This is a genomic window from Rhodococcus sp. 7Tela_A2 (assembly GCF_049311045.1).
Lineage (GTDB): Bacteria > Actinomycetota > Actinomycetes > Mycobacteriales > Mycobacteriaceae > Rhodococcus.
Genome location: NZ_JAXION010000028.1, coordinates 1 through 42445 on the forward strand (window position 1 = coordinate 1; position 42445 = coordinate 42445).

At 68.1% G+C, this 42445-nt stretch carries 41 protein-coding genes and 1 pseudogene; 17 read left to right on the forward strand and 25 right to left on the reverse strand.

All coding sequences use genetic code 11. The annotated features are described in order from the left end of the window. Positions 1–663, reverse strand: a pseudogene (locus TVH25_RS07630) (phospho-sugar mutase); the annotation flags it as partial. Further along, positions 660–1472 carry a purine-nucleoside phosphorylase gene (locus tag TVH25_RS07635; protein WP_422423736.1) on the reverse strand — a complete coding sequence of 271 codons (813 nt, stop codon included), beginning with the start codon at positions 1470–1472 and terminating at the stop codon, positions 660–662. The gene TVH25_RS07635 and the pseudogene TVH25_RS07630, both read right to left, overlap by 4 nt. A 65-nt stretch (positions 1473–1537) precedes the next feature. Here TVH25_RS07635 and TVH25_RS07640 point away from each other — a divergent pair, with 65 nt between their 5' ends. The 3 genes from TVH25_RS07640 to TVH25_RS07650 are packed head-to-tail and all read left to right on the forward strand — an operon-like array spanning position 1538 to position 4600. After that, the gene (locus TVH25_RS07640; RefSeq protein WP_169619864.1) at positions 1538–2236 is read left to right on the forward strand and encodes an enoyl-CoA hydratase/isomerase family protein; all 699 of its coding nucleotides are present in this window, start codon (positions 1538–1540) and stop codon (positions 2234–2236) included. Positions 2237–2285: 49 nt separating this feature from the next. After that, positions 2286–3446 (forward strand): M20 family metallopeptidase, encoded by a 1161-nt coding sequence (locus tag TVH25_RS07645; protein ID WP_378527661.1) that lies wholly within the window; start codon positions 2286–2288, stop codon positions 3444–3446. Continuing rightward, positions 3443–4600, forward strand: a complete 1158-nt coding sequence (locus TVH25_RS07650) for a M20 family metallopeptidase (protein WP_169651661.1) — start codon at positions 3443–3445, stop codon at positions 4598–4600. Before TVH25_RS07645 ends, TVH25_RS07650 begins: the two co-directional genes overlap by 4 nt. Before the next feature lie 18 nt (positions 4601–4618). On the opposite strand, the gene TVH25_RS07655 is transcribed toward TVH25_RS07650, so the two are convergent. Then, positions 4619–5089, reverse strand: a complete 471-nt coding sequence (locus tag TVH25_RS07655; protein WP_169619861.1) for a gamma-glutamylcyclotransferase — start codon at positions 5087–5089, stop codon at positions 4619–4621. Positions 5090–5267: 178 nt separating this feature from the next. Between TVH25_RS07655 and TVH25_RS07660 the strand changes: the two genes are divergently transcribed. From TVH25_RS07660 to TVH25_RS07675, 4 genes are all read left to right on the forward strand, one after another. After that, positions 5268–6665, forward strand: a complete 1398-nt coding sequence (locus TVH25_RS07660) for an NAD(P)H-quinone dehydrogenase (RefSeq protein ID WP_169619860.1) — start codon at positions 5268–5270, stop codon at positions 6663–6665. A 76-nt stretch (positions 6666–6741) separates the two neighbouring features. Next, positions 6742–7170 (forward strand): VOC family protein, encoded by a 429-nt coding sequence (locus TVH25_RS07665; RefSeq protein WP_422423737.1) that lies wholly within the window; start codon positions 6742–6744, stop codon positions 7168–7170. 14 nt (positions 7171–7184) lie between these two features. Next, entirely contained in the window at positions 7185–8000 is an 816-nt protein-coding gene (locus tag TVH25_RS07670) for a MerR family transcriptional regulator (RefSeq protein WP_422423738.1), read from the forward strand. Positions 8001–8092: 92 nt separating this feature from the next. Then, positions 8093–9130 carry an alpha/beta fold hydrolase gene (locus tag TVH25_RS07675; protein WP_422423739.1) on the forward strand — a complete coding sequence of 346 codons (1038 nt, stop codon included), beginning with the start codon at positions 8093–8095 and terminating at the stop codon, positions 9128–9130. A 23-nt stretch (positions 9131–9153) separates the two neighbouring features. Here the strand turns inward: TVH25_RS07675 and glpK are convergent, their stop codons facing one another. After that, positions 9154–10668, reverse strand: coding sequence for a glycerol kinase GlpK (gene glpK, locus TVH25_RS07680; RefSeq protein ID WP_296548997.1), 1515 nt, complete (start codon positions 10666–10668; stop codon positions 9154–9156). 129 nt (positions 10669–10797) lie between these two features. Here glpK and glpD point away from each other — a divergent pair, with 129 nt between their 5' ends. After that, positions 10798–12513, forward strand: coding sequence for a glycerol-3-phosphate dehydrogenase (glpD, locus tag TVH25_RS07685; RefSeq protein WP_422423756.1), 1716 nt, complete (start codon positions 10798–10800; stop codon positions 12511–12513). A 37-nt stretch (positions 12514–12550) separates the two neighbouring features. Here the strand turns inward: glpD and TVH25_RS07690 are convergent, their stop codons facing one another. Continuing rightward, positions 12551–13090: a hypothetical protein gene (locus TVH25_RS07690; RefSeq protein WP_296548998.1), complete on the reverse strand. Its 540-nt coding sequence runs from the start codon at positions 13088–13090 to the stop codon at positions 12551–12553. A 4-nt stretch (positions 13091–13094) separates the two neighbouring features. After that, a complete protein-coding gene (locus TVH25_RS07695) occupies positions 13095–14117 on the reverse strand; it encodes an oxygenase MpaB family protein (protein ID WP_422423740.1) in 1023 nt (340 codons plus the stop codon). A 50-nt stretch (positions 14118–14167) separates the two neighbouring features. Between TVH25_RS07695 and TVH25_RS07700 the strand changes: the two genes are divergently transcribed. Next, on the forward strand, positions 14168–14785 hold the full coding sequence (locus TVH25_RS07700) for a TetR/AcrR family transcriptional regulator (protein WP_422423741.1): 618 nt from the start codon (positions 14168–14170) through the stop codon (positions 14783–14785). On the opposite strand, the gene TVH25_RS07705 is transcribed toward TVH25_RS07700, so the two are convergent. From TVH25_RS07705 to TVH25_RS07735, 7 genes are all read right to left on the reverse strand, one after another. Beyond that, positions 14761–15555 (reverse strand): DNA-formamidopyrimidine glycosylase family protein, encoded by a 795-nt coding sequence (locus tag TVH25_RS07705; RefSeq protein WP_422423742.1) that lies wholly within the window; start codon positions 15553–15555, stop codon positions 14761–14763. The two genes, TVH25_RS07700 and TVH25_RS07705, sit on opposite strands and share 25 nt — an antisense overlap. Before the next feature lie 2 nt (positions 15556–15557). Further along, positions 15558–20117, reverse strand: coding sequence for an ATP-dependent helicase (locus tag TVH25_RS07710; RefSeq protein WP_422423743.1), 4560 nt, complete (start codon positions 20115–20117; stop codon positions 15558–15560). Positions 20118–20148: 31 nt separating this feature from the next. Beyond that, entirely contained in the window at positions 20149–20706 is a 558-nt protein-coding gene (locus TVH25_RS07715; RefSeq protein ID WP_206036604.1) for a hypothetical protein, read from the reverse strand. Between the two features lie 89 nt (positions 20707–20795). Continuing rightward, entirely contained in the window at positions 20796–22187 is a 1392-nt protein-coding gene (locus TVH25_RS07720) for an FAD-binding oxidoreductase (RefSeq protein ID WP_422423744.1), read from the reverse strand. Positions 22188–22191: 4 nt separating this feature from the next. Further along, positions 22192–23736, reverse strand: coding sequence for an AMP-binding protein (locus tag TVH25_RS07725; RefSeq protein WP_169619849.1), 1545 nt, complete (start codon positions 23734–23736; stop codon positions 22192–22194). A gap of 107 nt (positions 23737–23843) precedes the next feature. Further along, a complete protein-coding gene (locus tag TVH25_RS07730; protein WP_422423745.1) occupies positions 23844–24512 on the reverse strand; it encodes an aspartate/glutamate racemase family protein in 669 nt (222 codons plus the stop codon). A 1-nt stretch (position 24513) separates the two neighbouring features. Then, positions 24514–25932 carry an MFS transporter gene (locus tag TVH25_RS07735; protein ID WP_169619847.1) on the reverse strand — a complete coding sequence of 473 codons (1419 nt, stop codon included), beginning with the start codon at positions 25930–25932 and terminating at the stop codon, positions 24514–24516. 236 nt (positions 25933–26168) lie between these two features. Here TVH25_RS07735 and TVH25_RS07740 point away from each other — a divergent pair, with 236 nt between their 5' ends. The 3 genes from TVH25_RS07740 to TVH25_RS07750 all read left to right on the forward strand — a co-directional run bounded on the left by TVH25_RS07740 (position 26169) and on the right by TVH25_RS07750 (position 28220). Continuing rightward, positions 26169–26843, forward strand: coding sequence for a GntR family transcriptional regulator (locus TVH25_RS07740; RefSeq protein WP_422423746.1), 675 nt, complete (start codon positions 26169–26171; stop codon positions 26841–26843). A gap of 133 nt (positions 26844–26976) precedes the next feature. Continuing rightward, the gene (locus TVH25_RS07745) at positions 26977–27234 is read left to right on the forward strand and encodes a DUF7218 family protein (protein WP_169619845.1); all 258 of its coding nucleotides are present in this window, start codon (positions 26977–26979) and stop codon (positions 27232–27234) included. A 53-nt stretch (positions 27235–27287) separates the two neighbouring features. Continuing rightward, positions 27288–28220, forward strand: a complete 933-nt coding sequence (locus TVH25_RS07750; RefSeq protein WP_422423747.1) for a hypothetical protein — start codon at positions 27288–27290, stop codon at positions 28218–28220. A 16-nt stretch (positions 28221–28236) separates the two neighbouring features. On the opposite strand, the gene TVH25_RS07755 is transcribed toward TVH25_RS07750, so the two are convergent. After that, positions 28237–29739 (reverse strand): aldehyde dehydrogenase family protein, encoded by a 1503-nt coding sequence (locus TVH25_RS07755; protein WP_169619843.1) that lies wholly within the window; start codon positions 29737–29739, stop codon positions 28237–28239. A gap of 36 nt (positions 29740–29775) precedes the next feature. Between TVH25_RS07755 and TVH25_RS07760 the strand changes: the two genes are divergently transcribed. The 3 genes from TVH25_RS07760 to TVH25_RS07770 all read left to right on the forward strand — a co-directional run bounded on the left by TVH25_RS07760 (position 29776) and on the right by TVH25_RS07770 (position 32504). Beyond that, a complete protein-coding gene (locus TVH25_RS07760) occupies positions 29776–30225 on the forward strand; it encodes an Lrp/AsnC family transcriptional regulator (RefSeq protein ID WP_169619842.1) in 450 nt (149 codons plus the stop codon). A gap of 68 nt (positions 30226–30293) precedes the next feature. Further along, the gene (lat, locus tag TVH25_RS07765; protein WP_422423748.1) at positions 30294–31631 is read left to right on the forward strand and encodes an L-lysine 6-transaminase; all 1338 of its coding nucleotides are present in this window, start codon (positions 30294–30296) and stop codon (positions 31629–31631) included. 48 nt (positions 31632–31679) lie between these two features. Next, on the forward strand, positions 31680–32504 hold the full coding sequence (locus tag TVH25_RS07770) for a tyrosine-protein phosphatase (RefSeq protein WP_422423749.1): 825 nt from the start codon (positions 31680–31682) through the stop codon (positions 32502–32504). 52 nt (positions 32505–32556) lie between these two features. Here the strand turns inward: TVH25_RS07770 and TVH25_RS07775 are convergent, their stop codons facing one another. From TVH25_RS07775 to TVH25_RS07805, 7 genes are all read right to left on the reverse strand, one after another. Then, positions 32557–32916, reverse strand: a complete 360-nt coding sequence (locus tag TVH25_RS07775) for a VanZ family protein (protein ID WP_169619839.1) — start codon at positions 32914–32916, stop codon at positions 32557–32559. A gap of 10 nt (positions 32917–32926) precedes the next feature. Then, positions 32927–33328, reverse strand: coding sequence for a DUF1707 SHOCT-like domain-containing protein (locus TVH25_RS07780; protein ID WP_169619838.1), 402 nt, complete (start codon positions 33326–33328; stop codon positions 32927–32929). Positions 33329–33337: 9 nt separating this feature from the next. After that, entirely contained in the window at positions 33338–34147 is an 810-nt protein-coding gene (locus tag TVH25_RS07785) for an MHYT domain-containing protein (protein WP_169619837.1), read from the reverse strand. A 233-nt stretch (positions 34148–34380) separates the two neighbouring features. Beyond that, on the reverse strand, positions 34381–36171 hold the full coding sequence (locus TVH25_RS07790; RefSeq protein WP_169619836.1) for an acetyl/propionyl/methylcrotonyl-CoA carboxylase subunit alpha: 1791 nt from the start codon (positions 36169–36171) through the stop codon (positions 34381–34383). A 120-nt stretch (positions 36172–36291) separates the two neighbouring features. After that, positions 36292–37743, reverse strand: coding sequence for a condensation domain-containing protein (locus TVH25_RS07795; RefSeq protein WP_422423750.1), 1452 nt, complete (start codon positions 37741–37743; stop codon positions 36292–36294). Positions 37744–37764: 21 nt separating this feature from the next. Beyond that, positions 37765–38178 (reverse strand): SufE family protein, encoded by a 414-nt coding sequence (locus tag TVH25_RS07800; protein WP_422423751.1) that lies wholly within the window; start codon positions 38176–38178, stop codon positions 37765–37767. Then, positions 38175–39068: a sulfurtransferase gene (locus tag TVH25_RS07805; protein WP_422423752.1), complete on the reverse strand. Its 894-nt coding sequence runs from the start codon at positions 39066–39068 to the stop codon at positions 38175–38177. Before TVH25_RS07805 ends, TVH25_RS07800 begins: the two co-directional genes overlap by 4 nt. 63 nt (positions 39069–39131) lie before the next feature. Between TVH25_RS07805 and TVH25_RS07810 the strand changes: the two genes are divergently transcribed. Together TVH25_RS07810 and TVH25_RS07815 are read left to right on the forward strand one after the other, a co-directional pair. Then, positions 39132–39530 (forward strand): group III truncated hemoglobin, encoded by a 399-nt coding sequence (locus tag TVH25_RS07810; protein WP_422423753.1) that lies wholly within the window; start codon positions 39132–39134, stop codon positions 39528–39530. Between the two features lie 114 nt (positions 39531–39644). Continuing rightward, complete coding sequence (locus TVH25_RS07815) at positions 39645–40013, forward strand: PLD nuclease N-terminal domain-containing protein (protein WP_296549024.1); 369 nt, start codon at positions 39645–39647, stop codon at positions 40011–40013. A gap of 7 nt (positions 40014–40020) precedes the next feature. On the opposite strand, the gene TVH25_RS07820 is transcribed toward TVH25_RS07815, so the two are convergent. Genes TVH25_RS07820 through TVH25_RS07835 form a run of 4 tightly spaced genes read right to left on the reverse strand, consistent with a single transcriptional unit; the run spans position 40021 to position 42300 of the window. Beyond that, complete coding sequence (locus TVH25_RS07820) at positions 40021–40662, reverse strand: DUF6308 family protein (RefSeq protein ID WP_422423754.1); 642 nt, start codon at positions 40660–40662, stop codon at positions 40021–40023. A gap of 1 nt (position 40663) precedes the next feature. Continuing rightward, positions 40664–41248: a hypothetical protein gene (locus TVH25_RS07825; protein ID WP_422423755.1), complete on the reverse strand. Its 585-nt coding sequence runs from the start codon at positions 41246–41248 to the stop codon at positions 40664–40666. A gap of 43 nt (positions 41249–41291) precedes the next feature. After that, positions 41292–41954 (reverse strand): Maf family protein, encoded by a 663-nt coding sequence (locus TVH25_RS07830; protein ID WP_169619828.1) that lies wholly within the window; start codon positions 41952–41954, stop codon positions 41292–41294. A gap of 1 nt (position 41955) precedes the next feature. Beyond that, on the reverse strand, positions 41956–42300 hold the full coding sequence (locus tag TVH25_RS07835; RefSeq protein WP_296549030.1) for an acyl-CoA carboxylase epsilon subunit: 345 nt from the start codon (positions 42298–42300) through the stop codon (positions 41956–41958). Positions 42301–42445: the final 145 nt, after the last annotated feature.

A 42445-nucleotide genomic window follows, 5' to 3' on the forward strand; every position in this document is an offset into this window, starting at 1 on the left:
GAAGGCGACCGTGGGAAAGGCGGGGTCGGGGGCGAACTGCGACGCGACGACATGCACGTCGTCGAACCCCGCGGCGCGCAGCGCAGCGACGGCGGTCTCCCCGCCGACACCGTGCAGCGGGGTCAGGGCGATCCGCACATCGCGCCGGGGTGAGCGCGGCAACGTCGCCACCCGTGCGAGATACCGCTCGAGAAGTTCTTCACCCGAGGTGACGACGGTGGTGCGCGGAATCTGTGCCGCGTCCGGTGCCGCATCGATCGCGGCTTCGATCTCACGGTCGGCGGGTGCGACCAACTGTGCACCGCCCGCGAGATACACCTTGTAGCCGTTGTCGCCGGCGGGATTGTGCGACGCCGTGATCTGAACTCCCGCAACGGCTCCGAGGTCACGTACCGCGAACGCGGTGACGGGAGTGGGAAGCGGGCGGGGCAGTGCCACCACGTCGAACCCGGCCGCCGCGAGGACTTCCGCCGCGGCAGCGAAGAAGTCCGCCGAGCCGGTCCGGGCGTCGCGCCCGACGACGACGGTGCCACCGCCGTGACCACGGGCGGTCAGCCACTGTGCGAGCCCCGCCGTGGCACGGACGACCACGGGCACGTTCATCCGGTCGGGCCCGTCGCCCACCGGGCCGCGCAGCCCGGCGGTGCCGAAACGCAGCGTCACAGCCGCGCTGCCAGGTCGCGGAGCAGATCGCCCATCCGGGTGGCTGCGTCGCGACCCGCCGCGAGGACTTCCGCGTGGTCGAGGTGCGCGCCGGTGATGCCGGCGGCGGCGTTGGTGACGAGGGAGACGCCGAGCACCCGCGCACCGGCGGCGCGCGCGGCGATCGTCTCGTGCACGGTGGACATGCCCACGAGATCCGCGCCGAGGGTGCGCAGCATCCGGATCTCCGCGGGCGTCTCGTAGTGGGGGCCGGGCAGTCCCGCGTAGACGCCCTCGGCGAGGCTGGGGTCGATCTCGCGGGCGAGTGCACGTAGATCTGCGGAATACGCGTCGACGAGGTCCACGAACTGGGCACCTCGCAACGGCGACCGGCCGGTGAGATTGAGGTGGTCGGAGATCAGAACCGGCTGACCTACCGCGAAACCGGGATCGATACCGCCGGCGGCGTTGGTGAGGATCACGGTGTGCGCGCCCGCAGCGACGGCCGTGCGGACGGGATGGACCACACGGGTGAGGTCGTGACCTTCGTAGGCGTGGCTGCGGCCCGCCAGAACGAGAACCGCGTTGTCGCCTGCCCGCACCGAGTGCACGGTGCCGGGATGCCCGGCGGCGGTGGGCGGCGCAAAGCCGGGGAGTTCGCTCATCGGCACGGTGGCGACGGGCGTGCCGAACCTCTCGACGGCCGCGCGCCACCCCGAGCCCAGGACGACGGCGACGCCGTGCGCAGGCACCGACGAACGTTCGGCGATGACGGCGGCGGCAGCGATCGCTTCGGCTGCGGGATCGAGAATGACGTCCGGGTGTCCCATGACACGGACCCTAACGTCCCGGCCGTGGTTACTTGCGAGTAACCACGGGCGTTATCCTGGCTCGCATGCCCTATCTCGAACGCGACGGCGACGTCTTCGTACTGCACCTCGGCGACCGCGACGCGGAAGCGACGGACAACCGTTTCCACCCGGATCGGCTCGCGGCGATCGGCGCGCTGCTCGACGAGGTCGAAGCGCACGACGGCCCCGCGGCCCTCGTCACCGCAGCGACGGGCAAGTTCTGGAGCAACGGACTCGACACCGACTGGGTGTTCGCGAACCTGACGGAACTGCCCGGGTACCTCGATACCGTGCACGACCTCTACGTGCGGATACTGACCTTCCCCGCCGCCACGGTCGCTGCCGTGCAGGGCCACGCGTTCGGTGCCGGAGCCATGCTTGCGCTGGCCCATGATTTCCGTGTCATGCGAGCGGACCGGGGATTCTGGTGCCTGCCCGAGGTGCAGCTGAACATGCCGTTCACGGTGGGGATGTCGGCGCTGGTCCGGTCCCGGCTGCCGATCCAGACCGCGGTGGAGGCCATCACGACCGGTCGCCGTTACGGGGGCACCGACGCCGTGGCGTCCGGCATCGTCGAGCAGACCGTCGACGGTGACGCGGTACTCGCCGCGGCCGTCGAACGCGCCGCCGCGCTCACCGGCACCCGGGGCAAGAACCTCACGACCATCAAGCGTGGTCTGCATGCTCCTCTGATCGCTGCTCTCGAGATACGGACGGACGCGTCGAACTTCGTGCTCGGCTGACGCTGCTGCCCGATCCGTCGGGTCGGTCCGGCATGACAGACTGGACAGCGTGACGACACTTGCCGACAGCGCGATCGAGGCTGCTTCAGACACCTTGGTCGCGCTGTCGCATTCGATTCACGCCGAACCGGAACTCGCCTTCGAGGAGTACCGCAGCGCCGCGAAGATCATCGACGTGCTGCGCGGCTGCGGTTTCGAGGTGCGCACCGGTATCGCCGACCTGCCGACCGCCTTCGATGCCCGGTTCGGCAGTGGCGACCTGGTGCTCGCGTTCTGCGCCGAGTACGACGCGCTGCCCGGCATCGGACACGCGTGCGGGCACAACATCATTGCTGCGGCCGCGGTCGGCGCGGGCATCGGTCTGGCCGCGCTCGCGGACGAACTCGGCGTCACCGTCCGCGTGATCGGTACGCCCGCCGAGGAAACCGGTGGCGGCAAGGTCCTCATGCTCGAACGCGGAGTATTCGACGACGTCGGCGCGGCGATGATGGTGCATCCCGGACCGATCGACATCACCGGTGCGACCTCGCTCGCACTCTCCGACATCGCCGTCGATTACCTGGGCCGCGAGGCCCACGCCTCCGCGGCCCCGGAACACGGGCGCAACGCCGCGGACGCCGCCACCGTCGCGCAGGTCGCCGTCGGCCTGCTCCGGCAGCACCTGCACCCGGGCCAGCAGATCCACGGCATCGTCGGCTACGGCGGCGCCGCCCCCAACATCGTGCCCGGCCACACCGAGCTTCTCTACTACCTGCGCGCGACCTCGGCCGAACTGCTCGACGACCTCGGCCGGCGTGCGGAGGGCTGTTTCGCAGCCGGCGCACTCGCGACGGGCTGCACACACCGGATCAGGACGGTGTCGCCGCCCTACACGGAGCTCACACCCGACCCGTGGCTGGTGCAGGCATATCGTGAGGAGATCATCGGGCTCGGCCGCGCGCCGTTGCCCGCCGAAGAGGAAGGATCGCGCCCGCTGGGCAGCACCGACATGGGAAACGTGACGAACGTGGTGCCAGGAATTCATCCGGTCATCGGATTGGACTCCGGTGGTGCCGTGACGCATCAGGAAGCGTTCGCCGCGGCATGCGTCACCGACTCGGCCGACCGCGCAGTTCTCGACGGCGCGCGTGCTCTCGCAGCGACCGCTGCGCGCGCTGCCGCCGATCCCGTCCAGCGCGCCCGGTTGCTCGAGGGAGTCGAGCGCCGATGAATCCGTACGTGGAGAAGTGGCTCGGCGCGCACACCGAAGATCTCAGTGCCTGGCGCCGGCATCTGCATGCCAATCCGGAACTCGCACGTCAGGAGTACGCCACGACGGAGTTCGTCGCGCGGCACCTGACCGCCGCGGGACTCGCTCCGAAGGTGCTGCCTCGCGGAACAGGCCTCATCTGCGACCTGGGCCCCACCGGCGGTCCGCGTATCGCGCTACGTGCCGACATGGACGCGCTGCCGCTCCAGGAGATGACCGGTCTGCCGTTTTCGTCGACTGTGCCGGGTGTCTCTCACGCCTGCGGCCACGACGCACACACCACGGTGCTGCTCGGTACGGGTCTCGCGCTCGCGTCGATGCCCGAGTTGCCGGTCGGTGTGCGGCTGGTGTTCCAGCCCGCCGAGGAAGTGATGCCGGGCGGCGCTCTCGACGTGGTCGCCGCCGGTGGCCTGGACGGGGTGTCGCGGATCTTCGCGCTGCACTGCGACCCGCGGCTCGAGGCGGGCAAGGTCGGGATGCGGACCGGCGCGATCACGTCCGCGGCAGATACCGTCGAACTGGTCCTGGACTCTCCGGGCGGTCACACGTCGCGCCCGCACCTCACCGGCGACCTCGTGTACGGGCTGGGTGCGGTGATCACCGGCTTGCCGGGACTGCTGAGCCGGCGCATCGATCCCCGCACCGGAACCGTCATGGTGTGGGGCGCTGTCAGTGCGGGCAAGGCGCCCAACGCTATTCCCCGCACCGGCATGCTCGCCGGCACCGTACGCACCGGTGACCACGCGACCTGGCAACTGCTCGAGCCGATGGTGCGGGAAATCGTGCACGGACTCCTGGCACCGACGGGTGTGCGGTATCAACTGAACTATCTGCGTGGCGTGCCACCTGTCGTCAACGACACGGAGTCGGCCCGCATGTTCGAGGACGCGATCCGTCCGGTCGGACCGGACGCGTTGTCCGACACTCCGCAATCCGGTGGCGGAGAAGACTTCTCGTGGTATCTCGAGCATGTGCCGGGCGCGATGGGCCGCCTCGGCGTGTGGTCGGGCAGCGGGCCGCAGCTCGACATCCACCAGCCGGGCTTCGATCTCGACGAGAGAGCCCTTGCCGTCGGTGTCCGGGTGATGACGAATCTGGCGCTGGGCGTCGGGTAGTTCGCCCGGGGGCCGGGTCTAGAAGCTGTCGGGACGCCCCGGGCCCACGTTGCGGCTGTTACGAGTGCGCAGATCCCGCACGTACTCGGCGGGCGCTCCGGCGATCTCGGCGGCGTCGGCCATCACACCCAGGTAGCGCGCGGACGGGAGACCGCCCTCGTAGCCGTCGACCACATACAGCCACGCCAGCACGGGTCCGTCGGCGGTGTCGACGCGCACGCGGATCTTGCGATGGAACCCGAGTTCGGCACCTTCCCAGCTGTCGAGGCTGCGCTCGTCGTCTTCGGTGACGTCGTAGAGGACGATGAAGACCTTCGCCGCCGGATCCTCGACCACTGTGGCGAGAGCGCCTTCCCAGCCGATATCGGCGCCCGCGAATGTCAGCCGCCACCCGTGCAGCCAGCCCGTCCCCGCCATCGGGGAGTGCGGGCAGCGCTTCAGCATCTGCTCGGGATGCATGTTGGACCCGTAGGCGGCGTAGATCGGCACGGCATAAGGCTAACGGGTCGCCGCCCGCCGCAAGATCAGGGGCGCTCGTCGCCTGTGTTGCCAGGTCCGTATGCGAGTGGGCATGCCCGTGGCATAGCGTTGTCGGGGACGCCCGCACACCCCCGCGTGCGTTGCGCTCGTCCCCCGGCACCCTTCGGAATCGATACAGAGGAGAACCATGACCCGGATTGTCATCATCGGCGGCGGCCCCGCGGGATACGAGGCCGCGCTGGTCGCATCACAATACGGCGCATCGGTGTCACTGATCGATTCGGACGGAATCGGCGGTGCGTGTGTCCTGTTCGACTGCGTCCCGTCCAAGACGTTCATCGCGTCCACCGGGGTACGTACGGACATGCGGCGTGCCGGGGACCTGGGCATCGAACTCGAGGGCGCGACCGTCGCCCTGCCGCAGGTGCACTCCCGCGTCAAGAGTCTCGCCCGCGCGCAGTCGTCCGACATCCGCACCAAGCTCGAGGCGGCCGGGGTGAAGCTGTACTCCGGGCGCGGCGAACTCATCGACAGCCAGCCGGGTATGGCCGCGCACAAGGTCCGCGCCAACCTCCACACCGGCGAGGAGAAGGTGTTCGACGCCGACGTGGTCCTGATCGCCACCGGCGCGAGTCCCCGGATCCTGCCGGGAGCAGAGCCGGACGGCGAACGCATCCTCACGTGGCGCCAGCTGTACGACCTCGACACCCTGCCCGAGGAGCTGGTCGTCGTGGGTTCCGGTGTCACCGGCGCCGAGTTCGTATCCGCGTACACCGAGGTCGGGGTGCACGTCACCCTCGTCTCGAGCCGCGACCGCGTGTTGCCGCACGAGGACGAGGACGCAGCGCTCGTACTCGAAGACGTCCTGGCCGAGCGGGGCGTGACCCTCGTCAAGCACGCCCGTGCCGACGCCGTCGAGCGCACCGAGAACGGTGTCCGGGTGCTGCTCGCCGACGGCAGGATCGTCGAGGGCAGCCACGCGCTCATGACCGTCGGTTCCGTCCCGAACACGCAGGGACTCGGGCTCGACAAGGTCGGGCTCGAACTCGACCGTGGTGGATTCCTGCCCGTCGACCGGGTCTCGCGCACCGCGGTTCCCGGGATCTACGCCGCAGGTGACTGCTCGGGACTGCTGCCGCTGGCATCGGTCGCCGCCATGCAGGGCCGCATCGCGATGTACCACGCGCTCGGCGAGGGCGTGAGCCCGATCAAGCTCAAGACCGTTGCGGCGGCGGTGTTCACCCGTCCCGAGATCGCGGCGGTCGGCGTGAGCCAGGCCACCATCGACGCCGGTGAGGTTCCCGCCCGGACGGTCATGCTGCCGCTCAACACCAACCCCCGCGCCAAGATGTCGGGAGTGCGTCGCGGTTTCGTGAAGATCTTCTGCCGGCCCGCGACGGGCGTCGTGATCGGCGGCGTGGTCGTCGCACCCACCGCATCCGAGTTGATCCTGCCGATCGCACTCGCGGTGCAGAACAATCTCAGCGTGGCGGACCTGGCGCAGACGTTCGCGGTCTACCCGTCGCTCAGCGGCTCGGTGACCGAGGCAGCCCGCCAGCTGATGCGTCACGACGACCTGGACTGACCCCGCACGGCGCGGCGAAACCGCGTGGCGCGCCGGGGCTTGACTCTCCCCTCGGGGGAGGAACGAGGGTGGGTGCATGACAATCAACAGCATCTTTCCCGTGGTCCCGGCCGCCGACGTGGCCCGCAGCCGCAACTTCTACACCGGACTGCTCGACCTCGCCGTCGTCTTCGACAGTGGGTGGTACGTGCAATTGCAGGCCCCGGGTGGCGAGTCCGTGCAACTGGGACTCGTCGAACGAGGACACCACACCGTCCCCGAGGGATTCCGGGCGGCGGCGCCGGCGGGGGTGCTCGTCTCGGTCGAGGTCGAGGACGTCGACCGGGTGCACGCCGCGGCGATCGCAGCGGAACTGCCGATCGCGTTGTCGCTCCGGGACGAGGATTTCGGGCAGCGGCACTTCATGACGACCGACCCCGACGGACTGCTCGTGGACGTGATCACGGTGATCCCGTACGCCGGCGACCTCGCCGAGAGCGCCGCGGTCTCCGGCGGGCCGCAATGACAGAGGCGCGCTGGATGAGCATCGGCGAGTTCGCGCGCGCCGCACGGCTGACGGTGAAGGCACTGCGGTATTACGACCGCGAGGGACTGCTCACCCCGGACCGCGTGGACCCCGGCACCGGCTACCGCTTCTACGCGCCGTCACAACTGGCGACGGCGCTGCGGATCGGATTGCTTCGCCGTGCGGATGTGTCGGTCGCGGCGATCCGGGCGTTCCTCAGCGATCCGGCGCAGGGGAGCGAGGTGCTCGCGGCCGAGCGCGCCCGCATCGAACGGGACGCGGCGCGCGCGGCCCGGTCCTTCGCTCTCGTCGATTCCCTGGGGAACGCGGTGGACGCGGATCTTCCCGTCGCCGTGCACCACATCGACGCGGCAACGGTGTTGTGGAGAGAATCCTGTGCCGCGGCGGAGACGCTCGACGAGGCCGCCTCGGAGGCGATCGGCACCCTGCTCGCGCAGGCCCGGCGGTATGGTCTGGACGGGTCGGCGTCTGTCGTCGGCCGATACCCCGCCGCGCTCGACGGCGAGGTCTCGTTCGGGGTGGGTCTGGAAATCGGCGCCGGCGCCCGGCTGGATGAGGCCGTCGAGGCGCAGACCGTGACCCTGCCCGGCGGGGTCTTTGCGGGCGTGGACTTCAGGGGCGCGCCGGCGCTGCTACCGGTCGCCTATCACGTGCTGTTCGCGCGTCTCGCCGACGACGGTGTGCCCGTGGAAGGCCCTGTGCGTGAGTACTACCTCGCCGACCCAGCGGTGGTCGGTGAAGACGAGATGCGCACGCGCGTGGTGCATCCCGTGCCCGAGGACTACCGACCGGGGTGGGCTCGGCCGTAGGTGCGTTGGGCCGCCTCGGTCCGGAGAGTACCGATCACCGGATCAAATGTTCTTATACTGTAAAACTCGAACCGTCGGCCTCGGGGTGCCTCATGAGCGAACGCGCGAACAGCGGGGACGTCCGGCCGGATGCTTCACGACTCGGCCGCAGCCCTCACCGGTGGCTGCGCCGCACCGGCACGTCGCTGACGGTCGTGCTGGCCGCAGCGGGTGTGGCGGGGATCCGACAGTTCTTCTTCGGAGCCCCGGGCATCGGCCACTTCCGGGACGCCGAGGGGCGCAGGATCTATGTCGAGGCCTACGACCGCGCGATGTCTGCTCTTCCGCCACCGACCACGACCCGCGACATCGTGACCCGATTCGGGTCGGTACGCGTGTACGAATGGTTCTCGGGTGGGGCGGACGGTGCAGTTCCGGTCGTCCTGATCCCGGGCATGTCTTCGGGTGTGCCCATGTGGGCGGACAATCTCGGGACGTTCCTCCCTCGCCGTCGTGTGCTCGCGTTCGACGCGCTCGGTGATGCCGGTTTGTCGATCCAGAGTGTTCCGCTGTGCTCGTCCGCGCAGCAGGCATTGTGGATTTCCGAGGTGCTCGACGAACTCGCACCCGAGGGCACTCACGTCGTCGGTCATTCGTTCGGCGGCGCGAGCGCGGCGGCCTACGCTCACCGATTCCCCGAGCGCGTCCGCTCGTTGACGCTGCTCGAACCCGTGTTCACCTTTGCGTACCCGCCGGTGCGCATGCTCGCATGGGCGATGGTCTCGACCGTCCCGTTCCTGCCCGAGAGCTGGCACAACACCGCACTGGGAAAGTTGGGAGGCGCCGAGTTCGACCCGAACGACGACATGGCGAAGATGATCGCCGCCGCTTCGGAACACTTCTCGGCGCAACTCCCGACCCCGTCACCGTTGAACGACGCCGCGCTGACTTCGCTGGTGATGCCCACGTACGTCGCTATCGCAGAACGAGATTCGCTCGCCGGAGGCAGGTCTGCCGCCGAGCGAGCCCACCGGCTCCCGAATGCGACGGTCGATATCGTGCCCGACACCACGCATTCGCTTCCTATGCAAGCGAAAGACTTTCTGGCCGTGAAGCTTCCCGAATTCTGGTGTGACGCCGAACGGGAGTGACCGCCCGCGAGGACGTGGTGTGGTCAGGCCCAGCCGTAGGTGCGCTCGACCGCCTTGTTCCATCCGGCGAACAGGCGTTCGCGCTCGTCGCCGCGCATGGTCGGCTCCCACGTCTTCTGGGCTTCCCAATTGTGCCGGATGTCGTCCTCACCGTCCCAGTAGCCCACGGCCAGTCCCGCTGCGTATGCCGCACCGAGAGCGGTGGTTTCGGCGACCACGGGCCGCACGACCGGCACGCCGAGGATGTCGGCCTGGAACTGCATGAGCAGGTCGTTCACGACCATTCCCCCGTCCACCTTCAACGTGTGGAGTTCGACGCCCGAATCGGCGTACATCGCCTCGATGACCTCCCGGGTCTGATACGCGGTGGCTTCGAGTGCCGCCCGCGCGAGGTGCCGTTTGTCGACGAACCTGGTCAGACCCGTGATCACGCCGCGCGCGTCGGGGCGCCAGCGCGGTGCGAACAAGCCCGAGAAGGCCGGCACGATGTATGCCCCGCCGTTGTCCGGCACGGATGCGGCGAGTTGCTCGATTTCGGCGGCGGACCGCAGGATCCCCAGGTTGTCGCGCAGCCATTGGACGAGCGACCCCGTGACGGCGACCGAGCCCTCGAGCGCGTAGACGGCGGGCCGGTCCCCGATGCGGTAACACACGGTGGTGAGCAGTCCGTGTTCGCTGCGGACCGGTGTGGTGCCCGTATTGAGGAGCAGGAAGTTCCCTGTGCCGTAGGTGTTCTTGGCTTCGCCGGGGGACAGGCAGGCCTGACCGAACGTCGCGGCCTGCTGGTCGCCGAGGATCCCGGCGATGGGGACGCCCGCGTAGGGTCCGCGTTCGCGGGCGTGCCCGTAGATTTCGGACGAACTCCGGATCTCGGGAAGCATCGAGACCGGTATCCCGAAATCCGCGCAGATCTCCGGATCCCACTGCAACGTGTCCAGATTCATCAGCATCGTGCGGGAGGCGTTGGTGACGTCGGTGATGTGGACTCCCGGTCCGTGCCCGTCTTCACCGGCACCGCCCGTCAGTTTCCATACGATCCAGCTGTCGATGGTGCCGAACACCAGGTCCCCGGCGTCTGCCCTCTCCTGGGCACCGTCGACGTTGTCGAGTATCCAGCGCACTTTCGGGCCCGCGAAGTAGGTCGAGAGCGGAAGGCCCGTGACATCGCGGTAGCGGTCCGCGCCGGCGTCGCCCGCGAGTTCTTCGACGAGGCGGTCGGTTCGCGTGTCCTGCCAGACGATCGCGTTGTACACCGCCTTGCCTGTCGTACGGTCCCAGACGACGGTCGTCTCGCGTTGATTCGTGATGCCGATCGCGGCGATGTCCTGCCTGCGCACGTCCGCTTTGGCCAGTGCCACAGCAGCCACTTCGCGCGTGTTGAGCCACAGCTCCTCGGGGTCGTGCTCCACCCATCCGGCGCGCGGAAAGAACTGCCGGTGTTCCTTCTGCGCGACGGACACGATCCGGCCGTCGTGGTCGAAGATGATGCACCGGCTCGAGGTGGTGCCCTGGTCGATCGCGGCGATGTACTGGTTCACGGATGATCCTCGATAGGGCGGACGGGATGGCTCAGGGCAGCATCTACTGCGCGCTGCGCGGTCGAAACTACTAGCCTTGTCGGGGATACGTCGGCGACTCACGGGAGCGGTGCGGTGAATCAACCAGGTGTGCAACCCCTCGGACCGCGACAGCGCGCCGACGCATGGCGGCAACTCGCCACCGAACAATTCGACGTCATCGTCATCGGCGGGGGTGTCGTCGGAGCCGGTGCGGCGCTCGACGCGGCGACACGAGGACTGCGGGTCGCGCTCGTGGAGGCCCGCGATTACGCATCGGGGACGTCGAGCCGGTCGTCGAAGATGTTCCACGGCGGTTTGCGATACCTGGAACAACTCGAGTTCGGTCTGGTGCGAGAAGCGCTGCGCGAACGCGAACTTGCGCTGACCACCCTCGCTCCGCACCTGGTCAAGCCGCTGAAATTCCTTTTTCCGCTTACCCATCGGGTATGGGAACGTCCGTACATCGGGGCGGGGATCTTCCTGTACGACCGGATGGGTGGCGCGAAGTCGGTGCCGGCGCAGAAGCACCTGACGCGGGCGGGCGCGCTGCGTATGGTCCCCGGTCTCAAGCGGTCCTCGCTCACCGGCGGAATCTCGTATTACGACACCGTGGTCGACGATGCGCGCCACACCATGACGGTCGCGAGGACGGCCGCGCACTACGGGGCGGTTGTCCGGACGTCCACCCAGGTCGTCGGATTCCTGCGGGAAGCCGACGGAGTCGCGGGGGTCCGTGTGCGCGACAGCGAGGACGGCTCTGTCATCGACGTGCGTGGCAGCGCCGTCATCAACGCGACGGGTGTGTGGACCGACGAGATCCAGGCGCTGTCCCGCCAGCGGGGCAGATTCCGGGTGCGGGCGTCGAAAGGCGTCCACATCGTCGTTCCGCGTGATCGCATCGTGAGCGACTCGGCGATCATCCTGCGCACCGAGAAGTCCGTGCTGTTCGTCATCCCGTGGGGCAATCACTGGATCATCGGCACCACCGACACCGACTGGAACCTCGATCTCGCCCACCCGGCGGCCACGAAAGCGGACATCGATTACATTCTCGATCACGTCAACCGTGTGCTCGTGGTGCCACTCACCCACGACGACATCGACGGGGTGTACGCCGGGCTACGGCCACTGCTGGCGGGGGAGAGCGACGAGACCTCGAAACTGTCGCGCGAACACGCGGTCGCGCGGGTTGCACCCGGCCTCATCGCCATCGCGGGCGGCAAATACACCACCTACCGCGTGATGGCGGAGGACGCGGTCGATCTCGCCGCCGAGGACATCCCGACACGGATCGCCCCCTCCATCACGCACAAGGTGCCCCTCGTGGGCGCCGACGGGTACTTCGCGCTGGTCAACCAGACCATGTCCCTCGCCGAGGAATACGGGTTGCATCCCTATCGGGTCAAGCACCTCCTCGACCGGTACGGCTCGATGATCGACCAGGTCCTCGAGCACGCGAAGAACAGGCCCGAATTGCTCGAGCCGCTGACCGATGCGCCGCGTTACCTTCAGGTGGAAGCGGTGTACGCGGTCGCGGCGGAGGGCGCCCTGCATCTCGAGGACATCCTGGCGCGGCGCACCCGGATCGCGATCGAGTACTCCCACCGGGGGGTGCACTGCGCGGAGCAGGTGGCGCGGCTCGTCGCACCGCTGCTGGGCTGGGACGACGAGACGGTCGATCGCGAGGTCGACATCTACCGGGCCCGGGTGGAGGCCGAAATCCTGTCGCAGACCCAGCCGGACGACGAGTCGGCCGATGCCCTGCGGGTGGCGGCCCCCGAAGCACGCGGGGAGATCCTGGAGCCGGTACCGATCACCCGGTGACCCGGGCGTGGTCTCGCCACGCCGGACGCTTCTGATCTCAGTGCGTCAGCGCGATTTTGACGACCACGACCGCCGACGCGAGCAGGGCCAACCCCACCGCCGCGAAGACGGTTGTGGTTCCGGCGGGGCGGCCCTGCAGGCGTTGGACGACGAACACCGTCGAACCGATGCGAATCAGAATCGCCACCTCGGCGAGCACTTGTGCCGTACGAGGTTCGAGCCACCCGAGCCACGCCGTGAGAAGAATGAGGCACGGCAGCGACGCGGACGACAGGATCGGGACCGAGTTGCGGAGTTCCACCCAGCGCTCGGCGCCGGTGAGTGGGCGCGCCGACCGCACGCTCTGCGAGACCGATTCTGCGAACACGTGCGCGAGAAACGTCGAGAGCGCGGTGCCCAGCACGATCGCGATGCCGATGTATTGCCTGGTGGTGGTGATCGGAACCAGGGCTGCGAGGACGAGCACGTTGCCGTAGACGTACGCACTTATCCGGCTTGCCGCCGCGTTGCGTGACAGCGGAACACGGCGGGACGCAACCAACCGGCGTGGTGCGTCGCGAGCCGGGGTGGGGGACACCCCGTCAGCGTGTCACACCGGGCCGGTGCCGTGACGTGACTTTCGGGCTGTAATGCACGGGCGAGTCGCGGCGGTCCACGGGCGGCAGATTACGGCCCGGGGTGTGCAACACGGGGGCGTCCCGGGCGATGCGGCCGGCGGCGCGATCGAGGCCCGCTCGGGCGCGCGGGTGATAGCGGAAACGCTTCGGCACGACCTTGCCGCCCAGACCGATCGCGCGGCCCACGAGGGCGTGGATCTTCTCGTCGCGAGTACTCCAGCGATACCCGAGCAGGTCGCGTACCGGGGGGTCGTAGAGGCCGACGGTGAGCCAGGAGAACCCGGCGACGACCGGCGGACGCAGCGCTTTCCAGACCGGTTCGGGGAACCACCGCAGGAACGGCGGTCGATCGAGGTTCGACAGGTCGAGGACGTCGCGGGTCGCCTTGTTGTCTTCGAGCACGTTGCGGCACATGTGATCCCAGTACTCCAGGAACGCTTCCCACGACTCGGGGACCGAATGCATGGGCATGCCGTAGAGGCGATACCACTGCACGTGCTCGTCGAAGAGCCGGTGCTTTTCCTCGAGGGTGAGCGGGCCGTCGAACCACTCGATCGACACCATGAGGCTGTAGAAGAAGGTCGAGTGTGCCCAGTAGAACGTGCCCGGGTCCAGCGCGTTGTACTTGCGTCCCTTCTTGTCGACGCCCTTGATGGTGTTGTGGTACCCGCGTACCTGCGCGGCGGTCTCCGGTGCCCGCGGGCCGTCGAAGACGACTCCGTAGATCGGGTACAGCGACCGGTAGAGGCGCTCCCAGCGCTCGTCGAAGAACTCCGAGTGTTCCTCGACGCCGGCACCGAGGCCGGGATGCATGTTCTGCATGGACCCGGCCCACGGCCCGAACAGCATGCCGCGCCACCCGCCGAAGTACTTCCAGGTCAGCGAGTCGGGGCCGAGAGGCTCGGGCGGTGCCGCAGCCGGACGGGCCGTCGTCTCGTCCGGTGCCGGCTCGTCGACGCCCTGACCGCCGGGATACTGACTACGCATGTTGTCAGAGTAGGATCTGTCCGGCACGTAGTCAACGACGGGAAACAGCAGTGGGCACCACGCGCCGCAGTTGGGCGGGGGTCGGCATCGAAGAACGCCGGCGGGTACGCAGGGAACGGCTCCTCACCGCCGGTACCGACCTGATCGGCGCGCCCGGCGGTGCGATCGCGAACGTCCGTGCCGTGTGCCGCGCGGCCGAACTCACCGAGCGGTACTTCTACGAGAGCTTCACCGACCGGGACACCTTCGTCCGCGAGGTGTACGCACACGTCGCGAAACAGGCGCGCGAGGCGCTCGCGTCCGCCGTCGCCTCGGCGCCGCCGACGGGTGTCGCGGAGGCTGCGGTGCGGGCCTTCATCGGTCTCGCCGTCGACGATCCGGCCAAGGGGCGCGTGCTGCTCCTGGCGCCGCTGCGGGAGCCCGCGCTCAGCAGCCGTGGTCTCGAACTCGCGCCGGCATTCGTCGCGCTCGTCGAGGGCCGGCTCACCGGCATCGAGGACCGGGCGTATCGGCACCTGGTGGCCGTGGGACTGGTCGGCGCGTTCACCAGCATGTTCATGGGGTACCTCGAAGGCGACGTCACGGTGTCCCGGGAAACGCTGGTGGCACATTGCGTTTCACTGCTCGAACATGCCGGAGAGACCTACGATCCGGTACCGCGCGGCTGACAGCGGGGGCACCGGTACACCACCCGCTCCGGTTCGGTGGCCGTGCCCAGGTCCCAGGATTCGATGGGTGTCCCGCAACGTCGGCAGGGATCGCCGCGTCGCCCGTACACCCAGAGGTTCCGGCCGCGACGGCGATCACCCGTCGTGACCCGCACCGCCCGCTCGCGGTTCGCGGTGAGGATGCGGTGTGCGAGGTCCACCCAGCCCCGAGGATCACCTGCCGTACCCACCGGCTCCCGCGGATCGACGCCGCGCAGGAAACACAATTCGGACCGGTACACATTTCCCACACCTGCCATGACCCGCTGATCGAGTACGGCGACCCCGATCGGGCGGTGCGGGTCGCGCGACAGATTCTCCGCGGCGCGCACGGCGTCCCAATCGGCTCCGAGCAGATCGGGCCCGAGGTGGCCTACTGCGTCGTCTTCCCGGTCACGGGGGAGAACTTCGAGGATTCCCAGTTCGAACCCGACGGCCTGCGATTGTTCCGTACCCAGTACCACGCGAGCCTTGAAACCGGGCTTGCGCCACCGCGCGCCGCGCTGGTAGATGTGCCACTCGCCCTCCATCTTCAGATGCGAATGGATCGTGTGGCCGGGTAACCGGATGAAGATGTGCTTGCCCCGCGACACCACCTCGTCGACGATGCAACCCGTGAAATCCGCTGTGGCGAAACGCGGTACACGGAAATCGGTTTCGGTGAGCGTTCTCCCCGCCAGAGCGGTGTTCAGTTGCTGCGCTGCGCGGTAGACCGTATCGCCCTCGGGCATCGTCAGAACCTCAGCCGGTATCCGCGCGGCGTCGCCGAGAAGCCGGACTCGCCCAGGATGTCGGCGAACGCGTGCCCGTGGATGGAGGCACCGTCGACCTTCTCCACGACGATCTTGTCGACGCCTCCGCGCTTGACGGTCGCGGCGAGGGAAGCGCACGCACTGCGCAGCAGTCCCGGATCGTCGTCGAAGGTGAGCATCGTGCGGCCACCGCGTTCGATGAACAGCACCAGGGCGCCGTCGACGAGAACCACCAGGCCACCGGCCTTGCGTCCCGGCCGGTGGCGGGGTGCGTCGTCGGGGGCCGAGGACTTCGGCCACGGGAGTGCGGCGCCGTACGGGTTGGCCGGGTCGCACGCTGCGAGGGTGATCGCCGCGGTTTCGTCGTGGCGGCCTTCGATCGAGTCGGCGAACGAGCGCAGGCGGTCGACGACCGCGGGTGTGGAGAACTGGGCCCCTCCCAGCGAGTCGACGAAATACCCACGCCGGCAACGACCACGCTCCTCGAACCGGCTGAGCACCTTGTACATCGTGGCGAACCCGCCGGGTACGCCCTCGCTCACCACGACCCCCCGGGTGACGACCCCGTACCGCTCGAGCAACAGTTCCGCGATGCTGTGTGCACGGATCGTCGCGTCGGTCTCACGTTCGGGGAGCAACGACCAGCGACCGGCGACGGTGGGCGGGCCGGTGCGCGACGGCATCGCCGGGCGGGCCCGGTACATCCGCGCCCGTGGGGCGCGCCGCGGGGTCCGGTGCGCGGGCGTCGCGCGGGAGGTATCGCCGATCAAGGCCCGCAGCGGCGCAAGCGTGTCTCCCGAGATGTATCCGCCCCAGACCAGGTCCCACAGTGCTGCAGCGACATTCGTGTCGGTGGCGGTCGATTCCCGGGCGGACACGGCATCGGTGAGCTGACGGAAGAAGAACGCGCCACCACCGGCGAGCGAGTCGAGGATCGCGTGGTGGATCGGGGACATGTCGAGTTCTTCGGTGGGCGCGAGGGTCACCGGTGCCAGGTCGGCGGGGTGGAGCAGGACCCATCCGTCCTTGCCGGAGATCGACCCGGCGCCCGACCACACCACCTCACCTGTCGAGGTGAGTTCGTCGAGCATCGTCGGTGAGTAGTCGCGCACCCGGGGTGCGAGGACCAGTGGCTCGAGTGCGCTTGCCGGAAGCGGAACCCCGGCGAGTTGTTCCACGACCGTGAGAACGCCGTCGAGCCCGTAGAGAGCACTGCCACCCGCGCCCTTGCCGAGGTGGTGCCAGTCGGGAAGGAACCGGCCGAGCGTGGCCGTGCTGACCGGTTCGACATCCTGGCGGGCCGCTGCGAGCGACCGCCGTCGCAGCCGCCTCAGCACCTCGGAATCGCACCATTCGGACCCGGTGGCACCCGGACGGAATTCCCCCGACGTGACGCGCCTGTCGGCAGCCATCCGCCGCAACACGGAGTCGACGACGGCCGTGCCGAGCCCGAACCGCGCCGCGACCTCGGCCGCGGTGAACGGACCGTGGGTGCGGGCATACCGGCCCACGAGATCACCGAGCGGATCTGCGACCGGCTCGACGAACGCGGTGGGCACCCCGATGGGCAACGGCACGCCGAGCGCATCACGCAACCGGGATGCGTCTTCGATGGCGGCCCACCATTGTTCACCCGCGTACGACACGCGGAGTGCACGTCGCCGGCGGGCGAGGTCGGCGACCCACTCGGTCGGATCGTCGGTGGTGCGTTCGCGCAACTCGGCATCGGTGAGCGGCCCGACCAGTCGCAACAGGTCGGCGACACCCTCGGCATCGCGCGCGCGCCGCTCCGGTGTCAGTCGCTGCAGTTCGTGTTCGGCGTCGGCGATGACGTCGGCGTCGAGCAGTTCGCGCAACTCCACGCGACCGAGCAGTTCGGCCAGCAACGTCGAATCGAGCGACAACGCGGCCGCGCGGCGCTCGGCGAGCGGGCTGTCTCCCTCGTAGAGGAACTCGCCGACGTAGTTGAACAGCAGTGACGAGGCGAACGGGGAGGCGGTGGGCGTTTCCACCTCGACGAGGCGGATCTGCCGGCGGGCGACGCGACCGAGGAGGTCGTGCAGGGCGGGCAGGTCGTAGACGTCCTGAAGGCACTCGCGGACGGTCTCGAGCAGAATCGGAAAGGTGGGGTAGCGGCGCGCGACGTCGAGCAATTGGGCCGAGCGTTGCCGCTGCTGCCACAACGGCGCCCGCTTGCCGGGGTTGCGGCGCGGCAACAGCAGTGCGCGGGCCGCACACTCCCGGAACCGCGACGCGAACAGCGCCGATCCACCGACCTGCTCGGTGACGATCTCGTCGATGTCCTCGGGGTCGAAGACGAAGATCTCCGACCCCGGTGGCGCGTCGTCGGCGTCGGGCAGTCGCACGATGATGCCGTCGTCGGAGGCCGTCGGGTGGGATTCGACGCCGTACCGCTCGAGCAATCGGGCGCCCACCGCCAGTGCCCACGGTGCGTGCACCCGCAATCCGAACGGGGAGTGCAGCACCAGTCGCCAGTCGCCGAGTTCGTCGCGGAACCGTTCGACCACCAGGGTGCGGTCGGTGGGAAGCTGTCCTGTCGCGGTGCGCTGCTCGGTGAGCAGAGCGATCAGGTTGGTCGTCGCGTTCTCGTCGAGTCCGCCGTTGCGACAGCGTTTTTCGGCCTCCTCGGTGTCGGCGTGGCCCAGTTCGCGGATGAACGCGCCCAGAGCGGCTCCGAGTTCCGCGGGCCGGCCCTGGCTGTCTCCGTGCCAGAACGGCAAGCGGCCGGGACGACCGTAAGCGGGCGAGACCAGTACCCGGTCGAACGTGATCTCTTCGATCCTCCAACTGGTGGCACCGAGTGCGAACACATCGCCGACCCTCGATTCGTAGACCATCTCCTCGTCGAGTTCTCCGACACGGGTGTTCTTCTCGCCCACCATGAACACGGTGAACAATCCGCGGTCGGGGATGGTGCCGCCCGAGGTGACCGCGAGTCGCTGCGCGCCCGGGCGCCCGGTGAGCGTGCCCTCGGTGCGGTCCCACACCACACGCGGCCGTAGCTCGGCGAACTCGTCGGACGGATAGCGTCCCGCGATGAGGTCGAGCACCGACTCGAACACGGGTCGCGACAGGGACGCGAACGATCCGCTGCGCCGCACGGTGTCGAACCAGTCGTCGACGTCGAGCGGTTCGAGCGCGGTCGCCGCGACCGTCTGCTGGGCCAGCACGTCGAGGGGATTGGCGGGTACCTGCAACGCTTCGATCTGCCCGGCGACCATGCGCTCCACCGTGACGGCGCAATGGATGAGATCGGTGCGGTGCTTGGGGAAGAGCACACCGCGGGACGTCTCACCCACCTGGTGCCCGGCGCGGCCCACCCGTTGCAGGCCGCTCGCGACCGACGGCGGTGCCTCCACCTGGATGACCAGGTCGACCGCACCCATGTCGATGCCGAGTTCGAGGCTCGAGGTGGCCACCACGCACCGTAGCCGCCCGCTTTTGAGGTCGTCCTCGATGAGGGCGCGCTGATCCTTGCTCACGGAGCCGTGGTGGGCGCGGGCCAGCACCGGTTCGGCGCCGTACGTGACTTCGGTGGGTGCCCCGATCTGCGCCGGAGGTTTGCCCGTGCGCTCGACGTCGGTGCCGGCGCGTTCGGTGTAGATCTCGTTGAGACGGGCGGTGAGCCGCTCGGAGAGCCGTCGCGAGTTCGCGAACACGATGGTCGACCTGTGTGCGGTGATGAGGTCGACAATCTGTTCCTCGACGTGCGGCCAGATCGACCCCGCCTGGGGAGTGGGCGACGCAGAGTCCTCGTCCGGCTCGGCGACACCGAGTTCCGTCATGTCCTCCACCGGGACCCGGACCGTGAGATCCCACGTCTTGGCCGCCGGGGGTGCGACGATCCGGATCGGCGCGCCACCGGCGAGGAACCGGCCGACCTCCTCGTGGGGCCGCACCGTCGCGGACAGTCCGATGCGCTGCGCGGGCGCGCGCAGCAGCAGGTCGAGCCGTTCGAGCGACAGCGCGAGATGGCTGCCCCGTTTGGTGCCGGCAACGGCGTGCACCTCGTCCACGATCACGGTCTCCACGCCGGCGAGGTTCTCCCGCGCCGACGAGGTGAGCATGAGGAACAGCGACTCAGGAGTGGTGATCAGGATGTCGGGTGGGGTGCGGGCGAGCTTGCGTCGGTCGGCCTGCGAGGTGTCGCCGGAGCGGACCCCGACGCTGATGTCCGGTGGGGTGAGGCCGAGCCGTTTGGCGGTCTGGGTGATCCCGACCAGCGGCGATCGCAGGTTGCGTTCGACGTCGACCGCGAGAGCTTTGAGCGGCGAGACGTAGAGCACCCGCGTGCGCTGCTCGCGGGCGACCGTCTCGTCGGCCGGGGTGGCGGCGAGCCGGTCGAGCGACCACAGGAACGCGGAGAGCGTCTTGCCGGAACCGGTGGGTGCCACGACCAGGGTGTGCGCGCCGGACGAGATCGACTCCCACGCACCGAGCTGAGCGGGAGTCGGGGCGTCGAAAGCTCCGCCGAACCATTCACGGGTCGGTGCGGAGAATCGGTCGAGGACAGAGCTCACCTGTCTATCGTGCACCCGACCGCCGACAGGCTCAGTCCTCGAAGGCGAATTGAGCGATCTGAGGCGAGTGCAGGTCGGCCCACCGGTTGCGCCCGGTGCGGACCAGTTCGGTGACGAGGGCACGGGCCGGCGCCCGCCACGGCAGGGCGTCGAACTGCTCCCGGCTCTCGGGTGTTTCCGTCCATGCGATCGTGGCCATCGCACCGCTGTGCGTCACATTCAGCGCAGGGAAGGTTGCAGCGATCCGGTCGAGGGACGCGCCGCAGGCCTCTTCCAGACCCTCTCGCGTCACTGTGATCCAGCCCTGGACATTCCGCAGACCCGGTCCCGGGGTGTCGAGGTGGAGGCCGGCCACCTCGAGATCACCGGCATACACGCTCACGAGTCGGCGGCCCGTCGGCGACACCGAATTGTCGGGCAGGCACGCGACCGACCAGTACTCCCGCTCGCTCATCCGTGCGTTGGGCACGCTCGACCGGATGTAATCGCGCAACCATGCTGTGACGATGCCGAATTCGGGGTAGTGCGCGAGCTCCCTGTACTTGGTGTCGCGTAGGGGGAGTTCGGAGACGGAGTCGGGCGAAGGCATGTTCACGCGACGATTATGGCCGTTCACGGGCCGATCCGGGTGCAAGGCCGGAATCGACGCGTTCCCACGCCCGGGGGGCTGCGTCCGGGTCACAGCACCACCCCCGGGTTCAGGATCGTCCGAGGGTCCAGCGCATTCTTGATTTGCCTGGTCAGAGCCATGACATCAGGGCCGACCTGGTCGGGAAGCCACGCCTTCTTCAAGCGGCCCACGCCGTGCTCCCCGGTGATCGTGCCGCCCAGTTCGATCGCGAGATCCATGATCTTTCCGAAAACCGCCTGTGCTCGCACGGCCATCTCGTCGTCGGCGGGGTCGTAGACGATCAGGGGATGGGTGTTGCCGTCCCCCGCGTGAGCGATGACCGCGACCGTCACATCGTGCTCCGCCGCGAGCGCGGCGATCCCCTCCACAAGCGCGGGAAGAGCCGGCAGGGGAACCCCGACGTCCTCGAGCAGCAGGCTGCCGGTGCGCTCCACCGCGGGGATCGCCATCCGGCGGGCGGCCGCAAACGCTTCCCCCTCCGCGGCGTCGTCGGTGGTGAACACCTCGTCGGCAACGGCGTCGCGACATGCCTGCGCCATCAGCGTGATCTCCTCGGCCGCGGCCGCGCCCGGTACGTCGGAACGCGCGATGAGCATCGCTTCCGTGGAGCGGTCCAGACCCATCCGGAGCATGTCCTCCACCGCTCCGATCGTGGTCCGGTCCATGAATTCGAGCATCGCGGGCCGCAGCATGCCGGTGATCGCGACGACCGCGTCGGCGGCGGCCTGGACCGACCCGAACGTGGCGACCATCGTCGACGCCGGTGGTTGCGGCGGAAGCAGTCGCAACGTCACCTCCGTGATGACGCCGAGGGTGCCTTCGCTGCCGACGAACAGTTTCGTCAAGGACAGGCCGGCGACGTCCTTGAGTCTCGGGCCGCCCAATCGCACCGCGGTACCGTCCGCCAGCACGACCTCGAGACCGAGGACGTAATCGGACGTGACCCCGTACTTCACACAGCACAGGCCGCCGGCGTTGGTCGCGGCGTTGCCGCCGATCGTGCAGATCTCGAACGACGACGGGTCCGGCGGGTACCACAGACCGTGCTCGGCCGCTGCCCGCTTGACCTCGGAATTGAGGAGCCCCGGCTGCGCAACTGCGGTTCGGGTGGTCGTGTCCACCGTGAGCGCACGCATCTTCTCGGTGCTCAGCACGATGCCCCCGGCGATGCCGCCGGATCCGCCCGACAGACTCGTGCCGGCTCCCCGGGGCACCACCGGGACGCGATGGGTGTTCGCCCACCGCAGCGTGGCCTGCACGTCCGTGGTCGACGTGGCGCGCACCAGGGCGGCGGGCACAACCGCGTCCGGGTCCTGCGCACGGTCGTGGCGGTATCCGGCGAGGATGTCAGGGTCGGTGACCAGTGCGCCCTGCGGCAACGCGGCGGCCAGTTCGGTCAGCGGCATCGCAGGCAGTCCGGTTTCCTGTTCGGTGGACATCTCGTCACCCCGCCGCCGGGACGTAGCGGGCACGCAACTTGTGTTTGACCAGCTTGCCGGTGGGTGTGCGCGGCAGGTCGTCGGAGAAGTCCACACTGCGCGGTGCCTTGAAGTGCGACACGCGGTCGCGGACGTACTCGAGCAGTTCCTGCTCGAGTTCGGGACTCGGCGTGACCCCGTCTGCGAGTTGCACGACGGCCTTGACCTCTTCGCCCATCTCCGTGTTCGGCACGCCGATGACCGCCACGTCGTAGACCTTCGGGTGCAGGGTGAGGACGTTCTCCGACTCCTGTGGGTAGATGTTGACGCCGCCGGAGATGATCATGAAGGCGGCGCGGTCGGTCAGGTAGAGGAAGCGGTCGTCGTCGAGGTACCCGATATCCCCGCTCGTCGTCCAGGTCGGGTGGTCGGGATGTGTTGCCGCTGCGGTCTTCTCGGGGTCGTTGTGGTATCGGAAAGGGTGTTCGTCGCGTTCCCACCACACTGTCCCGATCGCGCCGGCGGGGAGTTCGTTTCCCTCGTCGTCGCAGATGTGGACGATGCCCATGACGCCGTCGCGCCCCACGGACCCGGGCCGCGCGAGCGCCTGCCCGGAGTCGATGAAGGTCGCGCCCGCACCTTCGGTGGACGCGTAGTACTCGTGGATCACCGGGCCCCACCACTCGATCATCGCCCGCTTGATCTCCGGTGGGCACGGTGCGGCCGCGTGGATCGCGACCTTCATGCTCGAGACGTCGTATCTCGCCCGCGTCTCCTCCGGCAGTTTCAGCATCCGCACGAACATCGTCGGCACCCACTGGGAGGCCGTGACCGAGTACTTCTCGATCAGGGCGAGCGCTTCTTCGGCGTCGAAGCGGTCCATCAGGATCACGGTGCCGCCGACAGACTGAACGGTGCCGCAGAACCGGAGCGGCGCAGCGTGATACAGCGGGGCGGGGCACAGGTAGACCGTGGTGTCGTCGAACCCGTACATGGGCGCGAACACCGCGGTGTACGGGTCGGGGACGTCCTGCACCTGGCCCACGGACAGAGCCGGTTCGATTCCCTTCGGCCGCCCGGTGGTGCCGGAGGAATACAGCATGTCCCGGCCACGAGGCTGGTCGTCGAGCGGTGACGGATCGTGGCGGGCGAGCGCATCCTCGTAGTCGTCGAAGCCGGGAAGCGACCCGCCGAAGACGAGGCGGTGGGCCACTCCCGGGTACGCCCCGGGTGACGTATCGACCGCCGACAGGGCGTGTGCCGAGACGACCAGGGCTTGCGCGTCGCAGTCGTCGACGATGTAGGCCGCTTCGTCGGGAGTGAGGTGCCGATTGACCACGGTGATGTACAGGCCGGAACGCAGTGCTGCCCAGTACACCTCCATGACGCGCAGGTCGTTGTCGGATATCAACGCAAGATGGTCGCCGGGCGCCAGGCCGGCGGCGCGCAGATGCTTCGCCAGCCGGATCGAGCGTTCGTCGAGTTCCCGGTAGGTGAGCGACTCGCCCGTGGCGGGCCGGATGATGGCCGGCTTGTCGGGGGTGGTCGCGACGAAGTTCCCTGGGTACATGGTCCCCGGTCTACCACAGGGTGTGTCGCAGGACACATTTTCCTGCCGAAACGCGAGGCTCCATCCATGCGTATGAGGGGCTACCGATGTGCTGCGCCAGGGAGTTGTCAGGCCTGAGGTTCCGCGATCTTTCCGAGTACCCACTCGACCGCGCTGGGCACCGGTTCGATGATCACGACATCGGAGCGAGCAGACAGCACACGTGCTGCAGCGCTCAGGGGGCCGCCACCGATGACCACAGCCCCTGCTCCCGCTGCGGCGGCCTCGTCTACTGCTGCGTCGAGTTCGGTCACGCTTTCCTCGTAGGCGCACGCGAGCGCGAGCGGCCCCGTGCTGGTGAGCATTACTCCGGCGAAGTCGGCACTCGGGTCGACTCGCGCCACCAGCGAGCACAGGCTGTCGGCCAACTCGCCGGTCGTGGTCGCAATGGCAAAGCGTCGACCACCTTTGCTTGCCGCGAGTACAGCCGCCTCGCCGATCCCCACCACGGGAATGTCGGTCAGCGAGCGAAGCTCGGACACTCCGGGGTCGCCGAAGGCTCCGACGATGATGGCGACGGGATGGTGGAGATCGATACCCTCCATCGCGACGTCGACCGTGTGTGTCGCGGCGTCGGTCAGGGCCGCCGCATTCGTGATCATGCGTGGGCCGGCCCGTGCGGTTATTCCGATAACCCTGGTACCGGTTTCGGCCAGCAAGCCGGCTGCCACCTCGACCAGCATCTCGGTGGTCGCCTCGTTGGTGTTCGGATTGACGACGAGGATGGAGTCGGTCACGTCAGATGTCCTCGGGCATAGGCTGTCCGACCGTTTCTCGGGGGAACTGCACCGCGATACCGCACACCAGGAAGAGCGCGGTAAGCAGGCCGAACATCGCACCGACCCCCGAAGCGTCCAGGACGGCTCCGGCGATCAGCGGGAACAACCCGCCGGACAGTGAACCGATGGCGAGGATGACGGACGTCGCCAGTCCGCGGATGCGGGTCGGGTACTGCTCGGGCGCGAAGAGCCAGATGGTGGTGTTGAGGATGATGACGGCGAAGTTGAACAGCGCACCGAATATGAGGACGAGTCCGATGTTCGTTGCGAAGAACCCGAACCCGAGGGCCGCGACAAAACCGAGCAGAGCGCCGCAGGTCAGTGTCAGCTTTCGGGGGAGTCTGCGTGCGATCAGCGCCGCGGTGAGTGCACCCGCGAGCGAGCCCGACTGCATGACGAGCGTGTACCAAAGGGCTGTATTGATGGACAGGCCACGCTCGGTCAGGATCACGGGGATGAGCGTGAGCATGGAAATCTGTGCTGCGTACGACATGCAGACAGCCACGCCGAGTGCGAGTGTGGCACGGCGGTAACGCTTCCCGAACATCTCGGTCCAGCGGGACTTCGGCGCGGCCTTTTCGGTCGCGGCCAGGGAAGGGTCGAGATAGGTGACCGAGGTGTCGACCGGCCCGCGAAGTTTGCCCTGAGCGAGTCGTGCGATCACCAGGTTGGCCTCCGCGATCTTTCCGGTCGCGGCGAGGTATCGAGGAGTCTCGGGCAGAGCGCGCCGAAAGACGACCACTGCGAGCGCAGGGACGACGAGGAGTCCGAAGAGCCAACGCCACTGGTCCGGCCCCGAGAAGACGGCGAAGACGATGACGCCGAACAGAGGGGCCAGCATATTGCCCAGACCTGCTGCGGCGACGTTGATGAGACCGACCGCGGTTCCTCGGTGGCGCGCGGAGAAGAACTCGGAAAGCATGATGACGGCGACAGCGATTTCACCGCCGAGGCCGAGGCCGACCAGGAATCGGGCGCCCACGAGTACCTCATAGGTGGGGGCCAAGGCGCAGATGAGCGAGCCGATCGAGAACACGATCAGGTTGGCGCCCAGGAGGGTTCGCCGTCCCAGCCTGTCCATCACTGCGCCGGCCAGGATCCGTCCGAGGGCGACAGCGGTGAAGGTTGCCGTATTCAACAGGCCGATCTGCGCTCCCCCGAGACCCCACTCGGATTTGAGTATGGGACCGGCGATACCGACGGTGTTCTGTTCGATTGCGTCGAAGAAGACGCCGAACAACACCATCGCGACGATCCCGAGGTGTGCGGACGTGACGCCGATCCGCGAGTACGCGGCTTCGATCTGGCCGCTCAGCGTGGCCTTTTCGGCCGGATCGCCGAGGGGCGCATCGGTGGAATGGGTAGCAGGAGTGCTCATCAAGCTTCCTCCGTTTGGTATACCAGCAGGTGACGAGAAAGCTGTCGAGCGATATGGCAGTCTGGGTTGCCGTCGGGTTAAATAGCCGTTTCATCACGTGCGATTCCGCGTAACAAGACGGTCTCTGGTCCTTTGTGCAGCTCTCCCTGTCAAACAGGAGGCACGTTGGTATACCAACGCTCCGCAGAACTACGCTCGGAGGGCGCGCATGATTATCGATCGAGCGGAAGGCGTCCATGACTGCGATGAACGGGCACTCGAACCTGTCTCGATGGGTTTTCGAAGAGATTCGTGACCGCATCAACGACGGACGTTTGGCCGCCGGTGAGTCGCTCAGTGAGCGGGACCTGGGCGCAGAATTGCAGGTTTCACGGGTTCCGATACGCGAAGCGCTACCGATGCTCGAGGCGGCCGGTCTGGTGTCTCTGTCACCGCGCCGGCCCGCAGTCGTCACGAGGGTGAGTCGTAGTGGTGTGAATCAGTTGTACGACATCAGATCAGCTCTCGAGCCCTTGGCTGCCCGGCGCGCGGCCGCCGCCGTAGCGAGCGGCAAGTCCCCGGAGCGACTGTCAGCGGCGTTGCGCGCCGCCGCAGGTGCTCTGGCGAGTGGCGCTCTCGGTGATTTCCACACACAGAGTGGTGCCGTGCACGCAGAGATCGAACAGCTCTGCGAGAACGACTTGCTGGGTGTGCTCATGGATCCCCTTCGTGAGCGCAGCACTCGCCTGAACGTCGCCAACATCCATCAGGATCCGCAGGCACGCCACGCGGAACATGTCTCTCTCGTCGAAGCGATCGTTCAGGGCGATATCGAGCTGGCCTCTTCGCTTGCCCATGCACACGTCGAATGGGGCAGGCGCCGGACTTTCGAGACGCTGTCGTCCGTTCCCGGCTTCGACCCCGACAGTTAGCGTCTTCCGAGGCCGTTCGGTGTGTGCGTACCGCAAAGGGCTGCCGGGCGTCTGGGCGCAGGTGTTCGTCCTCGAGAACGTGTGTAGGTGGGAACGGACGGGTATACCCCGCACACATCGAAAGGAGAGCACGATGCCGAACTCGTCGATCAAGAACGAAAAGATGTACGAAGAGTTGCGTGACGACGGCGCGTCGAAGGAAAAGGCTGCCCGGATCTCCAACGCCGCCGCTGCCGAGGGCAAGTCGAAGGTCGGGAAGCGAGGCGGAAAGTCCGGGTCGTACGACGACTGGACCGTCGACGACCTGAAGAAGCGGGCGAAAGAACTCGGCTTGAGCGGTTACTCGAGCATGCGCAAGAACGAACTCGTGGACGCGTTGCGCAACCACTGACGGGAAGGCAACCTGGACTCACGAGGCCGCCCCGGCCCGCGAGAGGGGCAGGCATGGCATTGAGCGTGGACGGCGACACCCTGTACTTCGAGTTCCCCGAAGTACACGGGGAAGCCGAACTGGCCGTCTCGTTCCACCGCACCGTCCGGGTGCCGGACGACGGGAAGCGCTACCCGCTGCCACCGAGCCTCGGCACCTTTCCTCTACGTGTCGTGGACGAGCACATCGTCCTGCCCGTATGGCAGTCCGAAGCCTGCTGGATCAAGTTCGACACTCGTTATCCGTTTCTCGTCAAGGTCGGAACCGGCGACGTCGACGCGGTGACGGGCGGGCCCTGGACGCCGGAACCCGATTTCGATGCCGAGGACTATTTCGAGGTCCCGGAACAACCCTGGCTCGACGGGTTCTGTGTGGACGGCGGACTGGTCCGCCAGTTCGTGGCGATGCCGCTGGGTGCGGGGTACACCGTCGAGGAACAACTCGGTCGCGGGCCGGCCACCGGGGGAATCCGGATCGCCGCGTCCCCGATGAAGGCCGACGTGTACGAGCGGCGGCGCGCGCGAACCGACGACCGGCAGCACATGATGACTTTCGCACCGCCTCCGCCGCCCGGCATGGGACTCGGCGCGGGCGGTTCGATCACCCAGCGCGTCGCGACGCCGGTGGAAGAACGCGGCGTATGGGACACGGGCCGTCGCTCGGCGGCGCACGTCGCGCTGGTCAACAGCGTGCAGTGGGAAACCCTGACGGGAACAGCGCCACCGACCGAGCCGATCACCGCGCGCGAGTACACCGAGCGCGGGTATCCGTGGTTCGAGGTGTACGACGAGTCGGTCGCGCGGGAAGCGGCCACGGCACTGTCGGGTGTCGAGACCGTCTCGCGCGTGCTGGCCCGCCGAGGGGACGACCCGCTGGCCGGAAACGATACCGTCGACGTGCCCGAACCCCTGAGGATCCGTCCGCGGAAGGGCCGGGACCGCGGTTGAGATCCGCCGTTGGGGCTCAGCCGAATTCGACACCCTGGGCAAGCGGGAGTTCGTTCGAGTAGTTCACCGTGTTGGTGGCGCGGCGCATGTACGCCTTCCATGAATCCGAACCCGATTCGCGGCCGCCGCCGGTCTCCTTCTCGCCGCCGAACGCACCACCGATCTCCGCGCCCGAGGTACCGATGTTGACGTTGGCGATACCGCAGTCCGAGCGGGAGAGGAACTGCTCGGCCTCCCGTTGGTCGAGGGTGAAGATCGACGACGACAGCCCCTGGGGGACTGCGTTGTTCAGCGTGATCGCCTCGTCGAGGTCGTCGTAGGTGAGGACGTACAGGATCGGTGCGAACGTCTCCTCCCGTACGACCTCGGTCTGGCCCGGCATGCGGACGAGTGCGGGGGAGACGTAGACCCCCTTCCCGGACACGTCGACACGGTCGCCGCCCGCGACGACAACGCCGCCGTCGGCAGCGGCGCGATCGAGAGCAGAGCGCATCGCCTCGTACGATTTCTCCGAGACGAGCGGACCCACGAGGACTCCCTCGTCGAACGGATTTCCCACGCGCAAGCCGGAATACGCGGTTGCAAGCCGCTCGACGAGCGTGTCGGCGATCGACCGGTGCACGATGAGCCGCCGGAGTGTCGTGCACCGCTGCCCGGCGGTACCCGCGGCGGCGAACACGACGCCGCGCACCGTGAGGTCGAGGTCGGCCGACGGAGTGACGATCGCTGCGTTGTTGCCGCCGAGTTCGAGCAGGCACCGGCCGAATCGCGCGGCGACGCGGGGAGCAACCGCCCGCCCCATCCGCACGGACCCGGTTGCGCTGACGAGCGCGATCCGCGGATCGTCGGAAAGGGTTTCTCCGACGCGGGAGTCGCCGAGAAGCACGTGGTGCAGGCCGTCGGGCGCGCCCACATCGGCGGCAGCGCGCCGCAGGAGTGCGTCACACGCGAGCGCGGTGAGCGGCGTGGTCTCGGACGGCTTCCACACCACCGGGTCGCCGCACACGAGCGCGATCGCGGTGTTCCACGACCACACCGCGACCGGGAAGTTGAACGCCGAGATGACACCGACCACACCGAGGGGATGCCATGTCTCCATCAGGCGGTGACCCGGACGTTCGGACGGCATGGTCCGCCCGTACAACTGGCGGGACAGCCCGACGGCGAAGTCGCAGACGTCGATCATCTCCTGAACCTCACCGGCCGCCTCGGACGGGATCTTCCCGACCTCGAGTGTGACGAGTGCTGCCAGGTCGCTCTTGTGCTCGACGAGGAGTTCGCCGAGACGTCGGACGAGTTGTCCGCGAACCGGGGCGGGCACGTGTCGCCATTGCTCGAACGCGCTTGCGGCGGTCGAAATGGCGAGATCGACGTCTTCGGCCGAGTGGAGGGGAAGTCGAGCGAGTTCGGTGCCGTCGACCGGGCTCGTGACGCCGAGGACACCGTCCTGCGGAAGTTCGACTCCGCAACGGCTCAGGGCCGCCTCTGCTCGGGTGCGGAGGTCGGAGGTCGCATTCATCGGTGTGGTCCCTTCGTGCTCGGATAATCTGCGCGGGTGCCGGAATCCCCTAAAGACGCGCTGGACGAGATCGATCGATTGCTGTTGCGCGAATTGGAAGCCGACGGGCGGGCCACCTTGGCCGCGCTTGCCGACAAGGCGGGCCTGTCGGTGTCCGCCGTCCAATCCCGGGTACGACGCCTCGAGTCGCGCGACATCATTCGCGGGTACAGCGCCAGAATCGATCCCGAGGCGATCGGACTCGCGCTCTCGGCGTTCGTCGCCATCACCCCTCTTGATCCGTCTCAGCCGGACGATGCACCGGCGCGATTGCGCCATATCGACGCCATCGAATCCTGTCACTCGGTCGCCGGGGACGAAAGCTACATCCTCCTCGTGCGTGTCGCCTCGCCGCGCGCGCTCGAACATCTGCTTCAGCAAATTCGTGCGACCGCGAACGTGGCAACCCGGAGCACCGTCATTCTCCAAACATTTTACGAGCGGTGACGGTAAACGCCGGTAAATTTCTTGTAATGAAGACCCTTTACTGAATGTTCGGACGTATCGTTCCCGGTATGAGTACTGCACTCCGGCGCCCGGACAGTGACGGATCCCTCCTTCCCGACCGCGTTCACGACGTACTGCGGCAGCACCTGCTCACGGACGGAGCAGACCTCGTCCTCGACCTCGGACGCTCACGCGGCCTACGACTGGTCGACCAGCGCGACGGCACTGTTTACCTCGACATGTTCGGGTTCTTCGCGTCCTCGGCGCTCGGCATGAACCATCCTGCGCTCGCGGACGACCCCGGTGCCGCAGAGGAGTTCTGCACTGTCGCACCGAACAAGCCCAGCAACTCCGACATCTATACGGTGCCGATGGCCCGGTTCGTCGACACCTTTGCCCGGGTCCTCGGGGACCCGGCCCTGCCGCACCTGTTCTTCGTCGACGGCGGTGCGCTCGCCGTCGAGAATGCTCTCAAGGCCGCGTTCGACTGGAAGAGCCGCCTCAACGAGTCCCGCGGACTCGACCCCGGCCTCGGAGGCTCGGTGCTCCATCTGACCGAGGCGTTCCACGGGCGGAGCGGCTACACGATGTCGCTCACCAACACCGACCCGGTGAAGACCGCACGCTTCCCGAAGTTCGACTGGCCGCGAATCGACGCGCCCTATCTGTGCGACGGCCGCGACATCGCCGCGGCCGAGGACCGCGCGCTCGACCAGGCGCGCGCCGCATTCGCCGAGCGCCCCCACGACATCGCGTGCTTCATCGCCGAACCCGTCCAAGGGGAGGGCGGCGACCACCACTTCCGTCCGGAGTTCTTCCGGGCCATGGCGGATCTGTGCCGCGCCAACGACGCGCTGTTCGTGTTCGACGAGGTGCAGACCGGTGTCGGACTCACGGGCACCACCTGGGCCTATCAGCAGTTCGGCGTGGCTCCCGACCTCGTGGCATTCGGAAAGAAGACGCAGGTGTGCGGGATCATGGCCGGCGGGCGGATCGACGAAGTGCCCGACAACGTCTTCACGGTGAGCTCTCGTCTCAACTCCACCTGGGGTGGCAATCTCACCGACATGGTGCGTGCCCGCCGCATCCTCGAGGTGATCGAACGGGACGGACTGATCGAGCGTGCCCGCACCCGTGGGGCGCATCTGCTGGCCGGAGTGCAGCAACTCGCCGCACGCCGTCCTGCGGTGACGGAGCCGAGGGGCCGCGGGCTGATGTGTGCGCTGACCCTGCCGTCACCGGACATGCGCGACGCGGTGCTGCGCGACCTGTACCGCGACGAGCACGTCCTCATGATCGGCACCGGCACCCGCGGTATCCGATTCCGGCCCCCGCTGACGGTCACGACAGCCGAACTCGACGAGGCGCTCGCCGCCGTGGACCGGGTCCTCGGGCGCCACACCTGAGCCGTGCGGGGCTTTCCGGTTCCGAGCGCAACGCCGTAGGTTGTCGACATGACCGATGCACTGGGCAACGAGGCCGCTGCGGACACCGCCTTCGCGATCCCGTCACTGGCGAACTTCCGCGACATCGGCGGGTGTGCGAGTTCCTACGGTGGCGTGGTTCGTACCGGGGTGGTGTACCGCTCGACCGACCTGAGCCGGGTCACCGAGACCGATCTCGACACACTCACGGCACTGCACATCGCGAACGTCTTCGACCTCCGCACCGCGGCCGAGCAGGAGCTGCGTCCGGACAAGCTTCCGGCGCACGCCCGGCACTTCGCCCTCGACGTCCTCGCCGACCGGAACAACGGGTCCATCGCGGCAGCGCTCCCCGACATCGTTGCCGATCCCGCACTGGCCGCCCAGGCGTTCGGTGACGGCCGCGCCGTCGAATATCTGCGGGGGAGCTACCGGGACTTCGTGACGTTGCCGAGCGCCCTCGCGTCGTATCGCGCTGTCGCGGAAGGTATGGCGCAGGGCGACGTTCCCGCGCTGGTCCACTGCAGCGCGGGGAAGGACCGGACGGGGTGGGCCGCAGCGTCCCTGCTCCTGTTCGCCGGCGCCGACGAGGATGCGGTGTTCGCCGACTACCTGCGTACCAACGACATGCTGCTGCCCGCTTTCGACACGATGTTCGCCCGCTTCGCCGAACGCGGAGGTGACCCGGACATCCTCGTTCCGATTCTCGGTGTGCGGCGCGAGTACCTCGAAACCGCAATCGACGAGGCGCTGACCCGGTACGGCAGCATCGAAGGGTATTTCGCGGCCGGCCTCGGCCTCGGCGACACCGCGTTGCAGGCTCTGCGCGACCGCCTCGTGGCCCCGCAGGAGTGAGCGTTCGCCGGGCAGGCGGTACCTGACGAACAGGCCGGTGCCGCAAACGGTTTCAGCGTGCGCGCGCTGCGCGGGTGCGGCGGCGGAGCGCCTCGGCGACGGCGAGGCCGACAAGGATGCCGAAGAGGTCGGCGCACCAGTCCCAGACCGATCCCGAACGCCGCACGGCGACGGTCGCCTGCAACACCTCGGTGAGAGCTCCGTACGCGGCCAGCCCCACCAGCGTGATCGCGGGGGAGAAGCGCGCGAAGCGGGAGCAGTACGCCAGCACCGCGAACATGAGCGCGTGGGTCACCTTGTCGGAATGCGGTGGCCCCGAGGGAGTGGTGTCGCCGGGCAGGAGGAGCATCACCGTGACCGCGATGACGGCAACCACGAGTGGCAGCACTCGCTGCCAGGCGAAAGGGGGCATGGCGCCAACGTTAGTCGGCACCGCCGGGCGGCCGGTCCGAGGCTCGCCATTCCGTGACCAGGCGGTACGCCCTGCGCCCCAGCATCCAGAGGGCGACGAGCGCGAGGAGAATCGCGATCGGGTGCCGGATCGCGACGAGGATCAGCAGCGCGACGAGCACCAGCGGGACCAGCGTCACGAGGTTCAGATAGAGATTCTCGCGGGCTGGTGGGGGCACCAGGGCTGCCGGCGCCGACGGCAGGTCGCGGAACAGCGGAACCAGGTCGCCGCGGGTCCGGGCTTCCGTCGCGCGAGTCACACGCTCGTCGAACTCGTCGAGCGTGAGCCGGCCGGCCGCGAAGTGGTCACCGAGCAGCTGCACGGCTTCTTCGCGTTCGGCCGTTCCGATACGTACTTCGGGACGCTCGCCCATGGGTCCAGACTAGTGGAGATCGGACGTGCGGGGCGTGCCCGAATCCCAGGCTGCGATCTCGGCCTCGGCGCGCAGATCATCGTGGCTCGGTGACGCCAGCAGCAGCAGCACGATCGCGCCGAGGACGACGAAACCTGCGATGAACCCCGGGAACATCAGCGACATCACGGTCATCCCGGTGGGTTCGGGCGCGTCCGGCAGCACGTGCACTGCCACCCCGGCCATGCCGGTGTAGTGCAGCGCGACCACCGCGGAGGCCATGACGGCCGCCGCCACGACGCGCATCGCCGCACTCTCCGCCGCACCCGACAGCCACAGCGCGGTGAGCGAGGCGACCACCCCGATCAGCACCGATCCAGCGATGTACGGACTCTGTTGTTCGAGTTCTCCCTGAACCCGCACCGCCGACATTCCGGCGTAGTGCATGGCGGCGACCGCGAGGCCCATCACCACGCCTCCCACGGCCAGTCGTTCACCCGGCGACCAGGACCGCAACCGTCGCACATCCGCCTGCAGGATCCACAGTCCGAACCATGTCGCGCCGATCGCCAGAGCGACGGAGAGCAGGGTCGGTGCCAATGCGTACCTGACCGGCGATCCCGGAAGCGAGAAGCCCATCATTCCGATGAAGTGCATCAGCCAGATGCCGACGCCGCCGATCGCGACGCTCGCGAGGAAGGTCCAGCGTGCCCGGGACCGGGCGACCCGCGTGGCGTGGCGGGCGCAGGTCAAACCTGCGTAACACCCGACGGCTGAGGCGAACCAGCCGAGAGCGAAGAGCCACATTCCCATGGAGAAGTGGTGGAGTTCGTGCGACATACGTCCCCTTGACGGAGGGCGGCACGGGCCCCTCCACGGCATGCAGGGGCTGCGTGCCGCGCATGGATTGGACAGCGACAACGACCCCGACAGTCTCGAAGAGAATAGGTCACAATGCCCCACGCCGATAGGTCCGAAGTCCCACGACGAGGTGTGGAACCGGTCACGTGCGCATATGACGGAGGCCCCCGCACCGACGATGCGGTGTGGGGGCCCCTCGAGACGTGCTGGTGCTACTTGAGTTCGGCGAGGACCGTGCCCTGCGTGATGGCGGAGCCCGGCTCGACCGTGAGGCCGGTGACGACGCCGGCCTTGTGCGCCGTGACGGGGTTCTCCATCTTCATGGCCTCGAGGACGGCGATGAGGTCGCCCTCGGCGACTTCCTGTCCTTCGGTCACGGCAACCTTGACCACGGTGCCCTGCATCGGCGCGGTGACCGCGTCGCCGGATGCCTTGCCACCCTGGCCGCCGCCGCGCTTGCGGGCCTTCGGCTTCTTGCGGACGACGCCGGGGGCGCCACCGCCGCTGCCGAGAGAGAACTGGCCGGGAAGCGACACCTCGACGCGACGTCCGCCGACCTCGACGACGACGTTCTGACGCGGCAGGACCTCGTCCTCGTCCTCGACCGCACCACCCGGGGTGAACGGCTCGATGGTGTTGTCCCAGTCGTTCTCGATCCACTTGGTGTAGACGTCGAACTTCTCGCCGTCGCCGACGAACGCGGGGTTCTCGACGATGTGGCGGTGGAACGGGATGACGGTGGCCAGACCGTCGACCTCGAACTCGGCGAGCGCGCGTGCCGCGCGCTGCAGCGCCTGCTCGCGGTTCTCGCCGGTGACGATCAGCTTCGCGAGCATCGAGTCGAACTGGCCGCCGATGACGTCGCCCTGGACGACACCGGAGTCGACGCGCACGCCGGGGCCCGTCGGCTCGCGGTAGACGGTGATGGGGCCGGGGGCGGGCATGAAGCCACGGCCGGCGTCCTCGCCGTTGATGCGGAACTCGAAGGAGTGGCCGCGCGGAGTCGGATCTTCCTTGATCTCGAGTTCCTCACCGTTGGCGATGCGGAACTGCTGGCGCACCAGGTCGATGCCTGCGGTTTCCTCGGTGACGGGGTGCTCGACCTGCAGTCGGGTGTTGACCTCGAGGAAGGAGACGGTGTCGCCCTGCACCAGGTATTCGACCGTGCCGGCGCCGTAGTAACCGGCCTCCTTGCAGATCGCCTTGGCCGAAGCGTGGATGCGGGCACGCTGGTCGTCGGTGAGGAACGGCGCGGGGGCCTCCTCGACAAGCTTCTGGAAGCGACGCTGCAGCGAGCAGTCGCGGGTGCCGGCGACGATGACGTTGCCGTGCTGATCGGCGAGGACCTGGGCCTCGACGTGGCGGGCCTTGTCGAGGTACTGCTCGACGAAGCACTCACCGCGGCCGAAGGCTGCGATGGCCTCGCGGGTAGCCGACTCGAAGAGTTCCGGGATTTCCTCGATGGTCTGCGCGACCTTCATGCCGCGACCGCCGCCGCCGAAGGCTGCCTTGATCGCAACGGGCACGCCGTACTGCTTCGCGAACTCGACGACCTCGTCGGCGTTCTTGACGGGGTCCTTGGTGCCGGCCGCCATCGGGGCCTTCGCGCGCTCGGCGATGTGCCGGGCGGTGACCTTGTCGCCGAGGTCGCGGATGGACTGCGGGGAGGGGCCGATCCAGATCAGGCCCGCGTCGATGACAGCCTGGGCGAAGTCGGCGTTCTCCGACAGGAAGCCGTAGCCGGGGTGGATCGCGTCGGCGCCGGACTTGGCCGCAGCGTCGAGGATCTTGTCGAACACCAGGTAGGACTCGGCCGAAGTGGTGCCACCGAGCGCGAACGCCTCGTCTGCGAGCTTCACGAACTGTGCATCGGCGTCCGGCTCAGCGTAGACAGCGACACTGCCGTACCCCGCATCCTTCGCCGCGCGGATGACCCGCACAGCGATTTCGCCGCGGTTCGCGACGAGCACCTTCGTGATCTGCGCGCTGGCATGACTGGGCACGGAGCCTCCTGCTATCGATCGTTAGGTTATTTCCGTCAAGCGGCAGTCTAAGCACCAATCCGCTAGACGATGTAACCGGATGGCTTCTACACATTACGGTGCCCACCTGAGCGTGCAACGCTACTCGCCGGTAGGTGGGACGTCCCGATCAGGGGCTCCGGAGCCCGGTGCAGAGGAAGCCACCACGTCGTGCATCAGTTCGCGTGTCCGGTGCAGGAAGCGGAGAACGTTCGCGGCCGCGACCGGATTGTCGGGGAAGCGAGCGGACATGTTCAGGCCCTCGGGGGTCCGGTTGATCCAGATGTAGACGTCGTGGGCGAAGCTCCGGCTGCGCAGCGCGCGAGCGTTCCACTCCGGCCACTGGGCGGCCATCGGAACGAAGCGCACATCCATGTAGGACACGACGAACCGCGGGCGGATGGGCACGCCGAGCAGTTCGCCGACACGGTCGAACGGCACGCGGGCGCTGGCGCGGGTGCGGCGCAATTCGCGCGCGGCGCGGGCGGTGAGCGTGTCGAAATCCGTTGTGCCCGTGAGGTCCAGGTCGATCGGGCTCACTCCGACGAACCAGCCGAGTGCGCCCGCCCACATCGGGCCCGTCCGGGTATGGGCGGGCGCGACGACACGGAAATTGTCGACGCCCGCCAATTCTCGGGTCGCCTGCCCGAGGCATGCGAGTACGCCCGCGAAGAAACCCGCGCCCGAGTCCTGACACCGCGCCGCGAACACGGACGCCTGCTTGTCGTCGAACCAGCGTTCCACCGCACCCTGCTGCGCGACGGTGTGCGGCGGGCGAGGGCCGATCGGGAGCGGGAACGACGGCGCGTGCCCGCCGCACACTTTCAGGGTGTGCTGCCAGATGCGTACGGCTTCGTGCTTGTCGTCGAGTCGCTCGGAACCGTCGCGTTCGGCGGCGCCGAAATCGATGTAGCTGCCGACGGGGAACAGTTCGGCGGGGCGGCCCGTCCGCTCCTCCTCGTACAGGGCGGTGATCTCGTGCGCCACCAGCACGATCGAATACCCGTCGATGATGGAGTGGTCGGCTCCGAAGAAGACCGTGAAACACGGTGCAGTACCGGAGAACCCGGATGAGTCGTCCGGGAGCCGTTCGAGCGTCGCGAAGACGTAGGCGGGCCACAGATGCGGGGTCGTGTAGTCGTCGAACAACCCGTGGAGGTGATCGCGGATGGTGTCGGGATCGCTGGGGTCGTGGCGGATGGAACGGAGGGAGATCCTGCCCGGGGGTGCGGTACGCCGGATGATCGGACTCTCCGCACGATCGGATCCGGTCAGGCGGGTATGGCTGCGCAACGGCTCGTGCCGGTCGATCCACCGTTCCAGCGCGCGGCGGAACTTCTCGGTGTCGATCTCACCGTCGATCTCGAAAGCGGTGCCCAGCCAGGATTCCCGGCCCCCGCCGTAGCGGGCACCACTCGAACGCCGCAGGTGCGCCTCGTGGATGTAGGAGGCCGGACGCGAGTCCTGCTGCCAGGCGTCGTCTTCTGCGCACGGCAGCCATTCGGTCAGGACCCCCGCCGAGATCGGGTAGTCGGCCAACTCGGTGAATTGCATCGACTTGCGGTTCCGCAGGACTCAGGAGCGGAGGTGACGTTTGATGCGCGACAGCATGGCGCTCATGCCGCGCAACCTCAACGGGCTCACGACGGCGGCCAAGCCGAGCGCGGAGTAGAAGTCGTCCGGCACGTCGAGGATCTCTTTCGCGCTGAGGCCGTCCAGCCCCTGGTGCAGGATCGACGCGAATCCGCGTGTGGTCGGAGCCTCGGCGGGAGCACTGAAATGCAGTGTCACGCTGGAGGGGTCGGCGGCGTCGACGGAGAGGAACAGCGGCGACTGGCACTCGGGCACAGGCTCCATCGCCGCCTCTTCGAGCTCCGGTGGGAGCGGCGGCAGTTCCCGGCTGAACTCGAGCAGGAGCTGTAGCTTGTCCTGAGCCTCGACGGCGGCGAAGTCGTCGACGATCTCGGCGAGAGGTGCGGGAATACTCATGCGACCGGCGCTGTTCCCGGCTCGTCGCCCTGGACGATCGGCACGCGCACCGCGTTGCCCCATTCCGTCCACGAACCGTCGTAGTTGCGTACATGCGGGTAACCGAGCAGGTGCGTGAGCACGAACCAGGTGTGGCTGGACCGCTCGCCGATCCGGCAGTACGCGATGACATCGGCGTCCTTGTCGACACCCGAGTAGATCTCGTCGAGTTCGGTGCGGGAGCGGAAACGTCCGTCCGGAGCAGCGGCCTTCGCCCACGGAATGGAGACCGCGGTGGGGATGTGACCGCCGCGCAGGGCGCCTTCCTCCGGGTAGTCGGGCATGTGGGTGCGCTCGCCGGTGTACTCCTGCGGCGACCGGACATCCACGAGCGGAACGCGTCCGAGATGGGACAGGACGTCGTCCTTGAATGCGCGGATCGGGGTGTCGTTGCGTTCGACGACGGGGTAGCCGCTCGTCGTGGCCGACGGGATTTCGAGGGTGGTGTCGCGGTTCTCGGAGATCCACGCGTCGCGGCCACCGTCGAGCAGGCGGACGTCCTCGTGACCGAAGAGCGTGAACACCCACAGTGCGTAGGCGGCCCACCAGTTCGACTTGTCGCCGTAGATCACGACGGTGTCGGTGCGGCGGATGCCCTTGCGATCCATCAGCGCCGCGAACTGCTCGCCGTCGATGTAGTCGCGCGTCACCGGATCGTTGAGGTCGAGATGCCAGTCGATCTTCACGGCGCCCGGAATGTGCCCGACGTCGTAGAGCAGCACGTCTTCGTCGGATTCGACGACCTTCATCTCGGGATGCCCGAGGTGCGCCGAGAGCCACTCGGTCGACACGAGACGAGCGGGATCCGCGTAGGCGGCGAACGACGAGTTGCTATCGGGTGCGACGGGCACTAAGAGCTCCTGGGGCAGTGGTGGCAGGTGCGCAGTCGATTCTAGGCGGTAGCGTTCGAGCACGTGACTCGCAGTCGATCCCACCACGCCGATCTCGGCTGCCGTGCCGACATCGACGTACTGGTGCGGCGGTTCTACGAGCGTGCGACGGCCGATCCGCTGCTCGCGCCGGTATTCGACGTTCTCGCCGTCGTCGGGCTCGACGACCACCTCGTCGTCGTCGGCGACTTCTGGGAACAGATCCTGTTCCGCACCACGCGTTACGACGGAGCGTTCATCCCCGTCCACCGCGCGCTGCACGGCCACCACGGCCTGACATCCGCCCGGTTCGAGCGCTGGCTCGCGTTGTGGACCGAGAACGTCGACGCGTTGTTCGCGGGGACGAATGCCGACCGTGCCAAGATCAAAGCCGAGGCGATGGCACGGTCGCTCGCCCGCTCGCTGAAGGTCGATATGTCGTAATATCCGCGCGGACGCCCGTGACGGGCAGACACGGCAGGGACCAGCAGACGCGGTAGTGCTGAACAGACGAACCGATCCGGGGCGCCCGGCGGCGACATACAGGGGTGTGCGGGAATGCCGTATTTCGGGTTGATCGTGATGATCGTGTGGGTGGCGTGCCTGATCGACGTGATCCGTGCCGACGAACACGAGGTGCGGCACCTGCCCAAGCCGCTGTGGCTGATGGTCGTGATCCTTCTGCCGCTGGTCGGCTCGGTGCTGTGGTTGCTCGTCGGACGGCCGGACGGGGTCGACCGGTCGCGGACGCAGAGGCCTGCGTCGGCGTTCCCCGAATACAACCGGCCCGGGCGGCAGGCAGGGCAGCAGCCCGAGACCGACGAGGAGTTCCTCCGGCGCTGCCGCGAACGCGCAGAACAGCAACGCCGTGTGGCCAGGGAGCAGGAGAAGCGCCGGCTGGAACGCGAGGGCGGCGCCGGGGCCTGAGCGCCGCTCAGTCGGAGACGGGCGCCTTCAGTTGCATCCACGCGAGCACATCGAGCACCCGCAGGGCCGGCACCGCGTCCGGCAATCCGGCCTGCTCCCGCAGCCCGACGAGGCGTGCCTGTAGCTCACCGTCGTTGTGCCGCAACGCTTGCCGGATCGGCTCGAGATGCGCCTGCTTGGTGTCGAGCACCTCGCCGACGACGCGATCGTAGATCGGGTAGAGCCGGGGCCGCTTCCGGGCGATCAGCTTCGACGCGACCGTGCGTCCGATGCTCGGCACCGTCCACAACGCCGTCTCCAGTTGCCACGCAGGGGAACGGGGCGTCATCTCGTCTGCTTCCTCAGCGAGATCGCGGTCCGGACCGATCGCCGCCAGCAACTCGGCGAACTCGTCGCGGCGTTCCCGGAGCACGATGTCGGCGCCGTCGGGCGAGACCTCGACCGAGAGAAACGTGACGGCGACGAGGTCGTCGGCGGTGAAGACGTCGGCGTCGCGTTGCCTCGTCCCGGTCGAATCCCACTCGTCCCAGAGCGCGCCGCTCCGGAGCCGGCCGGTCTTCCGCAGCGGCACTCGGAAATAACGCTCCAGCACGTCGAGTGCCGGCGCGTCGTCCCGGCCGGCGAGCACCTTGGGCAGCCGGATCGGCACGTCAGGCTTCTTCGGTCATGACGGCGAGGACGTGCTGCGCGAACCACCGATTGTGATACTCCTCATACGGACCCGCACCTTGGTCGGCCAGACGCTCGGCCAGAGGGCCGATGGTGGTCTCGTCGAGCGGAAGTGCGAAGAACTGTTCGTCGGCGCCGTCGTCGCTGAGAATCCAGTCGACGACCACCGCGTCGCCGTTCGCGGCGGCGTTGTCCGAGTCGTGGAACTTCAGCAGCGGATACCGCATCGACAACTGGTCCAGCGAGGAACCGGTCTGCTGGATCAACGCGGAAGTGGACGTCGTGAGCACCGTGCGGTAATCGACGGTCTCCCCGTCTTCCGTGTACCGCTCGACGTGCAGGACTTCCATCGGGCCGATCGCGAGCGTGAACAGCCGCTGGTGGTCTGCGGTTCTGCCCGCGGACGGAAGGCAGGTCAGCGTCCACCCGGACACTTCGTGGTCCGCCGGATCGTCGAACGCGGAGGCCAGGTACCCGGCCACCAGATCGACGACCACGTCGAAGAAGGGATCCTGGCTCAGCAGGACGAAGCTTTCTTGGGTCGCGGACCCCGCGATGTCGTTCATGACCGTCCTCGGATTCGGTGATGGGGATGGTCCGGAAATTCGCTCAGTTTTCGAGAGCCTCGATCGGGATGGCCGCGTTCTCGGTCCACAACTGCGCAACCGAGATGCCGACCCGGGCAAGAAGCGTGCGCACGAGGGGCAGTCCGATACCCACGACAGACGACGGATCGCCTTCGATGCTGTCGATGAACCAGCCGCCGAGACCGTCGAGGGTGAACGCTCCCGCCACCTCGAGCGGCTCTCCGCTCTCGAGGTAGGTCTCGAGTTCCTCTTCGGTCGGGGTGCCGAAATGGACAACGGTGCCGCTGTGGTCGGATGCCTCGGCAACGAGTTCACCGTCGTGGACCCGCAGCACGCTGTGTCCCGTGAGCAGTTCCGCGCTGCGACCCGCCATCATGTGCCAGCGTTCACGCGCCACATCGGTTGTACCGGGCTTGCCTTGCAGCACACCGTCGACGAGGAGCATCGAGTCGCAACCGATGACCACCGCGTCCTTGAGTCCGCTTTCCTCGAGGACCGGCAGGATCGCAGCGGCTTTCTCGCGAGCGAGTGCTGTGACGACGGCCGCCGGGGCCGTACCGGGCTCGAGTGCCGAGACGACGGCGTCCTCGTCCACACCGGAGACGTGGACGAGCGGCTTGACTCCGGCCGCGTGCAGCACCGACAGGCGGGCCGGGGAAGCCGACGCCAGCACCAAGCGCGGCATGTCAGAGCCGGTTCGGGTACGAGTACGGGGAGAACGGAGCCCGCTGGCGGTGCATGCGCGTCGGGTCGCCCCATGTCTCGGCCGGCGTGGTGTCTCCTGCGGGAGCCACGGACGCCGCAGCCGCCGCGAGCACGGAGACCAGGGCCGCGACCTCCTCGTCGGAGGGGTTGCCCTTGACGATGCGCACAGCGACGGCCGGTTCCGCGGCAGGCTCCGGCGTTTCCGCCGGGGACTGCCGGCCGGCCGGTTCGGGAGCCTGCCCGTCGGTGGCGTCGCCGAGCGCGGCGTCGGTCGCTTCGTCGAACTCCGTGTCGGTGATGATCTTGTCCTCTGCCGTCGCGGTCACTGCGCGCCACCCGCGTGCGCTGCCGCGAACTGGGTCGCTGTCATGTGGGTCCCTCTCGTTGAGGTCATCGCACGCCACCTGCGGCGTGCTACGCCGTTCGGGGCGTGGCGACGGGTGCGCGACCGCGTCCCGCCGGTGTCACCGG

Coding starts and splice junctions, on each gene's coding strand:
- TVH25_RS07635 (WP_422423736.1), bottom strand. CDS start 1,472: ATGGGACACCCGGACGTCATTCTCGATCCCGCAGCCGAAGCGATCGCT.
- TVH25_RS07740 (WP_422423746.1), top strand. CDS start 26,169: ATGACTGCGATGAACGGGCACTCGAACCTGTCTCGATGGGTTTTCGAA.
- TVH25_RS07660 (WP_169619860.1), top strand. CDS start 5,268: ATGACCCGGATTGTCATCATCGGCGGCGGCCCCGCGGGATACGAGGCC.
- TVH25_RS07705 (WP_422423742.1), bottom strand. CDS start 15,555: ATGCCCGAGGGCGATACGGTCTACCGCGCAGCGCAGCAACTGAACACC.
- TVH25_RS07640 (WP_169619864.1), top strand. CDS start 1,538: ATGCCCTATCTCGAACGCGACGGCGACGTCTTCGTACTGCACCTCGGC.
- TVH25_RS07785 (WP_169619837.1), bottom strand. CDS start 34,147: ATGTCGCACGAACTCCACCACTTCTCCATGGGAATGTGGCTCTTCGCT.
- TVH25_RS07830 (WP_169619828.1), bottom strand. CDS start 41,954: ATGCCGCGCTTGGTGCTGGCGTCGGCTTCCCCGGCCCGCCTGTCGGTG.
- TVH25_RS07770 (WP_422423749.1), top strand. CDS start 31,680: ATGACCGATGCACTGGGCAACGAGGCCGCTGCGGACACCGCCTTCGCG.
- TVH25_RS07665 (WP_422423737.1), top strand. CDS start 6,742: ATGACAATCAACAGCATCTTTCCCGTGGTCCCGGCCGCCGACGTGGCC.
- TVH25_RS07755 (WP_169619843.1), bottom strand. CDS start 29,739: ATGAATGCGACCTCCGACCTCCGCACCCGAGCAGAGGCGGCCCTGAGC.
- TVH25_RS07715 (WP_206036604.1), bottom strand. CDS start 20,706: ATGCCTTCGCCCGACTCCGTCTCCGAACTCCCCCTACGCGACACCAAG.
- lat (WP_422423748.1), top strand. CDS start 30,294: ATGAGTACTGCACTCCGGCGCCCGGACAGTGACGGATCCCTCCTTCCC.
- TVH25_RS07795 (WP_422423750.1), bottom strand. CDS start 37,743: ATGCAATTCACCGAGTTGGCCGACTACCCGATCTCGGCGGGGGTCCTG.
- TVH25_RS07650 (WP_169651661.1), top strand. CDS start 3,443: ATGAATCCGTACGTGGAGAAGTGGCTCGGCGCGCACACCGAAGATCTC.
- TVH25_RS07780 (WP_169619838.1), bottom strand. CDS start 33,328: ATGGGCGAGCGTCCCGAAGTACGTATCGGAACGGCCGAACGCGAAGAA.
- TVH25_RS07750 (WP_422423747.1), top strand. CDS start 27,288: ATGGCATTGAGCGTGGACGGCGACACCCTGTACTTCGAGTTCCCCGAA.
- TVH25_RS07720 (WP_422423744.1), bottom strand. CDS start 22,187: ATGTCCACCGAACAGGAAACCGGACTGCCTGCGATGCCGCTGACCGAA.
- TVH25_RS07800 (WP_422423751.1), bottom strand. CDS start 38,178: ATGAGTATTCCCGCACCTCTCGCCGAGATCGTCGACGACTTCGCCGCC.
- TVH25_RS07675 (WP_422423739.1), top strand. CDS start 8,093: ATGAGCGAACGCGCGAACAGCGGGGACGTCCGGCCGGATGCTTCACGA.
- TVH25_RS07775 (WP_169619839.1), bottom strand. CDS start 32,916: ATGCCCCCTTTCGCCTGGCAGCGAGTGCTGCCACTCGTGGTTGCCGTC.
- TVH25_RS07825 (WP_422423755.1), bottom strand. CDS start 41,248: ATGAACGACATCGCGGGGTCCGCGACCCAAGAAAGCTTCGTCCTGCTG.
- TVH25_RS07695 (WP_422423740.1), bottom strand. CDS start 14,117: ATGCGTAGTCAGTATCCCGGCGGTCAGGGCGTCGACGAGCCGGCACCG.
- TVH25_RS07670 (WP_422423738.1), top strand. CDS start 7,185: ATGAGCATCGGCGAGTTCGCGCGCGCCGCACGGCTGACGGTGAAGGCA.
- TVH25_RS07745 (WP_169619845.1), top strand. CDS start 26,977: ATGCCGAACTCGTCGATCAAGAACGAAAAGATGTACGAAGAGTTGCGT.
- TVH25_RS07815 (WP_296549024.1), top strand. CDS start 39,645: ATGCCGTATTTCGGGTTGATCGTGATGATCGTGTGGGTGGCGTGCCTG.
- TVH25_RS07735 (WP_169619847.1), bottom strand. CDS start 25,932: ATGAGCACTCCTGCTACCCATTCCACCGATGCGCCCCTCGGCGATCCG.
- TVH25_RS07725 (WP_169619849.1), bottom strand. CDS start 23,736: ATGTACCCAGGGAACTTCGTCGCGACCACCCCCGACAAGCCGGCCATC.